The organism is Pseudomonas sp. TSO6, from assembly GCF_056098905.1.
In genome coordinates, this window is the sequence record NZ_JBLZWV010000072.1 from 1 (window position 1) to 57,149 (window position 57,149).

A 57,149-nucleotide genomic window follows, 5' to 3' on the forward strand; every position below is an offset into this window, starting at 1 on the left:
CCCACAGGGTCCGTAAAAGGCTTCAGTTTTGTTTCTGCGGCTCGCGGATCTTGTACCAGGCCACATACAGCGCCGGCAGGAACAGCAGCGTCAGCAAGGTCGCCACGATGATCCCGCCAATCATGGCGTAGGCCATCGGCCCCCAGAACACCTCGCGGGCAATCGGGATCATGCCCAGGCTCGCCGCCGCTGCAGTCAGCAGGATCGGCCGACGACGATGGTTGGTGGCCTCCACCACCGCATCCCACGGCGAGAAGCCCTGGGCTTCGAACTCGTCGATCTGGGTTACCAGGATCACCGAGTTACGAATGATGATGCCCGCCAGCGCCAGGATGCCAAGAATCGCCACAAAGCCCATCGGTGTACCCGTGGGCACCAGCGCCAGCACCACGCCGATCAACCCCAGCGGCGCCACGCTGACCACGAGGAACAACTTCTGCACGCTGTGCAGCTGGATCATCAGGAAGGTCGCCATGAGGAAAAGCATCAGCGGAATGACCTTGGCGATCGGGCCCTGGGCCTTGCTGCTCTCCTCCACCGTACCGCCCGTGGCCACTTCGTAACCGACCGGCAGCTGGCTGGCGAACTCATCGATCTTCGGCTTGAGCTGCGCCACCAGGTCAGTAGGCTGGATCTCGCCATTGACCGAAGCCTTGATGGTGATGGTCGGCTTGCGGTCACGGCGCCACACCAGCGGTTGCTCCAGCTCGTAACGCACGGTGGCGAACGACAGCAGCGGGATCGAGGTGCCGTTGGGGGTAAGAATTTGCAGGTTCTGCAGCGTATCGGGCGAGCCGCGCTCGCTGTCTTCGGCGCGGGCGACCACGTCCACCAGGTAGATGTTGTCGTTGACCTGGGTGATCTGCACGCCACTGACGATGCTGTTCATCACATTGGCCACGTCTTCGGACGACAGCCCCAGCTGGCGGGCCTTGTCCTGGGCGATTTCCACGCGCAGCACCTTACCCGGCTCGTTCCAGTCGTAGATCATCTCGCCGATGTGTTCGTTCTGGTCCAGCAAGGTGGCCAGCTCGATAGCGTGCTTGCGCACCTGGTCGATGTTGGCGCCGCTGACCCGGTACTGGATCGGCCGGCCCACCGGCGGGCCCATCTCCAGCGACTGCACGTTGGTACCGATGCCGACGAAGTCTTCGTGCAGGATCTTCTGCAGGCGGTCGATCATGCCCTGGCGCTCTTCGAAGCCCTTGCTGACGATCACCAATTGCGCGTAGTACGGGTTCTGCAGCTGCTGGTCGAGGGGCAGGTAGAAGCGAATCGCGCCTTGCCCGATATAGGTGCTCCAGCGCACCAGGTCCGGGTCGTCCTTGATCCGCGCCTCGAGGCGGTCGACCACCTTGCGCGTTTCCTCGATCGAGGCGTTCTGCGGCAGGTTGAGGTCGACGAGAATTTCCGGGCGGTCCGAGGACGGGAAGAACTGGTTCTGCACAAAGCGCATGCAGAAGATCGACAGGGCGAACAGCACTACGGTGCCGATGATGGTCAACCAGCGGTTGCGCATGCACCACAGCAACCCGCCCTCGAATGCCCGCCCGACCCGGCCAGGCTCGGCGTCGTGGGCCTTGAGCTTGTCGCCTTTGAGGATATGCACCCCGAGCACCGGCGCGAAGAACACTGCCACCACCCAGGACACGATCAGGGCCACGGCGATCACCGCGAACAGGGTGAAGGTGTATTCACCCGCAGAGCTGGCGTTGAGGCCAATGGGCACGAACCCAGCCACGGTTACCAAGGTGCCAGTAAGCATGGGGAAGGCTGTCGAGGTATAGGCGAACGTCGCCGCCTGCTCCTTGCTTTCGCCCATTTCCAGCCGCGTGACCATCACCTCCACGGTAATCATCGCATCGTCCACCAGCAGGCCAAGCGCAATGATCAGCGCACCCAGCGAAATCCGCTGCATGGTGATGCCGCTGTACTCCATGAACACGAACACCATGGCCAGCACCAGCGGGATCGAGCAGGCAACCACCAGGCCGGCGCGCACGCCAAGGCTGACGAAACTCACGGCCAGCACGATTACCACCGCCTCGAACAGCGCGCTGGTGAAGCCGCCAACCGCCTGCTTGACCACCACCGACTGGTCGGAGACGGTGTGTACCCCGACACCTACCGGCAGGTCTTCGATCACCTGGTCCATGCGCTTTTTCAGTGCCGCACCAAACACCTGGATATTGCCGCCGGCCTTCATGCCGATAGCCAGGCCTATGGCCGTCTGGCCGTTGTAGCGGAACATGGGCGAAGGCGGGTCGACGTAGCCACGCTCGATGTCGGCGATATCGGCCAGGCGGAAGAAGCGATCGTTGATCCTCAAGTTGACGGTTTGCAGGTCCTTCTCCGAGGCAAACTGCCCGGACGTACGCACCGAGATGCGCTCCGGGCCGGCCTCGATCATGCCGGCCGGTGTCACCGCGTTCTGCGCTTGCAGTGCCTGCATCACCTGGCGCTGGTCAATGCCCAGGGCAGCCAGCTTGCGGGTGGAGAAGTTCAGGTACAGCACTTCGTCCTGAGTGCCGACCAGCTCGATCTTGCCGATGTTGGGTACATCGCGGACCTCGGCCCGCGCCTGTTCCACATAGTCACGCAGCTGGCGCAAGGTCAGGCCGTCGGCGGTAAAGGCATAGATGGAGCCAAATACATCACCGAATTCGTCGTTGAAGCCCGGCCCCTGGATGCCCGCCGGGAATTCGCCACGAATGTCCTGGATCTTCTTGCGCACCTGGTACCAGATGTCCGGGATGTCCTTGGCCTTGGTGGTGTCGCGCAGGTACACGTAGACCGTGGACTCACCGGGGCGGGTGTAGCTTTTGGTGTAGTCGAGCGAGTCGAGTTCTTCGAGCTTCTTCTCGATGCGGTCGGTGACCTGGTACAGGGTTTCGTCCTGGGTCGCGCCGGGCCAGCGGGTCTGGATGACCATGGTCTTGATGGTGAACGACGGGTCTTCCTCACGGCCCAGGTTGAAGTAGGAGAAAATCCCCATCAACAAGCCAACGAACATCAGGTACCAGACGAACGATTGATGCTTGAGTGCCCAGTCGGACAGGTTGAAGCTTCCTTTCATTGCGCATCCTCGTCGAAGGTGACCTTCTGGCCAGGCTTGAGGCTGTTGACGCCCGCGGTGACCACGCGCTCACCGGGCTGCACGCCGGCGCTCAGCACGATGCTGTCAGCGGTGCGCTCGATCAGCGCCACGTCACGGGTGGCCACGGTCTTCTGCTGCGTATCGATCACCCACACCTGGGTCTTGCCGTCGCGCTCGAGCAAGGCACTCAAGGGCAATTCGCTGCGCGGGGATACCTGCGAGCTGAGGGTCACACTGATGGCTGTGCCAAGGTGAAAGGCCGCCGGCGTGCTGGCCAGGGTCAGGCGAGCGCGGCGGGTGCGGGTGGTGGCATCGGCCTGGGGCTCCAGTTCGCGCAGGCTTGCCGTGGTGCTGATGGTCGGGTCCAGTTGCGAGGCCACGGTGAAGGTCAGGCTTTTGCTCAACTGCTCGGCAAGGCCGATTGGCAGGTCGATTACCGCTTCCTTCACGTCCGGTCGGGCCAGGGTCACCACGGCTTGCCCCGCCGTTACCGTTTGCCCGGCTTCGGCCTGCCAGGCGGTAATCACGGCGGCGTGGTCGCTGCGCAGGGTGCTGTAGTCGAGCTGGTCACGGGCCTGGCTGAGCGCAGAGCGCGCCTGCTCCAGCGCTGCGCTGGTGGTTTTCAGGTTGGTCTGGGCGATATCCAGCTGGGCCTGGGCGCCAACGCCGCGGTCATACAGCTGTTGCTGGCGACGGGCATCGGCCTGGGCGTTGATCCACTGCGCCTGCACCTTGGCCAGGTCGCCTTCGGCGGCGCGCAGCTGGTTCTGCTGGTCGGTCGGGTCGAGGGTGGCCAAGGTGTCGCCCGGCTTCACCTGGGCGCCCACATCCAGCCAACGCCGGGCAATGCGCCCGGAAACACGAAAGCCCAAGGTACTTTCAAAACGCGCCTGGATACTGCCGGCGAAGCGGCCCAGTTGCGACTGCACCTGGGGTTCGACCTTGACCGACAGCACCGGCCGAATCGGCTCTGGTGCTTCTTCTTCGCTACTGCAGCCAGCCAGCAATACGCCGGCCGACAGCATCAGCAGCAGGCGTTTCATAGCCCACCCCCTTGGGCCTTGGCGTCGACCTTCTGCACCTGCATGCCGGGGTGCAGCAACTGCCCGCCAGTGACCACCACGGTTTCGCCGCCCTTCAGGCCGCTGGCGACCACAATCCTGCCGGTGAGATAACGGCTGACTTCGACTTTGCGCAATTCCACCTTGTCGCCCTCGCCCACCACCCACACGGCGGGGTCATGCAGGGCCTTGGTCAGCGCCGACCACGGCAGTTCGACGCTGGGCCGGCCCTGGGCATTGGTGGAGGCGGTGACTGGTGCACCCAGTTGCATGCCGGGTGGCACGTCTTTAAGGCCCACCTTGACCTGCACCGTGCCGCTTTGCGCCGACACCGTGGGCGTGATTTCGCGCACGAAACCCTGCGCCTGGACCTTGGGGTCGTCCAGCAGGCTCACGACTACCCCGGCATCGCTGGGCGGCGCCACCAGCAGCGACTCGTAGACATTGAACACCGCATCGCGGTCGCCATCGACGGCCAGGCTGAAGATCGGCATGGTCGCCTGCACCACCTGGCCGACTTCGGCCTGGCGCTCGGTGATCACCCCGGCGGCCTCGGAGACCAGTGCGGTGTAGCTGAGTTGCTCGTTGGCATTGGCCAGTTGCGCCTGGGCGGCCTTGAGCGCGCTCTGATTGCTGCGCAGCGCGGCCTCGGCAGCATCGTATTCGCTCTGGCTGGTGTAACCCTTGGGCAGCAATTTTTGCTGGCGCACGAAGGCGGCGCTGGTCTGGGTGACCCGCGCCTGCGCGGCGAATACTTCGGCCTTGGCCGAGTCGACGTTGTTCTGCAGGTCTTTCGGGTCCAGTCGGGCCAGCACCTGGTTGGCCTTGACGTGATCGCCAACATCGACGCTGCGCGAAATGATCTTGCCGCCGACACGGAACGACAGATCAGTCTGCACCCGCGCCTGCACGTCGCCGGTCAGGGTGACCCTGGCAGCGAAGTCGGTGGGCTGGACCTGCTGCACACCTACCCGAGGCAACGTCTCGGGGACCTCTTCCTTGCTACAGCCGGTGAGCATGTAAAGCAGCCCCAGGCAGACGACCGACAGCGGACGCATCAACGCCATGCTGGCTCCTTGCTTGTGCACAAATGATTGTGGAATGCGACTGTGAGCGTAGTTCAGGGTTCGATAAACATCACTGACGCGGATCAGTTCGGCATTTTCACAGCCTGTGCCGGCCTCTTCGCGGGTGAACCCGCTCCCACAGAGATCGTGCATATGCTGAATCCTGTGCAGTACCTGTGGGAGCGGGTTCACCCGCGAAAGGGCCGGTCCTGCCATATCCAGAAATCATCTGCTTCCCTGGGGGTGCAACACAGCCACTACCTTGGGATGTTGATCTCTATTCAAGGAAGAACCTGATGCCCAGGGCCCAATCCCATCTGCTTCGTCCTGGTCGCTATTCAGAACTTGGCAGGCTGTATCTGCTGACCACTGTTACCCATCGGCGCAAGCCGCTATTCGATGACTTCCACCATGCCCGGTTAGTCATTCACCAATTGCGGCAAGCCGATCAGGAGCACGCCTGCCGCTCACTGGCGTGGGTGCTGATGCCAGACCATCTGCATTGGCTGATCGAGCTGAAAGGAACAACACTGGCTACCCTGATGCGCAGGTTCAAGTCCCGCTCCAGTCTCGCATTACATCAGGCAGGGGTTAAGCATGACCCGGTATGGCAGCCTGGGTATCAGGACCGGGCATTGAGAAGGGAGGAAAGCATGGTGCATGTAGCCCGGTACATTGTTGCCAATCCATTGAGGGCTGGATTGGTCAGAAGTGTCCGGGAATATGCACACTGGGATGCAGTATGGCTTTGATTCGATGCTGGAGCCTTCGCGGCGGGTAGGGCGTGAAAGCGCCGAACCGCCGCGAAAGGGCCGGGTCAGGCCGACGCAGCTACCTGCGTCGGGCGCTTGACCTGCGGCTGCGAAGCATTGGCCGCGGCGCCTTCCTCGATCGCCTGCTGAATCGCCTTGCGACGACGCTCTTCGCTGCGGCGGCTGAAGTACCAGACAAAGAAGGTCACCAGCGACACCGACAGCAGGATCAGGCTGGCCACGGCGTTGATCTCCGGCTTCACGCCCAGGCGCACTGCCGAGAACACTTCCATCGGCAAGGTGGTCGAACCCGGGCCGGACACGAAGCTGGCCAGCACCAGGTCGTCCAGCGACAGCGCGAACGACATCATGCCGCCCGCCGCCAGCGACGGCGCGATCATCGGGATGGTGATCAGGAAGAACACCTTCCACGGCTTGGCACCCAGGTCCATTGCCGCCTCTTCGATCGACAGGTCCAGCTCACGCAGCCGCGCCGATACAACCACCGCCACATACGCCGCACAGAACGTGGTGTGGGCGATCCAGATAGTGACGATACCGCGCTCCTGCGGCCAGCCGATCATCTGCGCCATGGCCACGAACAGCAGCAACAGCGACAGACCGGTGATCACTTCAGGCATTACCAGCGGCGCGGTGACCAGGCCACCGAACAGCGTACGGCCCTTGAAGCGGGTGACCCGGGTCAGCACGAAGGCCGCCAGCGTACCCAGCGCCACCGCCGCCACCGCCGTGTAGCAGGCGATTTCCAGCGAGCGCATCACCGACCCCATCAACTGGGTGTTGTCGAGCAGGCCGACGTACCACTTGATCGACCAGCCACCCCACACCGTCACCAGCTTGGAGGCGTTGAACGAGTAGATCACCAGGATCAGCATCGGCAAGTAGATGAACAGCAAGCCGAGCACCAGCATCAGCTTGGAGAAACTGAAGCGTTTCATGCGCGGCCCTCCATTTCTTTGGCCTGGCTGCGGTTGAACAGCAGGATCGGCACAATCAGAATCGCCAGCATCACTACCGCCAGCGCAGAGGCTACCGGCCAGTCACGGTTGTTGAAGAACTCCTGCCACAGCACTTTACCGATCATCAGGGTTTCCGGGCCGCCGAGCAGTTCAGGGATCACGAACTCGCCCACCACCGGGATGAACACCAGCATGCAGCCGGCGATGATGCCGTTTTTCGACAGCGGCACGGTGATTTTCCAGAAGCTGTTGAAGGTGCTCGAACCCAGGTCGGATGCCGCTTCGAGCAGGCTCTGGTCATGCTTCACCAAGTTGGCGAACAGCGGCAGGATCATGAACGGCAGGTACGAATAGACCACGCCGATGTACACCGCCAGGTTGGTGTTGAGGATCTGCAGCGGCTGGTCGATCAACCCGGTCCACAGCAGGAAGCCGTTAAGCAGCCCGTTGTTGCTGAGGATGCCCATCCAGGCGTAGACGCGGATCAGGATCGCGGTCCAGGTCGGCATCATGATCAGCAGCAGCAGGACGGTCTGGGTTTCCTTCTTGGCGTTGGCAATGGCGTAGGCCATCGGGAAGCCGATCAGCAGGCACAGCAGCGTGCTGAAGAAGGCCATCTTCAACGAGCCCAGATAGGCCGAAAGGTACAGCTCATCCTCGGTCAACAAGCCATAGTTGGCCAGGTTGAGTACCAACTGGATCTTGTCTTCGACGTAGCTGTAGATCTCGGTGTACGGCGGGATCGCCACGTCGGCTTCGGCGAAGCTGATCTTCAGCACGATGAAGAACGGCAGCATGAAGAACAGGAACAGCCAGATGAACGGCACGCCGATCACCACGTGCCGCCCCCTCGGGGTCAGGCGCTGGAAGGCTCGCTTGAGCTTGCGCAGTTTCATGACCGCAGTACCACGCCGCTGTCGTCTTCCCACCACACGTACACTTCATCGCCCCAGGTCGGGCGCGTGCCCTGGCGCTCGGCGTTGGCGACGAACGACTGCACCACCTTGCCGCTCGGCAGCTCGACGTAGAACACCGAGTGGCCGCCCAGGTAGGCGATGTCGTGCACCTTGCCGCGCGACCAGTTGTGCTCGCAGGTCGGTTGCTGAGTAGTGACCAGCATCTTTTCCGGGCGCAGGGCGTAGGTGATGTGCTTGTCTTCCACCGACGTAGTGATGCCGTGGCCGACGTAGATCTTGCGCTCCAGCTCCGGGCTGGCAATGATCGCGTGGCCTTCGGCGTCGTCGACCACGTCACCTTCGAACAGGTTGACGTTGCCGATGAACTCGCACACCAGGCGGCTGGTCGGCGTTTCGTAGATGTCCACAGGCGAGCCGATCTGGGCGATCCAGCCCAGGTGCATGATGGCGATGCGCTGGGCCATGGTCATGGCCTCTTCCTGGTCGTGGGTCACCATCACGCAGGTCACGCCCACGCGTTCGATGATCTCTACCAGTTCCAGCTGCATCTGCGAACGCAGTTTCTTGTCCAGCGCACCCATCGGCTCGTCGAGCAGCAGCAGCTTGGGGCGCTTGGCCAGGGAGCGGGCCAGGGCTACGCGCTGACGCTGTCCACCGGACAGCTGGTGCGGCTTGCGCTTGGCGTACTGGGTCATGTGCACCAGCTTGAGCATCTCGGCCACGCGGGCGTCGATGTCAGCCTTGGGCAGCTTGTCCTGCTGCAGGCCGAAGGCGATGTTCTGTGCCACGGTCATGTGTGGGAACAGGGCGTAGGACTGGAACATCATGTTGATAGGCCGCTCGTAGGGCGGCATGTCGGTGATGTCGACGCCGTCGAGCAGGATCCGCCCTTCGGTAGGGCGCTCGAAGCCGGCCAGCATGCGCAGCAGGGTCGATTTGCCGGAACCGGAGCCACCCAGCAGGGCGAAGATCTCGCCTTTGCGGATTTCCAGTGACACATCGTCTACGGCGATGGTTTCGTCGAACTTCTTCGTGACCCGGTCGATTTTGACCAGCACCTGCTTGGGTTGCTGGCCACCCTCGAGGGCTTTCTTATAGGCACCGGAGGCAACTGCCATGAGTGAAACTCCCAACAAGATTTGTGTGCCCGCCCCTGCTTGGGCGGCGGGCCTGGATTGTTACTTGCCCGACTTGACCTTGGTCCAGCTACGGGTCATCAAACGTTGCACCTTGGGCGGCAACTCTGAATTCACGAACATCTTGTCCAGCACTTCCTGCGGTGGGTAAACCGCAGCGTCAGTCCTCACGGCCTGGTCCATCAGGTCGCCAGCCTTGGGGTTCGGGTTGGCGTAACCGACGTAATCACTGACCTGGGCGATAACCTCAGGTTTCAGCAAATAGTTGATGAAGGCGTGGGCCTCTTTGACGTTCTTGGCGTCGGCGGGGATCGCCAGCACGTCGAACCAGAGGTTGCCGCCTTCCTTGGGAATGGCGTAGGCCAGGTTCACGCCCTTCTTCGCTTCTTCAGCGCGGGCCTTGGCCTGGAAGATATCGCCCGAGAAGCCTGCCGCGACGCAGATGTCGCCGTTGGCCAGGTCGGTGATGTACTTGGACGAGTGGAAGTAGGTCACGTACGGGCGCACGGCCAGCAGCTTCTGCTCGGCTTTTGCATAGTCCTTGGGGTCGGTGCTGTTGGGGTTGAGGCCCATGTAGTTGAGCACCGCCGGCAGCATTTCGTCCGCCGAGTCGAGGAAGGCCACGCCGCACTTGGAGAGTTTCTTCATGTTCTCGGGTTCGAACAGCACGGCCCAGGAGTCGATGGTGTCCACGCCCAGCGCGGCCTTCACCTTGTCGACGTTGTAACCGATGCCGTTGGTGCCCCACAGGTAAGGCACGGCGTACTGGTTGCCCGGGTCGTTCTTTTCCAGGCGTTTCATCAACGCCGGGTCCAGGTTGGCATAATTGGGCAGCAGGCTCTTGTCGAGCTTCTGGAACGCGCCCGCCTTGATCTGCTTGCCGAGGAAATGGTTGGACGGCACTACCACGTCATAGCCGGTGTTACCGGCCAGCAGCTTGCCTTCCAGGGTTTCGTTGGAGTCGAACACGTCCTGCACGGGCTTGATGCCCGTTGCTTTCTCGAAGTCCGCGAGTGTGGTCGGGCCGATATAGTCGGACCAGTTGTAGAAGTGCACCGTAGGCGCCGCTTGGACGCTGCATGCCAGCGTCAGGCCCGCACCGGCCATCAAGGCCTTGCGGAATACAGAAATAGACAAGTGGGTGCTCCTCACAATCAGTGCCTGGGTCGCGACAATGCTGCCGCACACGCAAAACCGGCGCGCAACTTACCTTCGCAGCTTCGATGCCGCAATCAACAAATGCCTTTCACTGGCTCTGGGCCGGTAAAGCCCGGCCCAGAGGTGTCGCATCGGGCTTATTTGCCCGATTTGATCTTGGTCCAGCTGCGGGTGATCACACGCTGCACAGAAGCGTCAGGCGCAGCGATTGCGTACAGCTGCTTCTTCACTTCGGCAGGCGGGTAAATGCTCGGGTCACCGCTGATGTCTTTATCCACGAGCGCAGTGGCAGCCTGGTTGCCGTTCGGGAAGCGCACGGCGTTGGTGATCTCGGCCATGATTTCCGGCTGCAGCAGGAAGTTCATGAACTGGTAGGCCTCATCCTTGTGCTCGGCATCTTTCGGGATGGCGACCATGTCGTAGAAAGTACCGGCGCCTTCTTTCGGAATGACGTAGTCCACTTTGACCTTGTCGCCGGCTTCGTGGGCACGGGCCTTGGACTGCTCCAGGTCACCCGAGTAACCGACGGCTACACAGATGTTGCCGTTGGCCATGTCGCCGATGTACTTGGAGGAGTGGAAATAGGTGATCGAAGGACGAATCTTGAGGAACAGGTCCTCGGCGGCCTTCAGGTCTTCTTTCTTGGTGCTGTCGCTCGGCAGGCCCAGGTAGTGCAGCGCGGCCGGGATCATTTCGGTCGGTGCATCCAGGAAGCTCACACCGCAGCTTTTGAGCTTGGCAATGTTCTCAGGCTTGAACACGACGTCCCACGAGTCGATCTTGTCCACGCCCAGCGCGGCCTTGACCTTCTCCGGGTTGTAGCCGATGCCGATCGAGCCCCACATGTACGGGAAGGCGTGCTTGTTGTCCTTGTCGCTGGCATCGCCAACGGCTTTGAGCAGGTCCGGATCGAGGTTTTTCCAGTTAGCCAGCTTGGAACGGTCCAGTTCCTCGTAAACCCCCGCCTTGATCTGCTTGGCCAGGAAGTTGTTGGACGGCACCACGATGTCGTAGCCCGACTTGCCTGCCAGCAGCTTGGCTTCGAGGGTTTCGTTGCTGTCGAAGACGTCGTACTTGACCTTGATACCGGTCTGCTTCTCGAACTTGGCGATGGTGTCCGGCGCGATGTAGTCCGACCAGTTGTAGACGTTCAACACCTTGTCGTCAGCCTGTGCAGCAGTAGCCATGGCACCCATCAGGGCTGCGGCCAGCAACGTCTTGCCCATTTTATTCATGCGTCATGCTCCAGAATTTTTATTTAGCCATCTGTTCAGCAGCCAGGACCTACGGTGCAGAGCGCGCGGCGACTGAATCAGTCGCTAGTCTGGCAAGTTACGAGGCTCTGTTTCAAGGAAAGCAGAGCCTTGTAACGACTTAATGTCACATCGCTAGCCTAGCAAATGCTTACCGAATCGCCTCGAGGGTCAAGTCGAGGCATTTGCGTGCCTTTTCCACCAGTTCGTCGATTTCCGCATGGCTGATGACCAGCGGCGGCGCGATGATCATGGTGTCACCCACCGCACGCATGATCAGGCCGTTTTCGAAGCAGAAGGTGCGGCAGATCATGCCCACGCCCTTGCCCTCGTAACGGCTGCGGGCGGCCTTGTCCTTGACCAGCTCGATCGCGCCAAGCATGCCAAGGCCGCGCACTTCACCCACCAGCGGGTGGTCCTGCAGCTCACGCAAACGCTTTTGCAAATACGGTGCCGCTTCAGTGCGAGCCTTTTCGACAATTTTCTCGTCGCGCAGGATGCGCAGGTTTTCCAGGCCCACCGCGGCCGCTACCGGGTGGCCCGAATAGGTGAAGCCGTGGTTGAAGTCACCGCCTTCGCTGATCACCTTGGCCACTTTGTCACGCACGATCACACCGCCCATGGGGATGTAACCGGAGGTCAGGCCCTTGGCGATGGTCATCAGGTCGGGCTTGAGGTCGTAATAGTCAGAGCCGAACCATTCGCCGGTACGGCCGAAACCGCAGATGACTTCGTCGGCAACGAACAGGATGTCGTATTTGGCGAGAATCTCCTTCACCTTCGGCCAATAGGTTTCTGGCGGGATGATCACGCCGCCTGCGCCCTGGATAGGCTCGGCGATGAAGGCGGCGACGTTGTCTTCGCCCACTTCGAGGATTTTCTTCTCCAACTGCTCGGCCGCCCAGACACCGAACGCATCCGGGGTCATGTCACCGCCTTCGCCGAACCAGTACGGTTGCGGGATGTGCACGATGCCCGGGATCGGCAAGCCGCCCTGCTCGTGCATGCCGCTCATGCCGCCCAGGCAAGCACCGGCGAAGGTGGAGCCGTGGTAGCCGTTGATACGGCTGATGATGGTCTGCTTGTGCGGCTTGCCCTTCAACGCCCAGTAGTGGCGCACCATGCGCAGCACGGTGTCGTTGCCTTCGGAGCCGGAGCCGGTGAAGAACACATGGGTCATGCCCTCGGGCGCCACATCGGTAATGGCCTTGGCCAGTTCCAGTGCAGGCGGGTGGGCCGTCTGGAAGAACAGGTTGTAGTACGGCAGCTCGCGCATCTGCTTTTCTGCTGCCTGCACCAGCTCTTCACGGCCGTAACCGACCGCCACGCACCACAGGCCCGCCATGCCGTCGAGGATCTTGTGCCCCTCGCTGTCCCACAAATGCACCCCCTGGGCCTTGGTGATGATGCGCGGCCCCTTCTCCTTCAGCTGCTTGTAGTCACTGAAAGGTGCGAGATGGTGCTCCCCGCTCAGGGTTTGCCATTCACGGGTTTGCGGGTTGTTGGTGCTCATGTGCTTCTCCGTTGTTCGACAGCCGCGCTCCAGCGGCCCCAGGGTTTATCAGACAGCGAACAGCAGGAACTCTCGCTCCCAGGAACTGATGACACGCTTGAAGTTTTCGTGCTCGGCGCGCTTGGTTGCGACGTAGCCGGTGATGAACTTCTTGCCCAGGTACTGCACCAGCGCACGGCTGTTTTCCATGCGCTCCAGGGCGTCTTCGATGGTCAGCGGCAAGCGCAGGTTGCGGCGTTCGTAGCCACGGCCCTGTACCGGCGCGCTGGCCTGAATGCCTTCGACCATGCCGATGTAGCCACACAGCAGGCTGGCAGCAATGGCCAGGTATGGGTTGGCGTCGGCGCCCGGCAGGCGGTTCTCGACCCGGCGGCTTTGCGGGCCGGCATCCGGTACGCGCAGGCCGACAGTGCGGTTTTCTTCGCCCCACTCCACGTTCACCGGCGCCGAAGTGTCGGGCAGGAAGCGCCGGAACGAGTTGACGTTGGGGGCGAACAGCGGCAGTGCCTCGGGGATGAACTTCTGCAGGCCACCGATGTGGTGGAGGAACAGCTCGCTCATGCTGCCGTCTTCATTGCTGAAGATGTTCTTGCCGGTGGCCACGTCGACCACGCTCTGGTGCAGGTGCATGGCACTGCCCGGCTCGCCGGTCATCGGCTTGGCCATGAAGGTGGCAGCCACGTTGTGCTTGAGCGCCGCCTCGCGCATGGTGCGCTTGAACACCAGGATCTGGTCGGCCAGGTGCAGGGCGTCGCCGTGACGGAAGTTGATTTCCATCTGCGCCGTGCCGTCTTCGTGGATCAGCGTGTCCAGGTCCAGCTGCTGCAGTTCGCACCAGTCGTAGACGTCTTCGAACAGCGGGTCGAATTCGTTGGCGGCTTCGATCGAGAATGACTGGCGGCCGGTTTCCGGGCGGCCCGAACGGCCTACCGGGGGCTGTAACGGGAAGTCCGGGTCTTCGCTGCGCTTGGTCAGGTAGAACTCCATCTCAGGCGCGACAATAGGCTGCCAGCCCTTGTCGGCGTAGAGCTTGAGGACTTTCTTCAAGACGTTGCGTGGCGACAGTTCGACCGGGTTGCCCTTCTTGTCGTAGGTGTCGTGGATCACCTGCGCAGTCGGCTCGATGGCCCACGGTACAAGGAACACGGCATTCTCGTCGGGGCGGCAGATCATGTCGATGTCGGCCGGGTCGAGCAGTTCGTAATAGATGTCGTCGTCGACGTAGTCGCCGGTCACGGTCTGCAGCAGCACGCTCTCGGGCAGGCGCATGCCTTTTTCGGCGATGAATTTGTTGGTGGGCGAAATCTTGCCGCGCGTGATGCCGGTCAGGTCACTGATCATGCATTCGACTTCGGTGATCTTGTGCTCTTTCAACCAATCGGTGAGCTGGTCGAGGTTGTTACTCATAAATACCTCAGGAGGTAAGGTGGGCCGCGCATTGATTCTGGATGGAGTAGATTGCTAAAGCAAAAACCCCCGCGCAGCGCCGCAGTGGATACACTGAAAACAAGTGTGTCCATAATGAGTTGGAAGGGCAGGAAGACGAAGCGAAGAGCGGCAAGCCGCTACGAGGGCAGGCCCGGAGACGCCAAACGTCAATTATTGCGGCCAGGGCGACCACGCCAGTGACGAAGCTTGCAAAAACGACAGAGGTACCCGTTGGCACTGCGCAGGCAGTGCTTTCAGGTCGCGGCAAGCGGACCATATGACCCTCGTATTATTGTGTTCTGGGTTGTGACCGAGCTTAGCCTTGTTCATTTTTTTACACAACACCCGCGTAAAAAATAAAAGACGGTACGCTTGAGATAGCCCTTCACACGTGAAATAGCGGATAATGGCACGCCCCGATTTGCAGCAAATCTGCCGTAGATGTGCCATTTCAGGGCATCATGGGGTTGGCTTGACATCAGTATGGCTTTTCGATTGACTGGTCCTGCAAGCCCCCCTTGATTGATATTTTTAACAACAAAGGTGTTGCATCATGTCGGTACCCCCGCGTGCCGTTCAGCTTAACGAAGCGAACGCGTTCCTTAAGGAACATCCTGAGGTTCTCTACGTTGACCTTCTGATTGCAGATATGAATGGTGTGGTGCGTGGCAAGCGCATTGAGCGCACCAGCCTCCACAAGGTTTACGAGAAAGGCATCAACCTGCCGGCCTCCCTCTTCGCCCTGGACATCAACGGTTCCACCGTCGAAAGCACCGGGCTTGGCCTGGACATCGGCGATGCTGACCGCATCTGCTACCCGATCCCCGACACGCTCTGTAATGAGCCGTGGCAAAAGCGCCCCACTGCCCAACTGCTGATGACCATGCACGAGATCGAAGGCGAGCCGTTCTTCGCCGACCCTCGTGAAGTGCTGCGTCAGGTAGTGAGCAAGTTCGACGAACTGGGCCTTACCATCTGTGCTGCATTCGAGCTGGAGTTCTACCTGATCGACCAGGAGAACGTGAACGGCCGCCCACAGCCGCCGCGCTCGCCAATTTCGGGCAAACGCCCGCAGTCGACCCAGGTGTACCTGATCGACGACCTCGACGAATATGCCGACTGCCTGCAGGACATCCTCGAAGGCGCGAAAGAGCAAGGCATCCCGGCCGACGCCATCGTCAAGGAAAGCGCCCCGGCGCAGTTCGAAGTCAACCTGCACCACGTCCCAGACCCGCTCAAGGCCTGTGACTACGCGGTACTGCTCAAGCGGTTGATCAAGAACATCGCCTACGACCATGAAATGGACACCACCTTCATGGCCAAGCCCTATCCGGGCCAGGCAGGCAACGGCCTGCATGTACACATTTCCGTGCTGGACAAAGATGGCCACAACATCTTCACCAGCGAGGATCCCGAGCAGAACGCCGCGCTACGTCACGCTGTCGGCGGTGTGCTCGAGACCCTGCCCGCGTCCATGGCGTTCCTTTGCCCGAACGTCAACTCGTACCGCCGCTTTGGCGCGCAGTTCTATGTACCGAACGCGCCAAGCTGGGGCCTGGACAACCGCACCGTAGCGCTGCGTGTGCCAACAGGCTCTGCCGATGCCGTGCGCCTCGAGCACCGGGTAGCCGGCGCCGATGCCAACCCGTACCTGATGATGGCAGCCGTGCTGGCTGGAGTGCACCATGGCCTGACCAACAAGATCGAGCCGGGCAAGCCGATCGAAGGCAACTCGTACGAGCAGCTGGAGCAGAGCCTGCCGAACAACCTGCGCGATGCCCTGCGCGAGCTGGACGACAGCGAGATCCTCAACAAGTACATCGATCCGAAGTACATCGACATCTTTGTCGCGTGCAAGGAAAGCGAGCTGGAGGAGTTCGAGCACTCGATCTCCGACCTCGAGTACAACTGGTACCTGCACACCGTGTAAAAAAAACGCCGCCCACAAGGGCGGCGTTTTTGTTTGAGACCGGTGTCGCCTGCTTCGCGGGCACGCCCGCTCCCACAGGTAGACCACAGGCTTCAGCCCTGCAGATTACCCTGTGGGAGCGGGCGAGCCCGCGAAGAGGCCGGCACAGGCTTACAGGGGCTTCTCGAAAATTTTCGAATTACGCTGGTAGTTGTACAGCGAAGCCCGCGCCGATGGCAGGCGCTCCACGCCGCTGGGTGCAAAACCGCGCTCACGGAACCAGTGCGCAGTACGCGTCGTCAGCACAAACAGGGTATTCAAACCCATCTGTCGCGCCCGGCTCTCGATGCGCTCCAGCAATTCATCCCCGCGCCCGCCGTGGCGGTATTCCGGGTTCACCGCCAGGCACGCCAACTCCCCTGCTTCAGATTCGGCAATGGGGTACAGCGCCGCACAGGCGATGATCATGCCCTCGCGCTCGACCACGCTGAACTGCTCGATCTCCCGCTCCAGCACTTCACGCGAGCGGCGCACCAGAATGCCCTGTTCTTCCAGCGGGCTGATCAGCTCCAGCAAGCCGCCCACATCCTCGATGGTCGCCTCGCGCACTACTTCGAACTGTTCCTGCGACACCAGCGTACCGCCACCACCACGGGTGAACAGCTCGGTCAGCAGCGCGCCGTCCTCGGCATAACTGACAATGTGGCTGCGTGCCACGCCGCCCTTGCAAGCCTCGGCGGCGGCATCCAGCAGCTCACCCTGGTAGTCGCTGCCCAGGCGCTGCAGGTGCGGGGCAACCTGCTGCGGGCGCAGTTCCCGCACCAGCTTGCCGTCGGCGTCCAGCAGGCCCGGCTCGGCGCCGAACAGCAGCAACTTGTCGGCGCCCAGCTCGATGGCGGCACGGGTGGCCACGTCTTCGCAGGCCAGGTTGAAGATTTCGCCGGTAGGCGAGTAGCCCAACGGCGACAGCAGCACGATGGAGCGCTCGTCGAGCAGGCGGCTGATGCCCTTGCGGTCGACCCGGCGCACTTCACCGGTGTGGTGGTAGTCCACCCCTTCAAGCACGCCGATCGGCCGCGCGGTGACCAGGTTGCCGGACGCCACGCGCAGGCGCGAGCCCTGCATCGGCGACGCGGCGATGTCCATCGACAGGCGCGCCTCGATGGCCAGGCGCAGGGCGCCAACGGCATCGATCACGCAGTCCAGGGTGGCGGCATCGGTGATACGCAGGCCATGGTGGTAGTGCGGGGTTAGCCCCCGATCGGCCAATCGGCTTTCGATCTGCGGGCGCGAGCCATGCACCAGTACCAGGCGCACACCAAGGCTGTGAAGCAGCACCAGGTCGTGGACGATGTTGCCGAAATTAGGGTGTTCCACCCCATCGCCAGGGAGCATGACCACGAAGGTGCAGTCGCGATGGGCGTTGATGTACGGGGAGGCATGACGCAGCCAGTTGACGTAGTCGGGCATGACAGGGCCTGTGAATAAGTGGACGGAGAACGGCGATACAAGGGGCGTTCAAGATCATCGTCGGAACAGGCTTGCGGTCACGCGCGGTCTCCTCTAGGCAGGAACGAATCAACTCGATTGACGTTTAGTGCAGGCAATAGTGCCGGATCAGGTCACGCAATAGACGCACGGTAGGCTCGATTCGTGACATTTCAAGGTATTCGCCGGGCTGGTGGGCACAGGCGATGTCACCAGGGCCCAGCACGATGGTCTGGCAGCCCAGCTGCTGAAGATAAGGCGCTTCGGTGCCGAACGCCACCGCTTCGGCGCGATGGCCGGTCAGGCGTTCCGCCACTTGCACCAGCTCGGCATCGGCAGCCTGCTCGAACGGCGGCACCTCCGGGAAAAGTGGCGCGTAGTCGATGCGCACATCATGGCGCTCGGCCACGGGCACCAACTTCTCGCGAATGGCTGCGCGCAGTTGCTCTACATCCATGCCCGGCAACGGTCGCAGGTCGAATTCAAGCGCACACTGGCCGCAGATGCGGTTGGGGTTGTCGCCGCCGTGGATGCAGCCAAAGTTCATGGTCGGGGTCGGCACGGTGAACTGTGGGTTGCGATAGGTTTGCTGCCATTGCTGGCGCAGGCCCATCAGCTCGCCCATTACCGCATGCATGGCCTCCATGGCGCTGCGGCCCAGGTTCGGGTCCGACGAATGGCCGCTACGCCCGAGGATGTCGATGCGGTCCATGAGAATGCCCTTGTGCATGCGGATCGGCCGTAGCCCGGTAGGCTCGCCGATGACCGCCGCACGGCCCAGCGGCTGGCCGGCCTCGGCCAGGGCGCGGGCACCGGACATGGAGCTTTCTTCGTCGCAGGTGGCGAGGATCAGCAGTGGTTGCTTGAAATCGTGCTCCAGCAGCGGGATGACGGCTTCGATGACCAGGGCAAAAAAGCCCTTCATGTCGCAACTGCCCAGGCCGACCCAGCGGCCATCGACCTCGGTCAGCTTCAACGGGTCGCTGGCCCACAGTTGTTCGTCATAGGGCACAGTGTCGCTGTGCCCGGCCAGCACCAGGCCACCTGGGCCGCTGCCACGGCTGGCCAGCAGGTTGAACTTGCCCGGCGTGACCTGCTGGATGTCGCATGTGAACCCCAGGTCGCCCAGCCACCCCGCCAGCAGGTCGATGACCTGGCGGTTGGACTGGTCCAGCGCGGGCTGGGTGCAACTGACCGAAGGCGCGGCGATCAAGGCGGCAAACTGGTCTTTCAGCGTCGGCAACGGCATGCGCAAACTCCTCGGAAGCGTTGCCCATCATAGGACTATCCGCCGTCTGGAATAAACCGTTGGCGGCTGACTGCTGTAGACTCTCCGCCAACCACGCCCCTCTTTCGAGTCTGTGATGCACAAAGAAACCGAACTGAAGCTCCGCGCCAGCCGCGAGACCCTTGCCGCCCTGCGCGAGCACCCTCTGCTGAAAAAGCGCAACAAGTCCGGCTGGCAGACCCGTGAACTGCTCAACCAGTACTTCGACACCCCCGAGCGTGAGCTGTCCGCCGCCCGTGTCGCCCTGCGCCTGCGCCGCGATGGCGATGCCGTCATCCAGACCCTCAAGTGCCGCGGCACCAGCGTGGCCGGCCTGTCCGAGCGCAACGAGTACGAATGGAACCTGGACAAGGTCAAGCTCGACCTGAAGAAACTGGACGCCACCTGCTGGCCCGAGCAACTGGCAGGCCTGGACAAGAAAACCATCAAGCCGCTGTTCACCACCGACTTCAGCCGTGAATACGCCGAAATCGCCTGGGGCCGTGGCAAGAGCAAAGTGGTGATCGAGGCCGCGCTGGACCAAGGCTTCGTGATTGCCGGCAAGCGCAAGGAAGAGATCTGCGAGCTGGAGCTGGAACTGCGCGAAGGTGACCCGCAAGCGCTGTTGGAGCTGGCCGCCGAGCTGGCCGCCAGCCTGCCGCTGATGCCCTGCGACATCAGCAAGGCCGAGCGTGGCTACCGCCTGCTGGAGCCGGACAGCTACGAGCTGGGCCTGCCGCACACCGAGCTGGAAGCCGAAATGGCCCTGGACGACGCCTACGCCGCATTGGCCTGGCAACTGCTGGGCAGCAGCCAGCGCCTGGCCGAGCAGTACCGCCACAACGGCCACTGGCGCCTGCTGCAGGACTGGGTCGAGTGCCTGAGCGAACTGCGCGCCCTCACCGCCAGCCTGGGCCAGGCCGCGCCGCGTGCCAGCACCCGTGACCTGCGCAGCAGCCTCGATGCCCTGCTGGAAGACTGGCGCCCGCTGGTGCAGGCCGGCAACGACGACGAAGACATCCGCCGCGCCGCGCCCGAGCAGTTTGCCGAAGAGCTGGAAGACGTGCGCTGGGGCCAGTTCTCGCTGGAAACCTCGCGCTGGCTGCTGGCCCGCGCCTGGACCGTGGAGCGCAAAGGCCGTGGCGAGCGTCAGGGCAAGGCGCAGCTGGCCAGCTGGCTGGCGCACCTGCTGGGGGAGGAAGGCCGTGCGTTGAAGCTGCCGCTGTACACCCAGCGCCCGGAAGACCTGGCCGAGCAGCTGCCACGTATCGAGCAACTGCTGGGCTGGCTGCACCACGCCCGCCAGGTGCTGGAAGCGCCGCAGATGGACCGCCTGTATGGCGACCTGAAGAAGCTGCACGAGCTGGCCGAACTGCCGATCAGCGATGAAGTGCTGGAAGCCCGTATCGAACAGGCTCGGGCGGTAGACCAGAGCCGCGGCTGGAAGCACCTGCTCAAGGCTTGATACCACATCGCCTTTTTCGCAGCACAAGGCTTACAGGTGGACGCAATCCCTGTAAGAGCAGCCTTGTGCTGCGAAGAGGCCCGTTTTGCCACAGATTTTTTCATGTCAGACCGGCCCCTTCGCAGCGCACGGCTGCTCCTACAGTTACCGCATCTACCTTGCAATGTGTGTCCTACCGCGAAAGTGGCAGGCTGGTGGTGGACTTGATCTCGGACAGCGCCACAATGGAGTTCACTTCCTGAATGCCCGGCACGTTCGACAGCTTTTCGAAGAAGAACCGCTCGTAGGCCTCGATATCCGACGTGACGATGCGCAGCAGAAAGTCCACCGCCCCCATCAGCACGTAACACTCAAGCACCTCCGGAAACCCGCGGATCGCCTCGGTGAACTCGGTGAAGTTGGAGCGCCCGTGAGCATTGAGCTTCACCTCGGCGAAAATCTGCGTGTTCAGGCCGACCTTCTTGCGGTCCAGCAGGGTCACCTGCCCGCGAATCACCCCCTCTTCCTTCAAGCGTTGTATGCGCCGCCAGCACGGCGATTGCGACAGCCCTACGCGTTCGGCGACCTGCGCGCTGGACAGCGAAGCGTCCTCTTGCAGCAGTTCGAGAATGCGGCGGTCGTAAGCGTCCAGCTCGCTGTGCATTGTTCAATCTCCTGAAAGCCAATATCTGAATCAATCAATTCGCCAACACAGCGAAATGATTAAATCATAGCGAAAAAATACCGCCGCCAACGTGCAAAAATTTCTCCCAAATTCGCGGAGACCAGCATGAACGCACAACCCCGTACCGACGCCTGGGCCGCCAGCAACGCCCACAGCACCGTGCACTACCGCCTGCAGGCCGACGCCGAGCCCGACAGCCTGTGCCGCGTGCTCAACCTGTTTGCCCTGCAGTTCCTGACCCCGCACAGCGTGCACGTCAGCCAGCAGGAAGACTGGCTGGATATCGAAGTCGGCATTGGCGGCCTGAGCTGGCACCGGGCCGAAGTGATTGCGCAGAAACTGCGTAACCTGGTGTGTGTGGGTGAAGTGAGCCTGACCAACATGCACCGGGTGGAGCTGGCGGTTGTATGAACATTTGCGGCCCTATCGCCGGCAAGCCAGCTCCCACAGGATCACCACAGGTTCGAACATTGCGCAGTAACTGTGGGAGCTGGCTTGCCGGCGATGGGCCGGTACAGAAATAGCAAACTCACCACAGGTTCGAACATTGCGCAGTACCTGTGGGAGCTGGCTTGCCGGCGATGGGGCCGGTACAGAAAGAGCAAACTCACCACAGGTTCGAACATTGCCCAGTACCTGTAGGAGCTGGCTTGCCGGCGATGGGGCCGGTACAGAAAGAGCAAACTCACCACAGGTTCGAACATTGCGCAGTACCTGTGGGAGCTGGCTTGCCGGCGATGGGGCCGGTACAGAAATAGCAAATTCCTGAAACCCTTCACCTCCGATGCTCTTCCGCTGCCCGGCTAGCCTTGATCAGCACTCCTCATCAGGCACGGACGCCAACCATGCACACCCCCGACAACCTGGAACTCGACCTGAAGCACGTGCTACAGGCCCTGCTCGCCGACCAGTACCTGCACGCCACCGACACCCTGCAAGTACTCGAACGCGCCGCCACACATCCCACCGCCCACCCCTTGGAACAAGTCGCCGCCTGCTGCCTGAAAGACCGCCGCCAACCTGGCCAACTGCTGGACTTGGACAGCCTCTGCCAATGGCTGGCCAACAAGGTCGGCCAGCCCTACCTGCGTATCGACCCCATGCAGCTCGACCTGCCCCAGGTCGCCGGCCTGGTATCCCCCGCTTTCGCCCAGCGCCACGGTATCCTCATCGTCGCCGACGACCCTTCCGGCATCACCGTGGCCAGCGCCCAGCCTTACCAGGACGACTGGCAGGCTGACCTGGCCCGCAGCCTGGGACGCCCGATCCGCCGCGTGCTGGCCAACCCGTTGCAGATTCGCCAGTCAGGGCAGTCGTTTCACCGCCTGGCCCAGTCGGTAAAGGGCGCGCAGCACCAGCAATCGACCAGCCTGGGCGAACTCGAACAGTTGCTGGAACTGGGCAAGCGCCAGACCGAAGCCAGCGCCGACGACGCGCACATCGTGCATATTGTCGACTGGCTGCTGCAGTACGCCATTGATCAGCGCGCCAGCGATATCCACCTGGAACCCCGACGCGCACAGGGCCAGTTGCGCTACCGCATCGATGGCCTGCTGCACACCGTCTACGCCTTCCCCGCCGGGGTCACCCTGGCGCTGGTCAGCCGCCTGAAACACCTGGGCCGCCTGGACGTTGCAGAAAAGCGCCGCCCGCAGGACGGCCGCCTGCAAAGCCGGCTACCAGGTGGCGGTGAAGTGGAGCTAAGGCTGTCGACCCTGCCGACCCCGTTCGGCGAAAAGCTGGTACTGCGCCTGTTCGACCCGCACCAACTGCACGAGGGCTTCGAGCGCCTCGGTCTGGAGGGGCCACAACTGGCCCAGTGGCAAGGCCTGCTGCGCCAGCGCCAGGGCATCATCCTGGTCACCGGCCCCACCGGTTCCGGCAAGACCAGCACGCTGTACGCCAGCCTCAAGCTGCTGGCCACGCCGCAGGTCAACCTGTGCACCATCGAAGACCCTATCGAGCGCCTGGAACCGGCCTTCAACCAGCTGCAGGTACAGCCCGCGCTAGACCTGGGTTTTGCCAGCGCCGTGCGGGCCATGCTGCGCCAGGACCCTGACATCATCATGATCGGCGAGATCCGCGACCGCGAAACGGCGCTGGTGGCGGTGCAGGCGGCCCTGACCGGGCACCTGGTACTGTCGACCCTGCATACCAACGACGCCTGCGCTGCAATCACCCGCCTGCAAGAGCTGGGTGTGGCCGACTACCTGATCAAGGCCACGCTGGTCGGGATCATGGCCCAGCGACTGGTGCGTACTGTGTGCCCAGACTGTGTGGCGAATCCATCAGCCAGTTGCCTGACCTGCCGTGGCACCGGTTTTCATGGGCGTACGGGCCTGTTCGAGCTGCTGCAGCCCAGCGAAAGCCTGCGTGCATTGATTGGCCCGAACGCCGACCTGACCGGTTTGCGGCAACAGGCGCTGGACGATGGCCTGGTTGACCTGCGCCGTTGCGGCGAGGCCAAAGTGGCTTGCGGGCAGACCCGTGCCGAGGAAGTGCTGCGCGTCTGCAGCTGACGAAAAGTCCTTTGTATTCAAGGAACTTGCCTTGCCCGGAAAGATCCAACCGCGCATCTTCAACCCTCACCCTTCGAGGTGTTTCAACATGCGTCTCAAAACCGCCATCGCTGCCGCTGCCTTGCTTTCGCTGCCCATTGGCTCGGCCATGGCCGATACCTTCTGGCGTAACGTGATGACTTCCGGTGCAACCACGGCATCGAGCTACCTGACCTCGCGAGATCACAAACTGGTTGTGGCCGCGCAGGATGACGCTAGCAGCTTCGTCGCCAGCGAAGGCGCGATCCGCGGGCCGTTCCTGGAAGCGGCCATGCGCCAGGCGCGGGCAGAGCACCCAGGGATGCAGGCTTCCGACATGGAGCTGGCCAATGCCATCCTGGCCAAGAATGCGGTAGCCGAGTAACCGCGTCGCCTGCTTCGCGGGCCTGCCCGCTCCCACAGGGACCGCACAAGGCTGAGTCTTGTGCAATGCCTGTGGGAGCGGGCAAGCCCGCGAAAAACCCAGCACCAATCTCAGCGATATGCCTCCACCGGCACACACGCGCAGAACAGGTTCCTGTCCCCATACACGTTGTCCACCCGGTTCACCGCCGGCCAGTACTTGTGCTGGCGCACGTGAGCACTGGGCGCCACCGCCTGCTCCAGGCTGTAGGGTCGGTCCCACACCCCCAGCACATCGGCCAAGGTATGCGGCGCGTGCTTGAGCGGGTTGTTCTCCGCTGGCCAGTTGCCTTCCTGCACCTCGCCAATCTCTGCACGAATCGCCAGCATCGCCTCGACGAACCGGTCCAGCTCGGCTTTCGACTCACTTTCGGTTGGCTCTACCATCAGCGTACCCGGCACCGGGAACGACATGGTCGGGGCATGGAAGCCATAGTCCATCAGGCGCTTGGCTACGTCCTCCTCGCTGATGCCAGTCAGTGTCTTCAACGGCCGCAGGTCGAGGATGCATTCATGCGCCACCCGCTGGTTGCGCCCGCGGTAGAGCACCGGGAAGGCGCCGCCCAACTGGCTGGCCAGGTAGTTGGCCGAAAGGATCGCCACCTCGCTGGCATCGGCCAACTGCGGCCCCATCATGGCAATGTACATCCAGCTGATCGGCAAGATGCTTGCGCTACCCCAGGGCGCAGCGCTGACCGCGCTGTTGTTCGGGTCCAGGCCGGGCACCGGTACCACCGGGTGGCTGGCTACAAACGGCGTTAGGTGCGCGCGAATACCGATCGGCCCCATGCCTGGGCCACCCCCGCCGTGGGGAATGCAGAAGGTCTTGTGCAGGTTCATGTGCGAGACATCGGCACCGATGTCGGCCGGACGCGTCAGGCCCACCTGGGCATTGAGGTTGGCGCCATCCATGTACACCTGGCCGCCGTGCTGATGGACCACTTCGCAAATTTCGCGAATACCCTCTTCGTACACCCCGTGGGTGGACGGGTACGTGACCATCAGGCATGACAGGCGCTCCCCGGCCGCGTGGGCCTTGGCCTTGAGGTCGGCCAGGTCGACGTTGCCGTGCGCGTCGCAATCCACGATCACCACTTCCATGCCCGCCATTTGCGCCGACGCCGGGTTGGTGCCGTGGGCCGACGACGGGATCAGGCACAGCGTGCGCTGTGGCTGGTGGCGGCTGCGATGGTAGCGAGTAATGGCCATCAGGCCTGCGTACTCGCCCTGGGCACCGGAGTTGGGCTGCATGCAGATGGCGTCGAAGCCGGTAATCGCGCACAGCCAGCGTTCGAGTTCATCGATCATCGCCTTGTAACCCGTGGCCTGGGCCGCCGGGGCAAAGGGGTGCATCTGGGCAAAGCCGGGCCAGGTGATGGGGATCATCTCACTGCTGGCGTTGAGCTTCATGGTGCACGAACCCAGCGGGATCATCGACTGGTTCAGGGCCAGGTCCTTGTTCTCCAGCTGCTTGAGGTAGCGCAGCATCTCGGTTTCGCTGTGGTGCAGGTTGAACACCGGGTGAGCGAGAAACGGCGTGCGCCGCACCAGGCCGGCGGGAATGCCTTCGGGCAGGGCCAGCTGGTCGAGGGCGGCAATCTCCAGGCCGTGGTCCACACCCAGGAAGATATCGAACAGGCGCAGCACCGTGTGCTCGTTACAGGTTTCGTCCAGGCTCACGCCCAGGTGCCCGCGGCCCAGAATGCGCAAGTTGATGTGCGCGGCTTCGGCGCTTTCGATAATGGCCGCCTGGGCACCGCCTACATCCAGGGTGAGGGTGTCGAAGAAATGCTGGTTGAGCCGCTGGATGCCTTTGGCTTCCAGGCCAGCCGCCAGGATGAAGGTCAGCCGGTGCACGCGCTGGGCGATGCGCTGCAGGCCTTCGGGGCCGTGGTACAACGCGTAGAAGCCGGCAATGTTGGCCAACAACACCTGGGCCGTGCAGATGTTGGAGTTGGCCTTCTCACGGCGGATATGCTGCTCGCGGGTTTGCAGGGCCATGCGCAGCGCCGTGTTGCCACGGGCATCGCGGGACACGCCAATGATGCGCCCCGGCATGGCACGCTTGTAGTCGTCGCGGCAGGCGAAGTAGGCCGCGTGGGGGCCGCCGTAGCCCATCGGCACGCCGAAGCGCTGGGTCGAGCCCAGTACCACATCGGCGCCCAGCTCGCCGGGGGGCGCCAGCACCACCAGGCTGAGCAGGTCGGCAGCCACGCAGGCCAGCGCCTGCTGGCTGTGCAGATGGTCGATCTGCGGGCGCAGGTCGCGCACCTCGCCGTGGGTATCGGGGTACTGCAGCAACGCGCCGAACACCGAGTGTTTGCCAAGGTTATCCACAGCGTCGACGATCAGTTCGAAGCCAAAGCCCTCGGCGCGGGTCTTCAGCACCGACAGTGTCTGCGGGTGGCAGTGCTGGTCGGCAAAGAAGGCGTTGCTCTTGTTGCGCGCCATCCGCTTGGCCAAGGCCATGGCCTCGGCGGCGGCGGTGGCTTCATCGAGCAGCGAGGCATTGGCCAGCGCCAGCCCGGTGAGGTCGATGACCATTTGCTGGAAGTTCAGCAACGCCTCCAGCCGGCCTTGGGCGATTTCGGGTTGATACGGCGTATAGGCGGTGTACCAGCCGGGGTTTTCCAGCACGTTACGCAGGATGACCGTGGGGGTGATGGTGCCGTGGTAGCCCATGCCGATGAGGCTGGTCCAGACCTGGTTCTGCTCGGCGTACCCGGCGAGCTTGGCCAGGGCGGCCTGTTCGTCCAGCGCCGCTGGCAGGTCGAGGGGGCGATTGAGGCGGATGTCTGGCGGTACGGTCTGCTCGATCAGCTCGTTGCGGCTGGCAACACCCAACACGTTGAGCATGGCCTGCTGCTCTGCGGCATCGGGGCCCAGGTGGCGACGCAGGAAAGGGTTGAGCTCTTGCAGTTGATGCAGGGATGGCGACTGGGACATGACGACGCTCTCTTCCTAGACCAGGTCTCATGGAGACTTACAAGTCTAGGAAGGGATTGCCGATTCTGCGGGGAAACTTGCTTGGTCAGTACCGGCCTCTTCGCGGGCATGCCCGCTCCCACAGGTTAATCAAAGGCCAGCGGCGGGCGCTATCCCTGTGGGAGCGGGCGCGCCCGCGAAGCAGGCGACGCGGTCTTACTCGCCGATAGCGGCCTTGTAGCCAGCAGCATCCAGCAGCTTGTCCAGCTCGGCCGGGTTGCTTGGCTTCAGTTTGAAGATCCACGCGCCGTAAGGTTCTTCGTTGAGCTGCTCCGGGCTGTCGGCCAGCTCTTCGTTGACTGCGATCACTTCGCCACCGATCGGGGCGTAGATGTCCGAAGCGGCCTTGACCGACTCGACCACACCGGCCGCGTCGCCAGCGGCGAATACCTTGCCGACTTCAGCCAGCTCGACGAACACCACGTCACCCAGGGCTTGCTGGGCGTGGTCGCTGATACCCACGGTCACACTACCGTCGGCTTCCAGGCGAGCCCACTCGTGGCTTTCGGCAAAACGCAGGTCGGCGGGGATATTGCTCATGTCTTGAATTCCTCGATTGGCTCAGCGGTAGGCCCGCCGGTTAAAAAATGTTCAGATCAGGATCTTGCCGTGGCGCACGAAGGTCGGTTTGACCACCCGCACCGGGTACCATTTGCCGCGGATTTCCACCTCGGCCCGGTCACCGGTAGCCATGGGCACGCGCGCAAGGGCAATGGACTTGCTCAGCGTAGGTGAGAAACTACCACTGGTGATCTCCCCTTCGCCAATCCCGGCCACACGCACCACCTGGTGGGCACGCAGCACGCCGCGCTCTTCCAGCACCAGGCCGACCAGTTTTTCCTGCACACCCTGTTCGATTTCTGCCAGCAGGCCGGCGCGGCCGATGAAGTCGCGCTCGGCCGGCTCCCAGGCGATGCTCCAGCCCAGGTTGGAGGTTAGCGGGGTGTGGGCTTCGTCGATGTCCTGGCCGTACAGGTTCATGCCGGCCTCCAGGCGCAGGGTGTCGCGGGCGCCGAGGCCGCTGGGTGCGATGCCGGCGCCGACCAGGTCGTTGAAGAATGCCACCGCCTGATCGCCCGGGAAGATGATCTCCAGGCCGTCTTCACCGGTATACCCGGTGCGGGCAATAAACCAGTCGCCCTCGGCAACGCCTTCGAACGGGCGCAATTCGCGAATGAGTGCTGCGCGCGTGGGGCTGAGCAGGGCTGCCACCTTTTCGCGGGCACGCGGGCCCTGGATGGCGAGAATGGCAAGATCGGGGCGGACCTGGAAGTCCACGGCAAAACCGGCCCGCTGCTGTTGCAGCCAATCGAGCACTCTAGCCCGGGTGGCGGCGTTGGTGACCAGGCGGTAGCCGTGTTCCGTGCGATAGACGATCAAGTCGTCGATCACCCCGCCCTGCTCATGGAGCAGCGGGCTGTATAGCGCCTTGCCGGTTTCTTCGAGGCGGGTCACGTCGTTGGCCAAGAGGCGTTGCAGCCAGGCAGTGGCATCGCTGCCATCGACGTCGACCACGGTCATGTGGGACACATCGAAAACCCCGCAATCGCTGCGCACCTGATGGTGCTCCTCGACCTGCGAGCCATAGTGCAGCGGCATGTCCCAGCCACCGAAATCGACCGTTTTGGCGCCAAGCGCCAAGTGCAGGTCATACAAAAGCGTGCGCTGTCCCATGGGTTTCTCCTTCCGGGCGTGGCGAAGCGGCGGCGGTCGATGACGTTTGATCGTCAGCTCTTCTTGTAGGACCCACCGCGCGAATGCCGCGCATTGTAGCCGCAAGGACGAAGGCTGGCACCCTCAGTGACTGCGACCGGGTCGATGTGCCGAACGGCGGATCAGGCCGATGACCGGCAGCAGGCCCACCAGCACCAGCGTCAATGCGGGCAGCGAGGCACGTGCCCATTCGCCCTCGCTGGTCATCTCGAACACCCTTACCGCCAAGGTGTCCCAGCCGAACGGTCGCATCAGCAAGGTGGCCGGCATTTCCTTGAGCACGTCGACGAACACCAGCAGGGCGGCGCTGAGGGCACCGGGCACCAGAAGCGGCAGATACACCTTGAAAAACAATCTGGGCCCACTCACGCCGAGGCTACGGGAGGCCTCGGGCAGTGACGGGCGGATACGCTCCAGGCTGCTTTCCAGCGGCCCGTAGGCCACGGCGATGAAACGCACCAGATAGGCCAACAGCAAGGCCGCAAGGCTGCCCAGCAGCAGCGGCTTGCCTGCCCCGCCCAACCAGCTGGACAGCGGGATGACCAAGTGGTTATCGAGGTAACTGAAGGCCAGCATGATCGACACTGCCAGCACCGAGCCGGGCAAGGCATAGCCCAGATTGGCCAGGCCGACCCCGGCGCGGATACCCCCAGTCGGCGCCTGCCGCCGGGCAAAGGCCAGCAACAGCGCCACGCTCACCGTGACCAGTGCCGCCATGCTGCCCAGGTACAAGGTGTGCAACACCAGACCGACATAGCGCTCGTCCAGGTCATGCCGGCCGCGTTGCCAGAACCACGCCAGCAGCTGCAGCAGCGGGATGACGAAGGCGCAAGCAAACACCAGCAGGCACCAGCCACTGGCCAGCAACGCCTTCATCCCACGCAGGTGGTACAACGCCTGCGCCCGCGGCCGCTCGTTGCCGCTGCGGCTGGCGCCCCGGGCACGGCGCTCGCCATACAGCACCAGCATCACTGCAAGCAGCAACAAGCTGGCCAGCTGGGCGGCGCTGGACAGGCTGAAGAAGCCGTACCAGGTCTTGTAGATGGCGGTGGTGAAAGTGTCGAAATTGAACACGGCCACCGCGCCGAAGTCGGCCAGGGTTTCCATCAAGGCCAGGGCGATGCCGGCACCGATCGCTGGCCGCGCCATGGGCAGGGCCACGCGCCAGAACGCTTGCAGGGGCGATAGCCCGAGGACGCGCGCCGCTTCCATCAGGCCTTTGCCCTGGGCCAGGAAGGCCGTGCGCGCCAGCAGGTAGACGTAGGGGTAGAACACCAGCACCAGCACGATGATCACCCCGCCGGTGGAGCGCACCCGCGGCAGGCGCATCGGCCCGAACACCTCACGCAGGGCGCTTTGCACCGGGCCGGCGAAGTCCAGCAGGCCGACGAAGACAAACGCCAGCACATAGGCAGGGATGGCGAACGGCAGCATCAGCGCCCAGTCCAGCCAGCGTCGGCCTGGGAACTCGCAGAGGCTGGTGAGCCAGGCGAGGCTGACGCCCAGTACGGTGACGCCGATGCCCACACCCACCACCAGCGTCAGGGTATTGCCCAACAGGCGGCTCATCTGGGTGTCGAGCAGGTGCGACCAGATCTGCATATCGATCGACTGCCACGACAGCAGCAGAACGCTCAGGGGCAGCAGCACCAGGGCGGCGATCAGGGAGACCGGGAGGTACCAGCGGCGTTGGGGGGTGTGGGGCAAGGCTGAAATCTCGAGTGCGATGGCGACCGCTGCGCGGTCGTTCGCGGGTGAACCCGCTCCCACAGGGACTGCACAAGATACAAGTATTGTGCGATCCCTGTGGGAGCGGGTTCACCCGCGAAGAGGCCCTGAAAGGCCCCGGAAGGATAAGGCCTGGCGCTTAGTTGTAGCCAGCCCGATCCATCAGGCGGATGGCTTCGGCCTGGCGCTTGCCGGCAATTTCCACCGGAATGCTGTCAGCCTTGAAACTGCCCCATGCCGCCACTTCCTCGGAAGGCTTCACCTTCGGGTTGGCCGGGAACTCCTGGTTGATGTCGGCGAACAGCTTTTGCGCGTCTTCGCCCGTCATCCATTCCACCAGCTTTTTCGCCGCTTCCGGGTGGGGCGCGTGCTTGGTCAGGCCAATACCCGACAGGTTGACGTGCACGCCACGGTCACCCTGGTTGGGCCAGAAGATCTTCACCGGCAGGCTCGGGTTCTGCTTGTGCAGGCGGCCGTAGTAGTAGGTGTTGACCACGCCCACGTCACACTGGCCGGCCTCGATGGCCTGGATCACCGCGTTGTCGTCGGAGAACACATCGGTGGACAGGTTGTTGACCCAGCCCTTGACGATCTGCTCGGTCTTCGCCTCGCCATGGGTCTCGATCAGGGTGGCGGTGAGCGACTGGTTGTACACCTTCTTCGCCGTGCGCAGGCACAGGCGGCCTTCCCACTGTTTGTCGGCCAAGGCTTCGTAGGTGCTCAACTCTTCGGGTTTGACCCGCTCGGTGGAGTAGATGATGGTGCGGGCGCGCAGGCTCAGGCCGGTCCAGTCATGGGACGAGGCGCGGTACTGCGGCGGAATGTTGTTGTCGATGATGTCGGACTTGATCGGCTGCAGGATGCCCATCTGCTCGGCTTGCCACAGGTTGCCGGCATCGACGGTCAACAGCAGGTCGGCCACGCCGTTGTCGCCCTCGGCCTTGATGCGTTGCATCAGCGGGGCTTCCTTGTCGGTGATGAACTTGATCTTGACCCCGGTCTTGGCGGTATAGGCATCGAACACCGGCTTGATCAGCTCGTCGATGCGCGAGGAGTACACCACCACTTCGTCCGCCGCTTGGGCGGTGCCGCCGAACAGGGTCAGGGCCAGGGCGGCCAGTAGGGGCTTGCGTGGCAACATGGGAAGCACTCCTCGGATCGTTTGAGAGGTGCGAATGGTAGTGAATCCCATTTTCTGGCTCATCTACCTAGCAGTTACCGGATGTTGCAGAGCTTGCACCGCCCATTGTAGGAGCAGCCTTGCGCTGCGAAAGGGCCGGCAGCCAACCGAGCAAAACTGGCTGGTTTCACTGGCCTCTTCGCAGCACAAGGCTGCTCCTACAAAGCATCGCGCACAGCCTTCAGGCTTTGGCCAGATCCGGCAGATCACCACTCAAACCCAACGCCTGGCGCACAAACAGCGCCTTGGCCTCCGGCATCTGCTCCACCAGTTTCAACCCGCTATTACGCAACCAGCGCAACGGCAGCGGGTTGGCCTGGAACAACCGCTCAAAGCCCTCCATGGCCGCCATCAGCGCCAGGTTGTGCGGCATGCGCCGCCGCTCGTAACGGCTCAACACCTTCACATCTGCCAGCCGCTCACCGCGCTCGCAGGCATTGACCAGCACTTCGGCCAGCACCGCAGCATCGAGGAAGCCCAGGTTGACGCCCTGCCCCGCCAGCGGGTGGATGGTGTGCGCGGCATCGCCGATCAAGGCCAGGCCCTCGTCCACATAGCGTTTGGCGTGGCGCTGGCGCAGCGGCACGCACACCCGCGGGTCGGCCTGCAGCACGTCACCCAGGCGCCCCTCGAAGGCCCGCTCCAGGGCCTGCAGGAAGGCGGCTTCATCCAGTGCCATCAACTGCTCGGCATGCTCCGGGGTGGTCGACCACACAATCGAGCACCAATCCTGCTGGCCATCGCGGGTCAACGGGAGAAACGCCAACGGCCCCTCATCGGTGAAGCGCTGCCAGGCCGTGCCCTGGTGCCCGGCACTGCAGCGCACGCTGGTGACGATGGCATGGTGCAGGTAATCCCATTCGCGGGTTTCGCAACCGGCCAGGCGCCGCACCGCCGAATTGGCACCGTCGGCGGCGATCACCAGCGGTGCACGCAGTTGCCGGCCATCCGCCAGAGTCAGCAACCACTCGTCCCCCGAGCGACGCAACTGCTCCAGCCGCGCATTGGGCAGCAGGCCGATGTCGCTGTCGTGCAGGCGCTCCAGCAGGCCATCCTGCACCACCCGGTTCTCGACGATATGGCCAAGCACCTGGGCATGCACGCTGGCGGCCGAGAAGTGAATCTGCCCGGTGCCGCTGCCATCCCACACATGCATGTCGGAATATGGCGTAGCACGCCGCTGGGCGATGCCGTCCCACGCGCCGAGGCGCTCGAGGATGCGCTGGCTGGCCGCCGACAGCGCGCTGACACGCGGTTCGAAGGGCGCCTGGGCGTCGAAGGGCTTGACCGTCAGCGGGCCGCCATCGAGCAAGAGGATTTGCAAGCCACTGTGGCGCAACGCCAGGGCCAGTGCGCTGCCGACCATACCGGCACCGACAATCAACAGATCTGCGCGCATTTCCATGCCTTACGCCAGCCTCGCTTGCGGCTTGAGCCGCACGTATAGGGTTTTATCGACCCGCGCCACCAGCTCGCCGGCGCCATCGCGGATATCGACCTGCAATCGCGGCAGGCACTTCTTGCCGGTGGCGGTCTGCTGGCGGATGTCGTCCAGCAGCGCGTCATCGACGTAGAACTCGGCATACACCGGGCCTTTGCCCGGCGAGATGAAGTCGATGCTGGCGGCCTTGTCCCAAACGATGTAGTCGCGGCCCAACTGCTCGATCAGCAGCAGCATGTAGAAAGGGTCGACCATCGAATACAGGCTGCCGCCAAACTGGGTACCGACATAGTTGCGGTTCCAGCGGGTCAGCTTCATCGCCACCTTGACGCTGCGCAGGTCGGGGCTGATGGACTGCACGCGGATGCCCGCCCCCAGGTACGGCGGGTAGAGGTTCAGCATCCAGCGCAACATACGCGCACGACGTGCCAGTTTACGCGGGTTGCTCATGCCTGCCCCCGCGGATCGGGGCGGGTGCCCAGGCCCATGGCCTGGCGGGCGAACCAGCTTTTGGCTGGCGGCAGCAAGTCGAGCCCGAGCAGCCCCAGGTTACGCCCGGCGGCCAGCAAGGGCTGGTTGCTGCCGAACAACCGGGTGACCTGGTCGGAAAAGCCGATGGTCATGGCCTGGTCCAGACGCTGGCGCTGGGCGTAAGCCTGCAGCGTGGCCAGGTCGCCAGGCTGCTGCGGGCCGGCCAGCAACGCCTCGGCCAGCGACTGTACATCGCGCAGCGACAGGTTGAAGCCCTGGCCGGCAATAGGGTGCAGGCTGTGCGCGGCATTACCCAGGACCACCAGGTGCGGCCGCACCTGCTCCTGGGCCTCGATCAGTGACAAGGGGTAAAGGTGCCGTGCCCCGACCTGGCGCAACGCGCCCAGGCGATAGCCAAACACGCCTTGCAGTTCGCGCAGGAAGCTGCGCTCATCGATGTCGGCCAGGCGCCGCGCATCCATGCCCTGGCGAGTCCACACCAGCGCACAGCGGTTGTCCGGCAACGGCAGCAAGGCCATGGGGCCTTCTTCGGTGAAGCGCTCGAACGCCTGGCCGCCGTGGGCTTCACCCGGGGTGATGTTGGCAATCAACGCGCTCTGTTGGTAGGGCGTGTGACGCACGTGAATCCCCAACTGCTCGCGCAGGCCGGAACGGCCACCGTCGGCCAGTACCGCCAGGTCGCATTCCAGCTGGGTGTCGTCATTCAACCCCAGGCGGTAACCGCCTTCGATCGCCTCCATCGAGGTCACTTCCGCCGGGCAGCGCCAGCTCACCACGTCGCTGTCCAGCCCTTGCCACAGGCACTGGCCAAGCCAGGCGTTTTCCACCACGTAGCCCAGCGCCGGCACACCCTCTTCCTGGGCATCAAGACGGGTGGCGCCGAAACGGCCACGATCGGAAACGTGAATTTGCCGGATCGGCTCGGCACGGCGGCCGATAGCCTGCCACAGGCCGTGCTGCTGGTAGATCTGCTGGGTGCCGAACGACAACGCCGAAGAGCGCGCATCGTAGCTGGGCTGGAAGCTGTCGCCGGGGGCGAACGGCTCGATCAGCAAGATCTTCCAGCCGCGCGCCTTGGCCCCGGCCTGCAGGGTCAAGGCCAGGCTTGCGCCCACCAGGCCACCGCCAATGATCGCCAGGTTCACGCGGTTCATGCCGCGTCCTTGCGGGCGGCCTGCATCAGCGCCTCGATCTCGGCAACCGTGCGCGGCACGCCCGAAGTCAGGATTTCACAACCTTGCCTGGTCACCACCACGTCGTCCTCGATCCTTACGCCAATGCCGCGCCATTTCTTGGCCACGGCCTGATTGTCGGCGCCTATGTAGATGCCCGGCTCGACGGTCAGCGCCATGCCGGGCTCCAGCACCCGCCACTCGCCGCCCACCTTGTACTCGCCCACGTCGTGCACATCCATGCCCAGCCAATGCCCGGCACGGTGCATGTAGAAGGCGCGATAGGCCTCGCTGTCGATCAGCGCCTGCACCTCGCCCGAAAGCAGGCCAAGCTCGACCAGGCCTTCGGTAATGACCTTCACGGTCGCCTCGTGGGCGTGGTTCCAGTGCTTGCCTGGGGCGATTTCGGCAAACGCCGCGGCCTGGGCCTTGAGCACAAGCTCGTAGATGGCCTTCTGCTCGGGGGAAAAGCGCCCGCTGACCGGGAAGGTGCGGGTGATGTCGCTGGCGTAGCAGTCGATTTCGCAACCGGCGTCGATCAGCACCAGGTCGCCATCCTTGAGCGGGGCGTCATTTTGCTGATAGTGCAGGATGCAGCCATTGCGCCCGGCCGCGACAATCGAGCCGTAGGCGGGCATCTTTGCGCCGCCCTTGCGGAACTCATAGTCCAGTTCGGCTTCCAGGCTGTATTCGTGCAGCCCCGCCCGGCACGCCTGCATGGCCCGCACATGGGCCCGCGCCGAGATGGCTGCAGCGGCACGCATCACCTTCACTTCCGCCGCCGATTTATACAGGCGCATGTCGTGCAGCAGATGATCCAGCGCAACGAACTCGTTCGGCGGCTGGGCGCCCAGGCGGGCCTTGGAGCGGATCACGTTGATCCAGTCCATCAGCCGCCGGTCGAACTCGGGGTTGCTGCCCATGGCGCTGTACACCCGCTCGCGGCCTTCGATCAGGCCCGGCAGGATCTCGTCGATGTCGGTGATGGGGAAGGCATCGTCGGCGCCGAAATCGCGCACCGCGCCTTCCTGGCCGGCCCGCAGCCCGTCCCACAGCTCGCGCTCCGGGTTGCGCTCACGGCAAAACAGCACGTACTCGCCATGTTCACGCCCCGGGATCAGCGCAATGACCGCCTCAGGCTCCGGAAAGCCGCTGAGGTACTGGAAGTCGCTGTCCTGTCGATACACGTGCTCGACGTCGCGGTTGCGGATGGCAACAGCGGCGGCGGGCAGGATGGCGATGCTGTTGGGGACCATCTGCGCCATCAGCGCCTTGCGCCGACGGGCATACTCGCCCTTGGGAATGTGGCTCATGGGCAGACTACCCCCGGTTGATCAGTGCAGCGATGGCTTGGGCGCGGGTGCGGCCGGCTTGGCCAGCTCGGAGAACAGCAGCAGAGGCGCCACGCGCAGGTACTCCATGACTTCCATGTAGTCGCTCTCGCCGTCTTCGGACTCTTCGAGGGCTTCCTGTACCTGGGAAATGGCCACCAGGTCCTGCAGCACATCCTTGGCTTCGTCAGACAAGTCCTTGCCACCGGCATTCAGGCCGAAACCGGTAATGAAGCCTTGGCACCACTGGCCCAGCGCGGTGGCGCGGTCGCTCAGGGCGGCGTCGTCGGAAGGCAGCAACAGGACGATGGCCATGTCGTCGCTGGTCAGCTCGCCCTTGACCATTTCCTGCAGGCCGATCAGGGCGTTGCGCACGGTGTCACCGGGCTCGTTTTCCAGCAACTGGGCGGCATCGGCCAGCCAGGCATCGGCGTCGAAGCCGGCGCCGGCGCAGCTGCGGCCGACCAGCAGGCCGTGCAGTTCGGCCGGGGTGACAGGATGACCATTGCTCGAGAGCAGCATGGCGAAGGCGATGTAAGGCGATTGGGTATTGGGCATGGGCAGCTAGGCGCCAGACGGCGCAATGACTAGAATGGAGACCTTGTATCCTAGCACCGGCAGGCGCGCCAAGACCATCGGCACTGGCCGTCGCCGCCCAGGGAGAGGCATCATCGCCAGGTGACTCAACGACGGAGCGAATCGAGTGCAACCCACGCAAGAGAACGACCTTCAGGCACTGATGAGCCGATTCGAGTTGCTGATCGAACGCGTCGAGCAACTAAAACGGCAAAATGCACTCCTAGTAGCTCAGGAAAAATCCTGGCGCGAAGAGCGCGCCCACCTCATCGAAAAGAACGAGATCGCCAAGCGCAAGGTCGAGTCGATGATCTTACGCCTCAAGGCTCTGGAGCAAGACTCATGAGTTCAAGCAATAGCGTCACCGTGCAGATCCTCGACAAGGAATACTCGATCATCTGCCCGCCGGAAGAGCGCAACAACCTGGTCAGCGCCGCGCGCTACCTGGACGGCAAGATGCGCGAGATCCGCAGCAGCGGCAAGGTGATTGGCGCCGACCGCATCGCGGTCATGGCGGCATTGAACATTACCCACGAAATGCTGCATCGCCAGGAAGACCGCGCCGAAGCCCCGGCCAGCGGCGCCAACCGCGAACAGGTGCGTGACCTGCTGGATCGGGTAGACAAGGCTTTGTCCGACGACACGGATACCAAAATCGGCTGAGATTGGTATACTGGCGCCACTCCCTGGTGGATGCGCCAGTCGGTTATGTCCCTGAGCCGATACGCACAACCACGGGGGTTGCACGCTGGGGCCGGTGTGCATGTCCGCCCGACGGAAAGCCTTAACGCCCCCTGCAATCTCCACCTTGAACTTTCGGGTTCAAGGGCTACACCGACAGCGGTCTGATCGGGGAGCCTGAATTTTTTTTGCCCGCCCCTTCAGGCGGGCAATTCGTTTTGGCCGACCGTCCAGTGCCGGCCAGTACATCTGGGATCGCCCGTGCCATGACCGACACCGCGCCGCTCACCCGCCCCCAGCTCCGTCGCCTGCTTCGCAATGCCCGCCGCGCCCTTACCCCTGCCCAGCAACGCAAGGCCACCCTCGGCCTGTACCGCCAGCTGGCGCAACACCCATTGTTCCGCCGCGCCCGCCACATTGCCTTGTACCTGCCCAACGACGGCGAAATCGACCCTTGCCTGCTGCTGCGCGAAGCCCAGCGTCGCGGCAAGCGTACCTACCTGCCAGTGCTGCACGCCTGGCCGCGCACGCGCATGGTATTCCAGCGGTTCGAGCAGGGCGAAAAGCTCAGGCCCAACCGCTTCCGTATTCCCGAGCCGGTGACCGACCGCAAGCGGCAGCGACCGGTCTGGGCGCTGGACCTGATCCTGCTACCGCTGGTCGGTTTTGACGAAGTGGGCGGGCGCCTGGGAATGGGCGGCGGCTTTTATGATCGCAGCCTGGCCTACCAGGCGCGTCGGCAAACCTGGAAAAAACCATTGCTGCTGGGGCTGGCGCACGAATGCCAGAAGGTCGAGCGGCTGGCGCAGGCCAGCTGGGATGTACCGCTGCAGGGGACGGTCTCGGACCGTGGCTGGTACCTGGCACCGCGTTGAGCGGCGCCAGCGGGGGCATCAACGTTGTGGCTGGCTGGCGTCGACCGGCATCTGGTAGGCGCTGTCCAGCTTGCGCTCCCACAAACCCTGCGCATAACCGGTGGTGACCACACCCAGGCCAAAAATGAACACCAGGATCCACAGCAGATCCGGCTTTTTGCGTTGATTCATTGAAGATTGCCCCCCAGGCAAACTGTTCAGTGCGTGGCGATTTTCTGGGTATCGCCAGCGCATCGCGCTTTAAACGGGGCGCATTTTCCGACAACCTGCGTCCGCACGCAAACCTTGACGCCAACCGGCTGTCGGTTTCGTGCAACAGGTTATTTCAAACCTTTTCAGGAGCAGCATCCATGGCCTACTGGCTGATGAAATCCGAGCCCGACGAACTCTCCATCGAAGACCTCGGCCGCCTTGGCGAAGCGCGCTGGGACGGCGTGCGCAACTATCAGGCGCGTAATTTCCTGCGGGCCATGAATGTGGGTGACGAATTCTTCTTCTATCACTCCAGCTGCCCGCAACCGGGCATCGCCGGTATTGCCAGAATCACCCGCGCAGCGTACCCCGACCCCACCGCGCTGGACCCACAAAGCCACTACTACGATGCCAAGGCCACGCCCGACAAGAACCCGTGGAGTGCGGTGGATGTGGCCCATGTGCAAACCCTGCCACGGGTGCTGGAACTGGGCAGGCTGAAGCAGCAGTCCGGCCTGGCCGAGCTGCCGCTGGTGCAAAAAGGCAGCCGCCTGTCGGTGATGCCGGTGACACCCGAACAATGGGCGGTGATTGTCGCGTTGCGTTGAAACACTGGCTATGGTCAAGGGTTTGACCGATATCAACACGCCACGAATGGCCTCGCGCCATGATGTGGTGTGCAGAACCGCAAGGATGCAGATCGATGAACCGATACGCCCCCAGAATCTTCGCCACCGCGCTGATCGCCCTGCTCGCTGCAGCCGCGGGGCTGGGGTACTGGAAGTCGCTCCACGACCAGCTGCCCGAAGGCCTGAGCATGGGCAACGGCCGCCTCGAAGCCACCGAAGTGCAGATCGCCAGCAAGGTCCCCGGCCGCCTGGCCGAAGTGCTGGTCGACGAAGGCGACAAAGTCACCCGCGGCCAGCTACTGGCGCGCATTGACACCCGCACCATGGAAGCCCAGCGCACCCAGGCCGAAGCCGAAGTGCTGCGCGCGCGGGAAAACTACGCCGCGGCCCAGGCCAGCGTACAGCTGCGCCAGAGCGAACTGTTGCTGGCCAGCCAGGACCTCAAGCGCGTGCGCGAAATCTTCCAGCGCAAATACGCCAGCCAGCAACTGCTCGACCAGCAACAGGCACGCTTTGACACCGCCAACGCCGCCGTGGTCGCCGCCCGCGCCCAGCTGGCAGCGATCAAAGCCGCCATCGGCGCAGCCGAAGCCCAGGTGGCCCAGCTCACAAGCGAAATCGACGACAGCAGCCTGCGTGCGCCCATCAACGGCATTATCCAGCTGCGCCTGGCCGAGCCCGGTGAAGTGCTGGGTGCCGGCGGCCGCGTGCTGATGCTGATCGACCCCAGCGACCAGTACATGAATCTGTACCTGCCGGCTTCCACCAGCGGCACGCTGACCGTAGGCGACCAGGCGCGCATCGTGCTCGACGCCCTGCCCGAGCGCGCCTTGCCGGCCAAGGTGGCCTTTGTCGCAGCCAAGGCCCAGTTCACCCCCAAGCAGGTCGAAACCCGCGACGAGCGGCAAAAGCTGGTGTTCCGCGTCAAGCTTCGCCTGACCGACCCCGGCGCAGTGCCGCAGGCCAAACCGGGTATGCCAGGCGCCGGGTATGTGCGCACGGCTGAGGTGGACTGGCCGGCCAACCTGCAATGAACGCCCCGGCACTGCTGGCCGAGGGCATCGGCCACCGCTACGGCGACCTGGTGGCCCTGCACACCCTCGACTTCAGCCTGCCTGCGGGCACCCGCTGCGCGCTGATCGGCCCTGACGGCGCCGGCAAATCGACCTTGCTGGGGTTGATCGCCGGCGTTAAACGGCTGCAACAGGGCGAGCTGCAGGTGCTGGGTGGCTCGATCCGCCAGCGCCGTCATCGCGCGGCGCTGTACCCAAAAGTGGCGTTCATGCCGCAGGGGCTGGGCAATAACCTGTACCCGGAGCTGTCGATCAGCGAGAACATCCGCTTTTTCGCCACCCTGTTCGGCCTGGGCCGCCGCGAGTGCGAACAGCGCATGGCCAACCTGCTGCAGGCCACCGACCTGCAACGCTTTGCCGAGCGCCCGGCCGGCAAGCTGTCGGGTGGCATGAAGCAGAAGCTGGGGCTGTGCTGCGCGCTGATCCACGAGCCGGACCTGCTGATCCTCGACGAACCCACCACCGGCGTGGACCCGCTGTCGCGTCGGCGCTTCTGGGAGCTGGTCGAACAGGTTCGCGCACAGCGCCCGCAGCTGACCCTGCTGGTGGCGACCGCCTACATGGAAGAGGCCGAACAATTCGAGCATTGCCTGATGCTCGATGGCGGCCGCCTACTCGCCGCAGGCCCCAGCCACGACTTGGCTGCGGTCACCCCCAGCGGCAAGCTGGACGACGCCTTCACCCACTACCAGGGCGAGGGCAAGGCGCAGCAGCAACCCTTGCGCATCCCGCCGCGCCCGGCGACGGACAGCCCGGTCGCCATCGAGGCCCACGACCTGACACTGCGCTTTGGGGACTTCACGGCGGTGAACAAGGTCAGTTTCGCCATTGGCCGTGGCGAGATCTTCGGCTTCCTCGGCTCCAACGGCTGCGGCAAGACCACCACCATGAAAGTGCTCACCGGGCTGATGCCGGCCAGCGAGGGCAGCGCCAGCCTGCTCGGCCGCCCGGTGGACGCCAGTGACCTGGGCACGCGCAAGCGGGTCGGGTTCATGTCGCAGAGTTTCTCGCTGTATGGCGAGCTCAGCACCCGGCAGAACCTGGCCTTGCATGCCCGCCTGTTCGACCTGCCCAAAGCCGAGAGCGCCCAACGCATCGATGAGCTGATCGAGCGCTTCGACCTCGCCGCTATTGCCGACCAACCGTCCGGCGCCCTGCCCCTTGGCCTGCGCCAGCGCCTGTCATTGGCGGTGGCGGTACTGCATCGCCCGGAAGTGTTGATTCTCGATGAACCGACCTCCGGCGTCGATCCGGCCGCTCGCGACGGCTTCTGGCGCCTGTTGGTGGAATTGTCACGCGAACAGGGCGTGACCATTTTCCTCTCCACCCACTTCATGAACGAAGCCCAGCGCTGCGACCGCATCTCGTTGATGCATGCCGGGCGGGTACTGGCCTGCGACACACCCGATGCCCTGCAGCGCCAGTACCAAGGTGACACTTTGGAGGACGCGTTCGTGCGTTGCCTGGAGCAGGCCCAGGAGCTCGCGCCGCCAGCCGCGGACAACGCCGTGCTGGAGCAGGCAGCTACGCCCGCTCCGCCGCTGCGCCAGGGCTTCAGCCTGCGCCGCCTGCTGGCGGTGGCCAGCCGTGAGGGCAAGGAACTGCTGCGCGACAAGGTACGCCTGGCCTTCGCCCTGGCAGGCGCGCTGTTCATGATGGTGATCTTCGGCTACGGCATTTCGCTGGATGTAGAAAACCTTGCCTTCGCCGTGCACGACCAGGACCAGAGCCCGCAAAGCCGGGCCTACCTTGAGGCCTTCCGTGGCTCACGCTATTTTGCCGAACAGGCGCCGATTCGTGACAGCCGCGAGATGCACCAGCGCTTGCAACGCTCGGAAATCAAACTGGCGCTGGAGATTCCGCCCGGCTTTGGCCGCGACCTGTACGCCGGGCGCCAACCGGTGGTGGCGGCCTGGCTCGACGGCGGCATGCCGTTCCGCGCAGAAACCAGCCGCAACTACGTGGAAGCCGTGCACCAGGCCAACCTTGAGCAACTGGCAAAGGCCAGCCCAGAGCCGCAGCCGCGTCAGGAGCTGGTGCGCCTGGAAACACGTTTTCGTTACAACCAGGACGTGGTCAGCGTGAATGCCATCGGCCCCGGCGTGATGGCGCTGATCCTGGCTTTCATCCCCGCCATGCTCACCGCGCTGGGCATTGTCCGCGAGAAAGAGCTCGGCTCCATCACCAACTTCTACGCCACCCCCCTCACCCGCCTGGAGTTCCTGCTGGGCAAGCAGATGCCTTACCTGGCCGTGAGCCTGATCAACCTGGCGCTGCTGGTGGCCATGAACCGCTGGCTGTTCGCCGTGCCGCTCAAGGGCAGCGTGCTGGCCCTGGCCTGTGGTGGCGTGGCCTACCTGCTAGCCACCACCAGCCTCGGGCTGTTGATCTCGGCCTTCACCCGCACCCAGATCGCGGCCATCCTGGGCACCATGATCATCACCAGCCTGCCAACCATCCAGTTTTCCGGGCTGATCGTGCCACGCTCGTCGCTGGACGGCGCAGCGGCGGTGATGGGTCAGCTGTTCCCGGCGGGCTACTTTCTCGATATCGCGGTCGGCACCTTCACCAAGGCGCTGGGGCTGCGTGAGCTGTGGCCGCAGTGCCTGATCCTGCTGGGCTTCTTCGCTGCCTTCACGGGCCTGAGCCTGGCCATGTTGAAGAAGCAGGAGGCCTGACATGTCGCGCCTGAACCACACCCTGCGCCTGGGCCTGAAAGAACTGACCAGCCTGCGCCATGACAGCGTGCTGCTGCTGTTCCTGCTGTATGCCTTCAGCGTGGCGATCTACATGCCGGCCGCCGGCTCGGTGATCGGCGTACACAACGCCAGCGTCGCGGTAGTGGACGAAGACCACAGCCTGCTGTCGCGCAAATTGACCCAGGCCCTGCAACCGCCCGAGTTCCAGCCCGCCGTGTCGCTGCCCGCAGAACGCCTGGACCAGGCCATGGACAGCGGCGAGTACACCTTCGTGATCAACGTACCGGTGAACTTCCAGAGCGACCTGCTGGCCGGGCGCTCGCCGGAGCTGCAGGTCAACGTCGACGCCACGGCCATGAGCCAGGCGTTCATGGGCGCCGGCTACATCGGCCGCATCTTCGAGCGCGAGCTGCTCGACTACAGCCAGCGCGGCAACGTGCAAAGCCCAGTGCTGATCAACCCCAAGGCGCTGTTCAACCCCAACCTTGAGGGGGGCTGGTTCCTGGCGGTGATCCAGATCGTCAACAACATCACCATCCTGGCGATCATCCTCACCGGCACCGCGCTGCTGCGCGAGCGTGAGCATGGCACCCTCGACCACCTGCTGGTGCTGCCGCTCACCGCACTGGAAATCATGCTGGCGAAAATCGGCAGCAACGCGCTGGTGGTGGTGATCTGCACGTGGGTTTCGCTGGTGGTGGTCGTGAAAGGCGCGCTGGGTGTGCCGCTGTCCGGCTCGATGGGGCTGTTTCTGGCCGTGACCGCGCTGTACCTGTTCGCCAGTACCGCGCTGGGCATCTTCCTCGCCACCCTGGCACGCTCGACGCCGCAGTTCGGCCTGCTGGCAATCCCGGTGATCATCCCGATGCTGTTGCTGTCTGGCGGCAGCACACCCCTGGACAGCATGCCCCAATGGCTGCAATGGGTGATGCAGGGGTCACCGTCGACGCACTTTGTCAGCCTGGGCACTGCGATCCTGTTCCGGGATGCCGGCTGGGCGGTGGTTTGGCCGGATATCCTGGCGCTGGCGCTGATCGGCCTGGTGTTTTTCAGCGTCGCCCTGGCGCGGTTTCGCCGTAGCCTGGCGTCCTGACACCTCAGGATCTATGGTCGGCAATTGTGGGAGCGGGCAAGCCCGCTCCCACAATTGATCACTGCACGATCAGGTTGTTGAACAGCAGGTCCTCGACAATCGGCTTGCCTTCTTCCGCTTCCAGCACCTGCTGCACCTGCTTCAGCGCCTCCTGGCGAAGGTGTTCCTTGGCCTCGACGTTGCTCATGTTGTCCACGGTCTGCTGAGTGAACAGTGCTACCAGCTGGTTGCGGATCAGCGGTTCGTGATGCTTTACCGCCTTGGCCGCTTCGTCACCGGTCACGCGCAGGGCCACGTCGGCCTTGTACACGCGCAGCCGCGGGCCGCCGTCGAGGGCATAGTTGCCCACAAAGGGTGGGCTCAGGCTGATGTAAGCAACCTTGGGCGCCCCTTCCTTGGCTTCTTCGGCCATGGCCGCAGCCGGCAGCAGCAGCGCCAGCACCATCAAGATCCACGCTTTCACGAATTCGCTCCTCAATACAGTTGGCGCCAGCTTACCCAGCACGCCGCTCAAACCCAAGCCCGGGCTTATGCCGGGCCATCAGGGCGGGCCATGCTCGTTGACCCGGCAAGCGGCCCTCCTACACTTATCGGCCACTACCCGCAAAGGAATAGCCCCGATGAAAGCTGTGTTGTGCAAAACCCTGGGTCCGGCGCGCGATCTGGTACTGGAAGACGTGGCCAGCCCGCAGCCCAGGAAAAACGAGATCCTGCTGGATGTGCAGGCCGCCGGTGTCAATTTCCCCGACACCCTGATCATCGAAGGCAAATACCAGTTCCAGCCACCGCTGCCGTTCTCACCCGGCGGCGAAGCCGCGGGCGTGGTGGCCGCGGTCGGGGAAAAAGCCGGCGCGCTCAAGGTCGGCGACCGGGTCATGGCGCTCACCGGTTGGGGTGCTTTCGCCGAGCAGGTGGCGGTGCCCTTCTACAACGTACTGCCGATCCCGGCCAGCATGGACTTCACCACCGCTGCCGCCTTCGGCATGACCTATGGCACCTCGATGCACGCCCTGCGCCAGCGCGGCCAACTGCAAGCAGGCGAGACGCTGCTGGTACTGGGCGCATCCGGTGGGGTCGGTCTGGCGGCGGTGGAAATCGGCAAGGCCATGGGCGCGCGGGTGATCGCGGCAGCCAGCAGTGCCGAGAAACTGGCCGTGGCCAAGGCAGCCGGGGCAGATGAGCTGATCGACTACACCCAGGCCAGCCTGCGCGAAGAAATCAAGCGGCTGACCGGTGGCCAGGGCGTGGACGTCATTTACGACCCAGTGGGGGGCGAGCTGTTCGAGCAGGCAGTGCGCGGGCTGGCCTGGAATGGCCGGCTGCTGGTGGTGGGTTTTGCCAGCGGCAGCATTCCACAGCTGGCGGCCAACCTGGTGCTGCTCAAGGGCGCGGCGGTGCTGGGGGTGTTCTGGGGGGCGTTTGCACAGCGCCAGCCCGAGGATAACGCGGCCAACTTCAAGCAGCTGTTTGCCTGGCATGCCGAAGGCAAGTTGAAGCCGCTGGTGTCGCAGACTTATCCACTGGCCGAGGCCGGGGCTGCCATCGAGAAACTGGGGCAGCGGCAGGCTGTGGGTAAGTTGGTGGTGTTGATGCATTGATTATTCTGGGGCCGCACAGCGGCCCCAAAACCTCAAACTTCACGCAGGTTATGGCAACGCCTGAACCGCGCCTCCAGGTTGCGATCTGGCATCTGGTGGCTGCGCAAGGCATTCAAGGTCTGCTCGACATAGTCACGCGTAGTGCCATAACGCCCTTTGGCACTGGCCAGGATCTGGCTGAGCAAGGTATCCGGCAGGTTGCCCGCATAGCACGGCAAATGCCGCTCCAGCACAAAGCCCAAGGCCTGCACTTTGCTGCCATCGCCCAGCCGGCAGCTAAGCCAGTGCGGCCGGTAGGCCGGGTACGGCATCTCTCGTTGCCACAGGGCCATCAACGAGTCATCCAGGCTGCTTTCATCCAGCCGATAGGCAAAGCCGCTGCAGGAGCCACCACGGTCCAGGCCAAACACAAGCCCGGGGGTTTCCGGGGTACCGCGATGCTCGTGCGACCACAGGTACAAACCACGGTGATAACCATGTACCCGCGCGCGCTGGCGTTCTACCGAACTGCACTCCGGGCGCCAGATCAACGAACCATAGGCAAACAACCATACCGGCCCACCCTGATGTCGAGACATGGTCGTCTTCATCGAGTTGAACAACTGTTCGCGAGTATGTTGCTGACCAAAGTCGAGAGCCGGAGGATATGAAACTGCCCAGGACAAGCTTTCAATTACCGACATAAACCGCCGCCGTTATCCCTGTAAACTACGGATGTAGCGAAATTTGACTACGCTGCGACCCCAGGCCGCTGTACCAAGGGCGCTTGCAGTAACCATAGGCCAAAATTGCAGGAATACTCAAGCCCTCGCGCAAGCGTTTTATACGCGGTTCCGACGACTGGAAAGTATTGTTTCGGCAACTGTGAAAGTTATTCGCCAAGGCGGTAAATATATACCGCCTTATTCCCACACTTTTAAACTTCGGTTATTAACCGCGTGGCGCGTAGGCAAACACATCGGCACGCATGCGGTGGGCATCCATACCGGCTTCGACCAGGGCGTCGAGGGTGGCATAGATCATGTTCGGTGAACCGCTGGCATATACATGCACGGTATTGAGGTCGGCGATGTCCTCGCAGACCGCCTCATGCAGCATGCCGCAGCGGCCTTCCCAGCCGCACAGGTCGCTGACGACCTGGTGCAGAAACAGGTTGGGCAGGCGCTGCCATTCGTCCCAGTGCTCTATCTGGTAGAAGTCTTCGGGCCGACGCACGCCCCAGTACAGGTGTACCGGGTGTTTGAAGCCGTTGGCGCGGCAATGCTCGAGCAGGCTGTGCATCTGGCCCATGCCGGTGCCCGCGGCAATCAGCACCAGTGGCCCGTCGGGCAGCTCGGCCAGGTGGGTGTCGCCAAACGGCATTTCGATGCGGGCCAAGCCATCACGCTTGAGCTGCTCGATCAGTTGCAATGCACTGGGCTCACGCGCCAGCACGTGCAGCTCCAGCTCTCGCCCGGCGTGGGGTGCGGAGGCCAGCGAAAACGCGGCAGGCTTGCCGCCCTCGCGCTCGATCATCAGGTACTGCCCGGCGTGGTATCGCAGTGGCTTGCCGGCTGGCGCACGCAGGCGCACCCGCCAGACGTCGCCACCAACGTCGACGCATTCACTGACGCTGCACGCCAGCTTGCGTACCGGCAGCTCGCCCAGGGCGAGCACACCATCCCAGAGCAACACACAGTCCTCCAGCGGTTCGGCAATGCAGGTAAACAGCTCGCCATGGTCACGGACTTCGCCGTCCTGGCGTACCCGCCCTTCGACCAACAACGCGGCGCAGACATGGCAATTGCCATTGCGGCAGCTATTCGGGCAGTCATAGCCCAACCGCCGCGCTCCATCCAGGATCCGTTCCCCGGGTTCGAGCGCCAGCACCGCCCCGGACGGCTGCAACGTTACCTGCATCAATCTATTCCCAACTGATCCCACAGCTCATCGATACGGCGGGTGACGGCTTCGTCCTTGACGATGACCCGCCCCCATTCGCGTGTAGTCTCGCCCGGCCACTTGTGCGTGGCGTCCAGGCCCATCTTCGACCCCAGCCCCGATACCGGCGACGCGAAGTCCAGGTAGTCGATCGGCGTGTTGTCGATCATCACCGTATCACGCTTGGGGTCCATGCGCGTGGTGATGGCCCAGATCACATCGTTCCAGTCACGGGCGTTGATATCGTCATCGGTGACAATAACGAACTTGGTGTACATGAACTGTCGCAGAAACGACCACACACCCAGCATCACGCGCTTGGCGTGGCCCGGGTACTGCTTTTTCATGGTGACCACCGCCATACGGTACGAGCAGCCTTCCGGCGGCAGGTAGAAGTCGGTGATTTCCGGGAACTGCTTCTGCAGGATCGGCACGAACACTTCGTTCAATGCCACGCCGAGAATCGCCGGCTCATCTGGCGGCCGGCCCGTGTAGGTGCTGTGGTAGATCGGCTTCTGCCGGTGGGTAATGCGCTCGACGGTGAACACCGGGAAGCTGTCCACTTCGTTGTAGTAGCCGGTATGGTCGCCATACGGGCCTTCCGGGGCCATTTCGCCCGGGTGGATCACGCCTTCCAGGATGATTTCGGCGGTGGCCGGTACCTGCAGGTTGCTGCCACGGCACTTGACCAGCTCGGTGCGATTGCCGCGCAGCAGGCCGGCGAAGGCATATTCGGAGAGGGTGTCCGGCACCGGGGTCACGGCACCGAGGATGGTCGCCGGGTCAGCACCCAGGGCCACGGCAACCGGGAACGGCTGGCCGGGGTTTTTCTCGCACCACTCACGGTAGTCGAGGGCACCACCACGGTGGCTCAGCCAGCGCATGATGACCTTGTTGCGGCCAATGACCTGCTGGCGGTAGATGCCCAGGTTCTGGCGATCCTTGTTCGGGCCGCGGGTGACGGTAAGGCCCCAGGTGATCAGCGGCGCCACGTCGCCTGGCCAGCAGTGCTGGATCGGCAGTGCGCCGAGGTCGACGTCGTCACCCTCGACCACCACTTCCTGGCATACCGCGTCCTTGACCACTTTCGGTGCCATCGACACGACTTTCTTGAAGATCGGCAGCTTGGACCAAGCGTCCTTCAGGCCCTTCGGCGGCTCTGGCTCCTTGAGGAAGGCCAGCAACTTGCCGATTTCGCGCAGTTCTTCGACCGACTCGGCGCCCATGCCCATGGCCACGCGCTCTGGCGTGCCGAACAGGTTACCAAGCACCGGAATATCGAAGCCGGTGGGCTTTTCGAACAGCAATGCCGGGCCCTTCGCACGCAGGGTGCGGTCGCAGACCTCGGTCATTTCCAGGACGGGGGAGATCGGTACCTGGATGCGCTTGAGCTCGCCGCGCTGTTCCAGGCCACGGATGAAGTCGCGCAAGTCGCGATACTGCATGCAAAAGCCTCGTGTTGGCCGTATCGGTCGGGGTGCAGAGTGTAGCGCCGTTCGGGCATTGTTTGGGGGCAAAAATGCACTAGGGCCGCTTCGCAGCCCTTCGCGGGCACGCCCGCTCCCACAAGTTCAGTGCGATCCTTGTGGGAGCGGGCGTGCCCGCGAAGGGGCGCGAAGCGGCCCCAATTACGGCTTGGTCGGGAAGCTTACTTGCGCTTCATCGACAGGAAGAACTCGTCGTTGGTCTTGGTCTGCTTGAGCTTGTCGACCAGGAACTCGATGGCGGCGATTTCGTCCATCGGGTGCAGCAGCTTGCGCAGGATCCACATGCGCTGCAGTTCGTCGTCGGCGGTCAGCAGCTCTTCGCGGCGGGTACCGGAACGGTTGATGTTGATGGCCGGGAACACGCGCTTCTCGGCGATGCGGCGGTCCAGAGGCAGCTCCATGTTGCCGGTGCCCTTGAACTCTTCGTAGATCACTTCGTCCATCTTCGAGCCGGTTTCGACCAGCGCGGTGGCGATGATGGTCAGCGAACCGCCTTCTTCGATGTTACGCGCGGCGCCGAAGAAGCGCTTCGGCTTCTCCAGGGCGTGGGCGTCGACACCACCGGTCAGCACCTTGCCGGAGCTTGGGATCACGGTGTTGTAGGCACGCGCCAGACGGGTGATGGAGTCCAGCAGGATGACCACGTCCTTCTTGTGCTCGACCAGGCGCTTGGCCTTCTCGATCACCATTTCGGCAACCTGCACGTGGCGGGTTGGCGGCTCGTCGAAGGTGGAAGCAACCACTTCGCCGCGCACGGTGCGCTGCATTTCGGTCACTTCTTCCGGGCGCTCGTCGATAAGCAGCACGATCAAGTGGCACTCGGGATTGTTACGGGTGATGTTGGCCGCGATGTTCTGCAGCATGATGGTCTTGCCCGCTTTTGGCGGGGCGACGATCAGGCCACGCTGGCCTTTGCCGATCGGGGCGCACAGGTCGATGACGCGACCGGTCAGGTCTTCGGTAGAGCCGTTACCGGCTTCCATCTTCAGGCGCTTGTTCGGGAACAGCGGCGTCAGGTTTTCGAACAGGATCTTGTTCTTCGCGTTTTCCGGACGGTCGAAGTTGATGGTATCAACCTTCAGCAGGGCGAAGTAACGCTCCCCTTCCTTCGGCGGGCGGATCTTGCCGACGATGGTGTCGCCGGTACGCAGGTTGAAACGGCGGATCTGGCTGGGCGAGACGTAGATATCGTCCGGGCCGGCCAGGTAGGACGCATCAGCCGAGCGCAGGAAACCGAAACCATCCTGGAGAATCTCCAGCACGCCGTCACCCGAAATCTCTTCGCCGCTCTTCGCGTGCTTCTTCAGCAGGGCGAAGATCACGTCCTGTTTGCGCGAACGGGCCATGTTCTCGATGCCCATCTGTTCGGCCATTTCCAAAAGATCGGTAATCGGCTTTTGCTTGAGTTCAGTCAGGTTCATAAGGGGAGTGACGTAATCATGTAAGAAGGGAGAATTAAGCTTCTGGCTTAATGAGGCCGCGCCGCTAGATGGCGACAGGATCGCGTACTGATTCGAATTAGGGATGCTTCGGCGACGGCGTGTAGAGGGCACTGGAAAAGCAGTGCGAGGCCGAATGTAACACTTGCTTTTTTCTGCGTCTAGTGCTCTGGAAAAGAAAAACCCCGCATTTGCGGGGCTTTTTTCACATCACAGGTGGGCGTCGAGGAACGCGGCCAGCTGCGACTTGGAAAGCGCGCCAACCTTGGTGGCTTCGACGTTACCGTTCTTGAACAGCATCAGCGTCGGGATACCACGCACGCCGTGCTTGGCCGGGGTTTCCTGGTTCTCGTCGATATTCAGCTTGGCGACGGTCAGCTTGCCCTCGTAGGTGGTAGCGATATCGTCCAGAACCGGAGCGATCATCTTGCATGGGCCGCACCACTCAGCCCAGTAGTCGACCAGCACCGGGCCTTGAGCCTGCAGTACGTCGGCTTCGAAGCTGGCGTCGGTGACGTGTTTGATTTTGTCGCTCATGGAAATCTCCAAGGTCGTAAGCAATAAAAAACGTTGCCCATCATAGCTGCCCCCGCCGCCGACAGGAAGCCACGGACGATTGACTGTAACTATAGTTGCGCAAGACGCCGCGAATCGAAACTGTCATACAGCCGTCATAGAATCGAATGGCACATTGCCTTGCATCAAGGCCAGCACATCGGCTGCGTGTCACGCGTTGGCGTCAGCCTGCTATCGTGGCACGATTGCCGGGTTAACGACCGAGAACAACCAGATCATGCCGCATACCATCGCGAAGAACCTGTCCCTGATCGCCGCCATCGACCTTGGCTCCAACAGTTTTCACATGGTCGTGGCCAAGGCCCACCATACCGAAATCCGCATTCTCGAGCGGCTCGGCGAGAAGGTTCAGCTTGCCGCCGGCATCGACGAAGACCGCAAACTCAGTGAAGAGGCAATGGAACGAGGCCTGGATTGCCTTAAGCGCTTTTCCCAGCTGATCAACGGCATGCCGGCAGGCTCCGTGCGTATCGTCGGTACCAACGCCTTGCGCGAAGCGCGCAACCGTAACGAGTTCATCCAGCGTGCCGAAGCCATCCTCGGCCACCCGGTGGAGGTCATCTCCGGCCGTGAAGAGGCGCGACTGATCTATCTGGGCGTTTCGCACACCCTGGCCGATACCCCCGGCAAACGCCTGGTGGCGGACATCGGCGGCGGCAGTACCGAGTTCATCATCGGCCAGCGCTTCGAGCCGCTGCTGCGCGAAAGCCTGCAGATGGGCTGCGTCAGCTTCACCCAGCGCTACTTCCGCGACGGCAAGATCACCCCGGCCCGCTACGCCCAGGCCTACACGGCCGCGCGCCTGGAGCTGATGAGTATCGAGCATGCCCTGCATCGCCTGACCTGGGACGAGGCCATTGGCTCGTCCGGCACCATCCGCGCCATCGGCGCCGCCATCAAGGCCGGCGGCTTGGGCAATGGCGAGGTCAACGCCGAGGGCCTGGCCTGGGTCAAGCGCAAGCTGTTCAAGCTGGGGGAAGTCGACAAGATCGACTTCGACGGCATCAAGCCGGACCGCCGCACGATCTTCCCGGCGGGCATGGCCATTCTCGAAGCGATTTTCGACGCGCTGGAACTGCAGCGCATGGACCACTGTGACGGCGCCCTGCGCGAAGGTGTACTGTTCGACCTGCTCGGCCGCCACCACCATGAAGACGTGCGCGAACGCACCCTCAACTCGTTGATGGAGCGTTACCACGTGGACCAGGGCCAGGCTGCGCGCGTGGAACGCAAGGCACTGCATGCCTTCGACCAAGTGGCCGATGCTTGGGGGCTGAAAGACGGAAATTGGCGCGATCTGCTGGGCTGGGCCGCGAAAGTGCACGAAGTAGGCCTCGATATCGCCCACTATCACTACCACAAGCACGGCGCCTACCTGATCGAGCACTCCGACCTTTCGGGCTTCTCCCGCGAGGACCAGCAGATGATGGCCTTGCTGGTACGCGGCCACCGCCGCAACATCCCCAAGGACAAGTTCGCCGAGCTGGGTGACGAAGGCATCAAGCTGCTGCGCCTGTGCGTGCTGCTGCGTTTCGCCATTCTGTTTCACCACATCCGTGGCAACCAGCAGATGCCGAAGGTGGTGCTCAAGGCTGGCGATGCAAGCCTGGATGTGGCCTTCCCTGAAGGCTGGCTGGAACAGAACCAGCTGACCCAGGCCGACTTCGCCAACGAGGCGGAGTGGCTGGCCCGGGTCGGCTTCGTCCTCAGCGTACGTTGAGGACCGGGTTGCTCAGGCGCTCCAGCAGGGTCGCCTGGGCACTGCGCGGGTTCTGGTTGCCGGTCGGGGTGATGCGCACGTAGCGCCCGTCTGGCTGCAAGGTCCAGGCGTGGGTGTTGTCGGTCAGGTAGCCTTCCAGCTCCTTCTTCACCCGCAGCAACAGCTTCTTGCCTTCCACCGGGAAACAGGTCTCGACGCGCTTGTCGAGGTTGCGCTCCATCCAGTCGGCACTGGACAGGTAGATCTGCTCTTCGCCGCCATTGAGGAAGTAGAACACCCGCGTGTGCTCAAGGAAGCGGCCGATGATCGAGCGCACCTGGATATTGTGTGAAACCCCCGGAATGCCTGGGCGCAGGCAGCACATGCCACGCACCACCAGGTCGATCTTCACACCCGACTGACTAGCCTTGTACAGCGCCTTGATGACCTTGGCGTCGGTCAGCGAGTTGAACTTGGCAATGATGTGCGCCGGCTTGCCTTCGAGGGCAAACTGGGTTTCGCGCGCAATCATGTCGAGCATGCCCTTCTTCAGGGTGAACGGCGCGTGCAGCAGCTTTTTCATGCGCAGCGTCTTGCCCATGCCGATGAGCTGGCTGAACAGCTTGCCGACGTCCTCGGTGAGGGCGTCGTCTGAGGTCAGCAAGCTGTAGTCGGTGTACAGGCGGGCATTGCCGGCGTGGTAGTTGCCGGTGCCCAGGTGCGCATAACGCACGATCTCGCCCTGCTCGCGACGCAGGATCAGCATCATCTTGGCGTGGGTCTTGAAACCGACCACGCCGTAGATCACCACCGCACCGGCCGCTTGCAGGCGGCTGGCCATCTGCAGGTTGGACTCTTCGTCGAAGCGCGCGCGCAGTTCGATCACCGCAGTGACCTCCTTGCCGTTACGCGCAGCGTCTACCAGGGCGTCGACAATTTCCGAGTTGGCCCCGGACCGGTACAGGGTCTGGCGCACGGCAAGCACGTGCGGGTCCTTGGCGGCCTGGCGCAGCAGGTCGACCACCGGGGTGAAGGACTCGAAGGGGTGCATCAGCAGGATGTCCTGCTTGCTGATCACGCTGAAAATGTTGTCGGCGTTCACCAGCAGCTTGGGGATCGCCGGGGTGAACGGCGTGTACTGAAGCTCCGGATGGCTGTCCAGGCCGGTGATGCTGAACAGGCGGGTGAGGTTGACCGGGCCATTGACCTGGTATAGCTCGCTTTCGCTGAGGCTGAACTGCTTGAGCAGGTAGTCCGACAGGTGTTTCGGGCAAGTGTCGGCCACCTCCAGGCGCACGGCGTCGCCGTAACGGCGCGAGAACAGCTCGCCGCGCAGGGCGCGGGCCAGGTCGTCGACTTCTTCGGAGTCCAGCGCCAGGTCGGCGTTACGGGTCAGGCGGAACTGGTAGCAGCCCTTCACCTTCATGCCCTGGAACAGGTCGTCGGCGTGCGCGTGGATCATCGACGACAGGAACACGTAGTTGGCACCCGGGCCGCCCACCTCTTCAGGCACGCGGATAACCCGGGGCAGCAGGCGCGGGGCCGGGATGATCGCCAGGCCCGAGTCGCGACCGAAGGCATCGACCCCCTCCAGCTCGACGATGAAGTTGAGGCTCTTGTTCACCAGCAGCGGGAACGGGTGGGTCGGGTCGAGGCCGATCGGGGTGATGATCGGGGCGATTTCGTCGCGGAAATAGCGGCGCACCCAGGTCTTGAGCTTGGGCGTCCAGTAACGGCGGCGAATAAAGCGGATGTGGTGCTTTTCCAGCTCCGGCAGCAGCACGTCGTTGAGGATCGCGTACTGGCGCTCTACCTCGATGTGCACCAGCTCGCTGATACGCGCCAGCGCCTGGTGCGGCTGCAGGCCGTCGGCACCGGCCTGTTCACGGGCGAAGTTGATCTGCTTCTTCAGGCCGGCGACGCGGATCTCGAAGAACTCGTCGAGGTTGCTGGAGAAGATCAACAGGAACTTGAGGCGTTCGAGCAGTGGGTAGTTCTCGTCCAGGGCCTGTTCCAGCACGCGGATGTTGAACTGCAGCTGCGAGAGTTCGCGATGAATGTACAGGCTGCTGTCGTCCAGGCCGGGGACGGTGATTGCAGGGGCCGGCGCGGGCGCCGGCGCTGCGGCCACAGGCTCGGCGACCTGCTCCTCTACAGGCTCCGGCTCGGGCGCCGGCGGCAGGTCTGGCGGGGTCTGCACCAACTCTTCCGGGAGCTCCTGGGCTTCCTTGATCGCGACAGGGGTGAGCACTTCATTATTCATCTGGCGTTCCTGAGGACGTTAACGCCCTATCATCAATTGAGCGGCAAGATAAGCGCCCATTATGACGCCTGTGTTACACACCAGGGCAAGCCATGGCGCGTGGCCTCTGGCATTGTCTGTGTAGGAATTGTTCACGTCGAGACACATTTGGACACTTTCACGAATGCGCGCGAAGGGGTAGGCTGCGCGTTCATTTCGCCAGCACCTCAGAAAATGCTTCAACAATTCCTGCAGGATTTCGGCTACTTTGCCCTTTTTCTAGGCACCTTCTTCGAAGGCGAGACCATCCTGGTGCTTGCGGGTTTCCTTGCGTTCCGTGGGTACATGGACATCAAACTGGTGTGCCTGGTGGCGTTCCTCGGCAGCTATGCCGGCGACCAGCTGTGGTACTTCATGGGCCGCCGCCATGGGCGCAGGATCCTGGCGCGCAAACCACGCTGGCAAGCAATGGGTGACCGGGCGCTGGACCACATTCGCCGCCACCCCGACATCTGGGTGCTGAGCTTCCGCTTCGTCTATGGCCTGCGTACGGTCATGCCGGTGGCCATTGGCCTGTCGGGCTACCCGCCGCGCCGCTACCTTCTGCTCAATGGACTTGGCGCGGCCATCTGGGCAATAGCCCTGGGCGCGGCTGCGTACCACTTCGGCGCCATCCTCGAAGGCCTGCTGGGCAACGTGAAGCGTTACGAGCTATGGGTACTTGGTGGCCTGGTGGGGCTGGGCGTGCTGTTGTGGCTGCGCCGGCGCTTCCGCACCTTGCGCGCGGAGCGCAAGGCGGCGGACCAGGCCCAGGCCCCACAGGCTGAGAAGGCTGTAGACCACGAGCAGGACCCAGGCCAGCGGCGCGACCACCGCTAGGCCCAGTGCGCCGGCCAGGTACAGCGCCGGCGCATTCACCACCAACCGCGCCAGTTCCAGGCGCGCGGCCCAGGGCCGGTTCTCCAGCAACCCGCCCAGTACGAACAGACCAAACGCCATGAGCGACCAGCCGAGCACCAGCGCGGCGGCCGGCACGCGTTCGGCTACGTCCATCAGGTAGCTGCCCAAGGCCACATAAACAACGAACTGCGTCGCCACGTAGGCTTGTTGCGGGCGGCCCAGGGCAACCTCGAACTTGCGAAACAGCGCCAGGTCCTGCTTGGCCTGTGGGTAACGTGCGGCCACATCAGCCGGGCGCCAACCGGTGGGCATGAACCAGATGCGCAACTTGTCCCGCAGGCTGGCAGTGTGCCGGGCGTCATGCCAGAGCTGGGCATAGAACTGCAGGTTGGCCCACAGCGGGTTCCAGCTGGCCAGCGGCGTGGTTACCCCGAACACCACAGGCTCGGCCGGGTCCTCCTCTTTGAAGGTGCCGAACAGACGGTCCCAGAGAATGAACACACCGCCGTAGTTGCGATCCAAGTAAACAGGGTTTTGCGCATGGTGGACGCGATGGTTGGATGGTGTGATCAACACCCACTCAAGCCAGCCGAGCTTGGGAATGTGCCGGGTATGTACCCAGAACTGGTACAGCAGGTTGAGCGATGCCACGGTGATGAACACCAGTGGCGGCACGCCCAGCAGTGCCAGCGGCAGGTAGAAGACCCACGAGAAGATGAACCCGCTACTGGTCTGGCGCAACGCGGTGGTGAGGTTGTATTCCTCGCTCTGGTGATGCACCGAATGCGCGGCCCACAGCACGTTGCGTTCATGGCCCAGTCGGTGCAGCCAGTAGTAGCAGAAGTCGTACAGGACAAAGGCCAGCAGCCATACCCACCAGGCTTCGGGCGGCAGCCGCAACAGCGCCAGGTGCTCGAACGCCAGGGCATAGGTCAGCAGCCCTACTCCCTTGGTCAGCAACCCGGTGCTGGTCGACAGGGCGCCAGTGCTCAGGCTGTTGATCGAGTCGGCCAGGGTAAAGTTGCGCTGGCCACGCACACGGTCGGCCACCAGCTCCACGGCGATGAGCACGAAGAAGAACGGCACGGCCAGCAATATCAGGTCCATGGGTACGGCCTCAGGCGGTATCCATCAAGATTAGGCCGCGCCTGCGGCAACCCCTATGGCGACATCTGCCAAACTAGAGGACATTTAGCGCCTCGACACTGGAGTAATGAGCATGACAAAAAAAGTAGCGGTGATTCTTTCCGGCTGTGGCGTGTATGACGGCGCCGAAATCCACGAAAGCGTGATCACCCTGCTGCGCCTCGACC

At 63.2% G+C, this 57,149-nt stretch carries 48 protein-coding genes, 1 other RNA gene and 1 pseudogene (1 of these 50 running past the window's edge); 18 read left to right on the forward strand and 32 right to left on the reverse strand.

What is annotated here, in order from left to right:
• Positions 1-22: 22 nt before the first annotated feature.
• From ACN6NG_RS28605 to ACN6NG_RS28615, 3 genes are read right to left on the reverse strand one after another with little or no spacing between them, the layout of a single operon-like run.
• Complete coding sequence (locus ACN6NG_RS28605; RefSeq protein ID WP_063423249.1) at positions 23-3,076, reverse strand: efflux RND transporter permease subunit; 3,054 nt, start codon at positions 3,074-3,076, stop codon at positions 23-25.
• Entirely contained in the window at positions 3,073-4,140 is a 1,068-nt protein-coding gene (locus ACN6NG_RS28610; protein ID WP_063423248.1) for an efflux RND transporter periplasmic adaptor subunit, read from the reverse strand. Before ACN6NG_RS28610 ends, ACN6NG_RS28605 begins: the two co-directional genes overlap by 4 nt.
• Positions 4,137-5,225, reverse strand: coding sequence for an efflux RND transporter periplasmic adaptor subunit (locus ACN6NG_RS28615; protein WP_474317377.1), 1,089 nt, complete (start codon positions 5,223-5,225; stop codon positions 4,137-4,139). The genes ACN6NG_RS28610 and ACN6NG_RS28615 overlap by 4 nt, the downstream gene beginning before the upstream one ends.
• A 296-nt stretch (positions 5,226-5,521) precedes the next feature.
• Between ACN6NG_RS28615 and ACN6NG_RS28620 the strand changes: the two genes are divergently transcribed.
• On the forward strand, positions 5,522-5,977 hold the full coding sequence (locus ACN6NG_RS28620) for an REP-associated tyrosine transposase (protein ID WP_474317379.1): 456 nt from the start codon (positions 5,522-5,524) through the stop codon (positions 5,975-5,977).
• A gap of 65 nt (positions 5,978-6,042) precedes the next feature.
• Here ACN6NG_RS28620 and ACN6NG_RS28625 read toward each other — a convergent pair whose 3' ends face one another.
• From ACN6NG_RS28625 to ACN6NG_RS28655, 7 genes are all read right to left on the reverse strand, one after another.
• Positions 6,043-6,936, reverse strand: coding sequence for an ABC transporter permease subunit (locus ACN6NG_RS28625; RefSeq protein ID WP_016489721.1), 894 nt, complete (start codon positions 6,934-6,936; stop codon positions 6,043-6,045).
• Complete coding sequence (locus ACN6NG_RS28630; protein ID WP_258654323.1) at positions 6,933-7,853, reverse strand: ABC transporter permease subunit; 921 nt, start codon at positions 7,851-7,853, stop codon at positions 6,933-6,935. Before ACN6NG_RS28630 ends, ACN6NG_RS28625 begins: the two co-directional genes overlap by 4 nt.
• Complete coding sequence (gene potA / locus ACN6NG_RS28635) at positions 7,850-8,992, reverse strand: polyamine ABC transporter ATP-binding protein (RefSeq protein ID WP_063423244.1); 1,143 nt, start codon at positions 8,990-8,992, stop codon at positions 7,850-7,852. Before potA ends, ACN6NG_RS28630 begins: the two co-directional genes overlap by 4 nt.
• Positions 8,993-9,052: 60 nt before the next feature.
• Positions 9,053-10,147, reverse strand: a complete 1,095-nt coding sequence (locus ACN6NG_RS28640; protein WP_041167936.1) for a polyamine ABC transporter substrate-binding protein — start codon at positions 10,145-10,147, stop codon at positions 9,053-9,055.
• Positions 10,148-10,305: 158 nt separating this feature from the next.
• Positions 10,306-11,403, reverse strand: coding sequence for a polyamine ABC transporter substrate-binding protein (locus tag ACN6NG_RS28645; protein WP_016502143.1), 1,098 nt, complete (start codon positions 11,401-11,403; stop codon positions 10,306-10,308).
• 169 nt (positions 11,404-11,572) lie between these two features.
• Positions 11,573-12,934 carry an aspartate aminotransferase family protein gene (locus ACN6NG_RS28650; protein ID WP_063423243.1) on the reverse strand — a complete coding sequence of 454 codons (1,362 nt, stop codon included), beginning with the start codon at positions 12,932-12,934 and terminating at the stop codon, positions 11,573-11,575.
• Between the two features lie 48 nt (positions 12,935-12,982).
• The gene (locus tag ACN6NG_RS28655; protein ID WP_016502145.1) at positions 12,983-14,341 is read right to left on the reverse strand and encodes a glutamine synthetase family protein; all 1,359 of its coding nucleotides are present in this window, start codon (positions 14,339-14,341) and stop codon (positions 12,983-12,985) included.
• A gap of 574 nt (positions 14,342-14,915) precedes the next feature.
• On the opposite strand from ACN6NG_RS28655, the gene ACN6NG_RS28660 reads away from it, so the two are divergent.
• Entirely contained in the window at positions 14,916-16,292 is a 1,377-nt protein-coding gene (locus ACN6NG_RS28660; RefSeq protein ID WP_016502146.1) for a glutamine synthetase family protein, read from the forward strand.
• A gap of 150 nt (positions 16,293-16,442) precedes the next feature.
• Here ACN6NG_RS28660 and argA read toward each other — a convergent pair whose 3' ends face one another.
• Both argA and argE read right to left on the reverse strand, forming a co-directional pair.
• Entirely contained in the window at positions 16,443-17,741 is a 1,299-nt protein-coding gene (gene argA, locus ACN6NG_RS28665; RefSeq protein WP_063423242.1) for an amino-acid N-acetyltransferase, read from the reverse strand.
• 124 nt (positions 17,742-17,865) lie between these two features.
• Entirely contained in the window at positions 17,866-19,008 is a 1,143-nt protein-coding gene (gene argE, locus ACN6NG_RS28670) for an acetylornithine deacetylase (RefSeq protein ID WP_019473412.1), read from the reverse strand.
• 115 nt (positions 19,009-19,123) lie between these two features.
• On the opposite strand from argE, the gene ACN6NG_RS28675 reads away from it, so the two are divergent.
• On the forward strand, positions 19,124-20,491 hold the full coding sequence (locus tag ACN6NG_RS28675) for a CYTH domain-containing protein (protein WP_019473413.1): 1,368 nt from the start codon (positions 19,124-19,126) through the stop codon (positions 20,489-20,491).
• A 172-nt stretch (positions 20,492-20,663) separates the two neighbouring features.
• Here the strand turns inward: ACN6NG_RS28675 and ACN6NG_RS28680 are convergent, their stop codons facing one another.
• The gene (locus ACN6NG_RS28680; protein WP_016502150.1) at positions 20,664-21,134 is read right to left on the reverse strand and encodes an Lrp/AsnC family transcriptional regulator; all 471 of its coding nucleotides are present in this window, start codon (positions 21,132-21,134) and stop codon (positions 20,664-20,666) included.
• Positions 21,135-21,260: 126 nt separating this feature from the next.
• Here ACN6NG_RS28680 and ACN6NG_RS28685 point away from each other — a divergent pair, with 126 nt between their 5' ends.
• The 3 genes from ACN6NG_RS28685 to ACN6NG_RS28695 all read left to right on the forward strand — a co-directional run bounded on the left by ACN6NG_RS28685 (position 21,261) and on the right by ACN6NG_RS28695 (position 24,077).
• Positions 21,261-21,566 (forward strand): hypothetical protein, encoded by a 306-nt coding sequence (locus tag ACN6NG_RS28685; protein WP_063423241.1) that lies wholly within the window; start codon positions 21,261-21,263, stop codon positions 21,564-21,566.
• A gap of 434 nt (positions 21,567-22,000) precedes the next feature.
• Positions 22,001-23,674 carry a GspE/PulE family protein gene (locus ACN6NG_RS28690; RefSeq protein WP_353457112.1) on the forward strand — a complete coding sequence of 558 codons (1,674 nt, stop codon included), beginning with the start codon at positions 22,001-22,003 and terminating at the stop codon, positions 23,672-23,674.
• Between the two features lie 88 nt (positions 23,675-23,762).
• Entirely contained in the window at positions 23,763-24,077 is a 315-nt protein-coding gene (locus ACN6NG_RS28695) for a DUF2388 domain-containing protein (protein ID WP_016502153.1), read from the forward strand.
• 110 nt (positions 24,078-24,187) lie between these two features.
• Here the strand turns inward: ACN6NG_RS28695 and gcvP are convergent, their stop codons facing one another.
• The 10 genes from gcvP to ACN6NG_RS28745 form a co-directional block, all read right to left on the reverse strand.
• Positions 24,188-27,061, reverse strand: coding sequence for an aminomethyl-transferring glycine dehydrogenase (gcvP, locus tag ACN6NG_RS28700; RefSeq protein WP_353457111.1), 2,874 nt, complete (start codon positions 27,059-27,061; stop codon positions 24,188-24,190).
• A gap of 195 nt (positions 27,062-27,256) precedes the next feature.
• Positions 27,257-27,640 carry a glycine cleavage system protein GcvH gene (gene gcvH / locus ACN6NG_RS28705; protein ID WP_016502155.1) on the reverse strand — a complete coding sequence of 128 codons (384 nt, stop codon included), beginning with the start codon at positions 27,638-27,640 and terminating at the stop codon, positions 27,257-27,259.
• 51 nt (positions 27,641-27,691) lie between these two features.
• Positions 27,692-28,774 (reverse strand): glycine cleavage system aminomethyltransferase GcvT, encoded by a 1,083-nt coding sequence (gene gcvT / locus ACN6NG_RS28710; RefSeq protein WP_063424124.1) that lies wholly within the window; start codon positions 28,772-28,774, stop codon positions 27,692-27,694.
• A gap of 123 nt (positions 28,775-28,897) precedes the next feature.
• A complete protein-coding gene (locus ACN6NG_RS28715; RefSeq protein ID WP_434555317.1) occupies positions 28,898-30,520 on the reverse strand; it encodes an ABC transporter permease in 1,623 nt (540 codons plus the stop codon).
• A gap of 160 nt (positions 30,521-30,680) precedes the next feature.
• The gene (locus ACN6NG_RS28720; RefSeq protein ID WP_063424122.1) at positions 30,681-31,682 is read right to left on the reverse strand and encodes an extracellular solute-binding protein; all 1,002 of its coding nucleotides are present in this window, start codon (positions 31,680-31,682) and stop codon (positions 30,681-30,683) included.
• 220 nt (positions 31,683-31,902) lie between these two features.
• Positions 31,903-33,120 carry a 2-octaprenyl-3-methyl-6-methoxy-1,4-benzoquinol hydroxylase gene (locus ACN6NG_RS28725; protein WP_162838454.1) on the reverse strand — a complete coding sequence of 406 codons (1,218 nt, stop codon included), beginning with the start codon at positions 33,118-33,120 and terminating at the stop codon, positions 31,903-31,905.
• Between the two features lie 9 nt (positions 33,121-33,129).
• Positions 33,130-33,612, reverse strand: coding sequence for a DUF4442 domain-containing protein (locus tag ACN6NG_RS28730; RefSeq protein ID WP_353457109.1), 483 nt, complete (start codon positions 33,610-33,612; stop codon positions 33,130-33,132).
• Positions 33,609-34,808 carry a 2-octaprenyl-6-methoxyphenyl hydroxylase gene (ubiH, locus tag ACN6NG_RS28735; RefSeq protein WP_063424120.1) on the reverse strand — a complete coding sequence of 400 codons (1,200 nt, stop codon included), beginning with the start codon at positions 34,806-34,808 and terminating at the stop codon, positions 33,609-33,611. Before ubiH ends, ACN6NG_RS28730 begins: the two co-directional genes overlap by 4 nt.
• Complete coding sequence (pepP, locus tag ACN6NG_RS28740; RefSeq protein ID WP_063424119.1) at positions 34,805-36,139, reverse strand: Xaa-Pro aminopeptidase; 1,335 nt, start codon at positions 36,137-36,139, stop codon at positions 34,805-34,807. Before pepP ends, ubiH begins: the two co-directional genes overlap by 4 nt.
• A 21-nt stretch (positions 36,140-36,160) precedes the next feature.
• A complete protein-coding gene (locus ACN6NG_RS28745) occupies positions 36,161-36,715 on the reverse strand; it encodes a YecA/YgfB family protein (protein ID WP_016502163.1) in 555 nt (184 codons plus the stop codon).
• Between the two features lie 181 nt (positions 36,716-36,896).
• Here ACN6NG_RS28745 and ACN6NG_RS28750 point away from each other — a divergent pair, with 181 nt between their 5' ends.
• The 4 genes from ACN6NG_RS28750 (at position 36,897) to ACN6NG_RS28765 (ending at position 38,289) form a co-directional block, all read left to right on the forward strand.
• Positions 36,897-37,079 (forward strand): TIGR02449 family protein, encoded by a 183-nt coding sequence (locus ACN6NG_RS28750; protein WP_029886233.1) that lies wholly within the window; start codon positions 36,897-36,899, stop codon positions 37,077-37,079.
• Positions 37,076-37,396, forward strand: coding sequence for a cell division protein ZapA (locus ACN6NG_RS28755; protein WP_049278290.1), 321 nt, complete (start codon positions 37,076-37,078; stop codon positions 37,394-37,396). The genes ACN6NG_RS28750 and ACN6NG_RS28755 overlap by 4 nt, the downstream gene beginning before the upstream one ends.
• Positions 37,397-37,413: 17 nt before the next feature.
• A non-coding RNA gene (ssrS, locus tag ACN6NG_RS28760) (6S RNA) lies at positions 37,414-37,593 on the forward strand.
• Between the two features lie 87 nt (positions 37,594-37,680).
• A complete protein-coding gene (locus tag ACN6NG_RS28765) occupies positions 37,681-38,289 on the forward strand; it encodes a 5-formyltetrahydrofolate cyclo-ligase (RefSeq protein WP_474317389.1) in 609 nt (202 codons plus the stop codon).
• 18 nt (positions 38,290-38,307) lie between these two features.
• Here ACN6NG_RS28765 and ACN6NG_RS28770 read toward each other — a convergent pair whose 3' ends face one another.
• Entirely contained in the window at positions 38,308-38,460 is a 153-nt protein-coding gene (locus ACN6NG_RS28770) for a hypothetical protein (RefSeq protein ID WP_016489747.1), read from the reverse strand.
• Between the two features lie 179 nt (positions 38,461-38,639).
• On the opposite strand from ACN6NG_RS28770, the gene ACN6NG_RS28775 reads away from it, so the two are divergent.
• The 4 genes from ACN6NG_RS28775 to ACN6NG_RS28790 all read left to right on the forward strand — a co-directional run bounded on the left by ACN6NG_RS28775 (position 38,640) and on the right by ACN6NG_RS28790 (position 43,975).
• Positions 38,640-39,089 (forward strand): EVE domain-containing protein, encoded by a 450-nt coding sequence (locus ACN6NG_RS28775; RefSeq protein ID WP_474317392.1) that lies wholly within the window; start codon positions 38,640-38,642, stop codon positions 39,087-39,089.
• Between the two features lie 95 nt (positions 39,090-39,184).
• Positions 39,185-40,144: an HlyD family secretion protein gene (locus ACN6NG_RS28780; RefSeq protein ID WP_341797076.1), complete on the forward strand. Its 960-nt coding sequence runs from the start codon at positions 39,185-39,187 to the stop codon at positions 40,142-40,144.
• Positions 40,141-42,861, forward strand: coding sequence for a ribosome-associated ATPase/putative transporter RbbA (rbbA, locus tag ACN6NG_RS28785; protein ID WP_474317394.1), 2,721 nt, complete (start codon positions 40,141-40,143; stop codon positions 42,859-42,861). Before ACN6NG_RS28780 ends, rbbA begins: the two co-directional genes overlap by 4 nt.
• A gap of 1 nt (position 42,862) precedes the next feature.
• On the forward strand, positions 42,863-43,975 hold the full coding sequence (locus ACN6NG_RS28790; protein ID WP_016502169.1) for an ABC transporter permease: 1,113 nt from the start codon (positions 42,863-42,865) through the stop codon (positions 43,973-43,975).
• Between the two features lie 58 nt (positions 43,976-44,033).
• On the opposite strand, the gene ACN6NG_RS28795 is transcribed toward ACN6NG_RS28790, so the two are convergent.
• On the reverse strand, positions 44,034-44,438 hold the full coding sequence (locus tag ACN6NG_RS28795) for a flagellar basal body-associated protein FliL (RefSeq protein WP_016489751.1): 405 nt from the start codon (positions 44,436-44,438) through the stop codon (positions 44,034-44,036).
• 157 nt (positions 44,439-44,595) lie between these two features.
• Between ACN6NG_RS28795 and ACN6NG_RS28800 the strand changes: the two genes are divergently transcribed.
• Positions 44,596-45,573: an NADPH:quinone oxidoreductase family protein gene (locus ACN6NG_RS28800; protein WP_063424115.1), complete on the forward strand. Its 978-nt coding sequence runs from the start codon at positions 44,596-44,598 to the stop codon at positions 45,571-45,573.
• 32 nt (positions 45,574-45,605) lie between these two features.
• Here ACN6NG_RS28800 and ACN6NG_RS28805 read toward each other — a convergent pair whose 3' ends face one another.
• The 5 genes from ACN6NG_RS28805 to trxA form a co-directional block, all read right to left on the reverse strand.
• The gene (locus tag ACN6NG_RS28805; RefSeq protein ID WP_063424114.1) at positions 45,606-46,256 is read right to left on the reverse strand and encodes a gamma-glutamylcyclotransferase; all 651 of its coding nucleotides are present in this window, start codon (positions 46,254-46,256) and stop codon (positions 45,606-45,608) included.
• A gap of 247 nt (positions 46,257-46,503) precedes the next feature.
• Entirely contained in the window at positions 46,504-47,472 is a 969-nt protein-coding gene (locus tag ACN6NG_RS28810) for a CDP-6-deoxy-delta-3,4-glucoseen reductase (RefSeq protein WP_016502173.1), read from the reverse strand.
• Positions 47,472-48,938 (reverse strand): 4-hydroxy-3-polyprenylbenzoate decarboxylase, encoded by a 1,467-nt coding sequence (gene ubiD / locus ACN6NG_RS28815; protein WP_016502174.1) that lies wholly within the window; start codon positions 48,936-48,938, stop codon positions 47,472-47,474. Before ubiD ends, ACN6NG_RS28810 begins: the two co-directional genes overlap by 1 nt.
• 203 nt (positions 48,939-49,141) lie before the next feature.
• On the reverse strand, positions 49,142-50,401 hold the full coding sequence (gene rho, locus ACN6NG_RS28820) for a transcription termination factor Rho (protein WP_003253661.1): 1,260 nt from the start codon (positions 50,399-50,401) through the stop codon (positions 49,142-49,144).
• A gap of 228 nt (positions 50,402-50,629) precedes the next feature.
• On the reverse strand, positions 50,630-50,956 hold the full coding sequence (trxA, locus tag ACN6NG_RS28825; protein WP_063424113.1) for a thioredoxin TrxA: 327 nt from the start codon (positions 50,954-50,956) through the stop codon (positions 50,630-50,632).
• 256 nt (positions 50,957-51,212) lie between these two features.
• Here trxA and ppx point away from each other — a divergent pair, with 256 nt between their 5' ends.
• On the forward strand, positions 51,213-52,715 hold the full coding sequence (gene ppx / locus ACN6NG_RS28830; protein ID WP_063424112.1) for an exopolyphosphatase: 1,503 nt from the start codon (positions 51,213-51,215) through the stop codon (positions 52,713-52,715).
• Here the strand turns inward: ppx and ppk1 are convergent.
• Complete coding sequence (gene ppk1 / locus ACN6NG_RS28835) at positions 52,702-54,957, reverse strand: polyphosphate kinase 1 (RefSeq protein WP_063424111.1); 2,256 nt, start codon at positions 54,955-54,957, stop codon at positions 52,702-52,704. The two genes, ppx and ppk1, sit on opposite strands and share 14 nt — an antisense overlap.
• 213 nt (positions 54,958-55,170) lie before the next feature.
• On the opposite strand from ppk1, the gene ACN6NG_RS28840 reads away from it, so the two are divergent.
• The gene (locus ACN6NG_RS28840) at positions 55,171-55,815 is read left to right on the forward strand and encodes a DedA family protein (protein ID WP_081237931.1); all 645 of its coding nucleotides are present in this window, start codon (positions 55,171-55,173) and stop codon (positions 55,813-55,815) included.
• A gap of 501 nt (positions 55,816-56,316) precedes the next feature.
• Here ACN6NG_RS28840 and ACN6NG_RS28845 read toward each other — a convergent pair.
• Positions 56,317-56,943 (reverse strand): annotated as a pseudogene (locus tag ACN6NG_RS28845) (sterol desaturase family protein); the annotation flags it as partial.
• A gap of 112 nt (positions 56,944-57,055) precedes the next feature.
• Between ACN6NG_RS28845 and elbB the strand changes: the two are divergent.
• Positions 57,056-57,149, forward strand: the beginning of a protein-coding gene (elbB, locus tag ACN6NG_RS28850; protein WP_063424108.1) for an isoprenoid biosynthesis glyoxalase ElbB. 575 nt of this gene lie beyond the right edge of the window; the window shows 94 of its 669 coding nt (coding positions 1-94); its start codon is at positions 57,056-57,058; the stop codon falls past the right edge of the window.

Bases quoted from the DNA above. Each gene is read 5' to 3' on its own strand.
- ACN6NG_RS28620 (WP_474317379.1), top strand. From the start codon at position 5,522: ATGCCCAGGGCCCAATCCCATCTGCTTCGTCCTGGTCGCTATTCAGAA.
- ppk1 (WP_063424111.1), bottom strand. From the start codon at position 54,957: ATGAATAATGAAGTGCTCACCCCTGTCGCGATCAAGGAAGCCCAGGAG.
- trxA (WP_063424113.1), bottom strand. From the start codon at position 50,956: ATGAGCGACAAAATCAAACACGTCACCGACGCCAGCTTCGAAGCCGAC.
- rbbA (WP_474317394.1), top strand. From the start codon at position 40,141: ATGAACGCCCCGGCACTGCTGGCCGAGGGCATCGGCCACCGCTACGGC.
- ACN6NG_RS28765 (WP_474317389.1), top strand. From the start codon at position 37,681: ATGACCGACACCGCGCCGCTCACCCGCCCCCAGCTCCGTCGCCTGCTT.
- rho (WP_003253661.1), bottom strand. From the start codon at position 50,401: ATGAACCTGACTGAACTCAAGCAAAAGCCGATTACCGATCTTTTGGAA.
- ACN6NG_RS28645 (WP_016502143.1), bottom strand. From the start codon at position 11,403: ATGAATAAAATGGGCAAGACGTTGCTGGCCGCAGCCCTGATGGGTGCC.
- gcvT (WP_063424124.1), bottom strand. From the start codon at position 28,774: ATGGGACAGCGCACGCTTTTGTATGACCTGCACTTGGCGCTTGGCGCC.
- ACN6NG_RS28840 (WP_081237931.1), top strand. From the start codon at position 55,171: ATGCTTCAACAATTCCTGCAGGATTTCGGCTACTTTGCCCTTTTTCTA.
- ubiD (WP_016502174.1), bottom strand. From the start codon at position 48,938: ATGCAGTATCGCGACTTGCGCGACTTCATCCGTGGCCTGGAACAGCGC.
- ACN6NG_RS28755 (WP_049278290.1), top strand. From the start codon at position 37,076: ATGAGTTCAAGCAATAGCGTCACCGTGCAGATCCTCGACAAGGAATAC.
- pepP (WP_063424119.1), bottom strand. From the start codon at position 36,139: ATGAGCCACATTCCCAAGGGCGAGTATGCCCGTCGGCGCAAGGCGCTG.
- ACN6NG_RS28650 (WP_063423243.1), bottom strand. From the start codon at position 12,934: ATGAGCACCAACAACCCGCAAACCCGTGAATGGCAAACCCTGAGCGGG.
- ACN6NG_RS28605 (WP_063423249.1), bottom strand. From the start codon at position 3,076: ATGAAAGGAAGCTTCAACCTGTCCGACTGGGCACTCAAGCATCAATCG.
- gcvH (WP_016502155.1), bottom strand. From the start codon at position 27,640: ATGAGCAATATCCCCGCCGACCTGCGTTTTGCCGAAAGCCACGAGTGG.
- ACN6NG_RS28675 (WP_019473413.1), top strand. From the start codon at position 19,124: ATGCACAAAGAAACCGAACTGAAGCTCCGCGCCAGCCGCGAGACCCTT.
- ACN6NG_RS28775 (WP_474317392.1), top strand. From the start codon at position 38,640: ATGGCCTACTGGCTGATGAAATCCGAGCCCGACGAACTCTCCATCGAA.
- ACN6NG_RS28625 (WP_016489721.1), bottom strand. From the start codon at position 6,936: ATGAAACGCTTCAGTTTCTCCAAGCTGATGCTGGTGCTCGGCTTGCTG.
- ACN6NG_RS28800 (WP_063424115.1), top strand. From the start codon at position 44,596: ATGAAAGCTGTGTTGTGCAAAACCCTGGGTCCGGCGCGCGATCTGGTA.
- ACN6NG_RS28615 (WP_474317377.1), bottom strand. From the start codon at position 5,225: ATGGCGTTGATGCGTCCGCTGTCGGTCGTCTGCCTGGGGCTGCTTTAC.
- ubiH (WP_063424120.1), bottom strand. From the start codon at position 34,808: ATGAACCGCGTGAACCTGGCGATCATTGGCGGTGGCCTGGTGGGCGCA.
- ACN6NG_RS28750 (WP_029886233.1), top strand. From the start codon at position 36,897: ATGAGCCGATTCGAGTTGCTGATCGAACGCGTCGAGCAACTAAAACGG.
- ACN6NG_RS28655 (WP_016502145.1), bottom strand. From the start codon at position 14,341: ATGAGTAACAACCTCGACCAGCTCACCGATTGGTTGAAAGAGCACAAG.
- ACN6NG_RS28690 (WP_353457112.1), top strand. From the start codon at position 22,001: ATGCACACCCCCGACAACCTGGAACTCGACCTGAAGCACGTGCTACAG.
- ACN6NG_RS28730 (WP_353457109.1), bottom strand. From the start codon at position 33,612: ATGAGCAACCCGCGTAAACTGGCACGTCGTGCGCGTATGTTGCGCTGG.
- ACN6NG_RS28610 (WP_063423248.1), bottom strand. From the start codon at position 4,140: ATGAAACGCCTGCTGCTGATGCTGTCGGCCGGCGTATTGCTGGCTGGC.
- ACN6NG_RS28725 (WP_162838454.1), bottom strand. From the start codon at position 33,120: ATGCGCGCAGATCTGTTGATTGTCGGTGCCGGTATGGTCGGCAGCGCA.
- ACN6NG_RS28770 (WP_016489747.1), bottom strand. From the start codon at position 38,460: ATGAATCAACGCAAAAAGCCGGATCTGCTGTGGATCCTGGTGTTCATT.
- argE (WP_019473412.1), bottom strand. From the start codon at position 19,008: ATGCCGTTGCCGACGCTGAAAGACCAGTTTGCCGCCTTGATCGCCGCG.
- ACN6NG_RS28810 (WP_016502173.1), bottom strand. From the start codon at position 47,472: ATGCAGGTAACGTTGCAGCCGTCCGGGGCGGTGCTGGCGCTCGAACCC.
- ppx (WP_063424112.1), top strand. From the start codon at position 51,213: ATGCCGCATACCATCGCGAAGAACCTGTCCCTGATCGCCGCCATCGAC.
- ACN6NG_RS28745 (WP_016502163.1), bottom strand. From the start codon at position 36,715: ATGCCCAATACCCAATCGCCTTACATCGCCTTCGCCATGCTGCTCTCG.
- ACN6NG_RS28780 (WP_341797076.1), top strand. From the start codon at position 39,185: ATGAACCGATACGCCCCCAGAATCTTCGCCACCGCGCTGATCGCCCTG.
- ACN6NG_RS28685 (WP_063423241.1), top strand. From the start codon at position 21,261: ATGAACGCACAACCCCGTACCGACGCCTGGGCCGCCAGCAACGCCCAC.
- ACN6NG_RS28805 (WP_063424114.1), bottom strand. From the start codon at position 46,256: ATGTCGGTAATTGAAAGCTTGTCCTGGGCAGTTTCATATCCTCCGGCT.
- ACN6NG_RS28695 (WP_016502153.1), top strand. From the start codon at position 23,763: ATGCGTCTCAAAACCGCCATCGCTGCCGCTGCCTTGCTTTCGCTGCCC.
- ACN6NG_RS28720 (WP_063424122.1), bottom strand. From the start codon at position 31,682: ATGTTGCCACGCAAGCCCCTACTGGCCGCCCTGGCCCTGACCCTGTTC.
- ACN6NG_RS28660 (WP_016502146.1), top strand. From the start codon at position 14,916: ATGTCGGTACCCCCGCGTGCCGTTCAGCTTAACGAAGCGAACGCGTTC.
- gcvP (WP_353457111.1), bottom strand. From the start codon at position 27,061: ATGTCCCAGTCGCCATCCCTGCATCAACTGCAAGAGCTCAACCCTTTC.
- potA (WP_063423244.1), bottom strand. From the start codon at position 8,992: ATGGCAGTTGCCTCCGGTGCCTATAAGAAAGCCCTCGAGGGTGGCCAG.
- ACN6NG_RS28680 (WP_016502150.1), bottom strand. From the start codon at position 21,134: ATGCACAGCGAGCTGGACGCTTACGACCGCCGCATTCTCGAACTGCTG.
- ACN6NG_RS28790 (WP_016502169.1), top strand. From the start codon at position 42,863: ATGTCGCGCCTGAACCACACCCTGCGCCTGGGCCTGAAAGAACTGACC.
- ACN6NG_RS28630 (WP_258654323.1), bottom strand. From the start codon at position 7,853: ATGAAACTGCGCAAGCTCAAGCGAGCCTTCCAGCGCCTGACCCCGAGG.
- argA (WP_063423242.1), bottom strand. From the start codon at position 17,741: ATGCCCGACTACGTCAACTGGCTGCGTCATGCCTCCCCGTACATCAAC.